Origin of the sequence: Actinokineospora sp. NBRC 105648, from assembly GCF_030269645.1 — a bacterium.
In the GTDB taxonomy this organism is placed as follows: domain Bacteria; phylum Actinomycetota; class Actinomycetes; order Mycobacteriales; family Pseudonocardiaceae; genus Actinokineospora.
In genome coordinates, this window is the sequence record NZ_BSTR01000009.1 from 1 (window position 1) to 56,334 (window position 56,334).

General features: G+C 71.6%; 53 protein-coding genes and 2 pseudogenes. 32 read left to right on the top strand and 23 right to left on the bottom strand.

What is annotated here, in order from left to right:
* Positions 1-419 precede the first annotated feature (419 nt).
* Positions 420-638: a hypothetical protein gene (locus QSK30_RS10920; RefSeq protein WP_285501937.1), complete on the bottom strand. Its 219-nt coding sequence runs from the start codon at positions 636-638 to the stop codon at positions 420-422.
* 85 nt (positions 639-723) lie between these two features.
* Here QSK30_RS10920 and QSK30_RS10925 point away from each other — a divergent pair, with 85 nt between their 5' ends.
* The 7 genes from QSK30_RS10925 to QSK30_RS10955 all read left to right on the top strand — a co-directional run bounded on the left by QSK30_RS10925 (position 724) and on the right by QSK30_RS10955 (position 5,634).
* Complete coding sequence (locus QSK30_RS10925; protein ID WP_285501940.1) at positions 724-1,227, top strand: polyadenylate-specific 3'-exoribonuclease AS; 504 nt, start codon at positions 724-726, stop codon at positions 1,225-1,227.
* Between the two features lie 165 nt (positions 1,228-1,392).
* Positions 1,393-2,418, top strand: coding sequence for a 6-phosphofructokinase (locus tag QSK30_RS10930; RefSeq protein WP_285501942.1), 1,026 nt, complete (start codon positions 1,393-1,395; stop codon positions 2,416-2,418).
* Between the two features lie 173 nt (positions 2,419-2,591).
* Positions 2,592-3,071: a TspO/MBR family protein gene (locus QSK30_RS10935; RefSeq protein ID WP_285501944.1), complete on the top strand. Its 480-nt coding sequence runs from the start codon at positions 2,592-2,594 to the stop codon at positions 3,069-3,071.
* A gap of 39 nt (positions 3,072-3,110) precedes the next feature.
* On the top strand, positions 3,111-4,469 hold the full coding sequence (locus QSK30_RS10940; RefSeq protein ID WP_285501946.1) for an amidase family protein: 1,359 nt from the start codon (positions 3,111-3,113) through the stop codon (positions 4,467-4,469).
* A 205-nt stretch (positions 4,470-4,674) separates the two neighbouring features.
* On the top strand, positions 4,675-5,073 hold the full coding sequence (locus QSK30_RS10945; protein ID WP_285501948.1) for a hypothetical protein: 399 nt from the start codon (positions 4,675-4,677) through the stop codon (positions 5,071-5,073).
* A 29-nt stretch (positions 5,074-5,102) separates the two neighbouring features.
* The gene (locus tag QSK30_RS10950) at positions 5,103-5,243 is read left to right on the top strand and encodes a hypothetical protein (RefSeq protein ID WP_285501950.1); all 141 of its coding nucleotides are present in this window, start codon (positions 5,103-5,105) and stop codon (positions 5,241-5,243) included.
* Positions 5,244-5,310: 67 nt separating this feature from the next.
* Positions 5,311-5,634: a hypothetical protein gene (locus tag QSK30_RS10955; RefSeq protein WP_285501952.1), complete on the top strand. Its 324-nt coding sequence runs from the start codon at positions 5,311-5,313 to the stop codon at positions 5,632-5,634.
* Positions 5,635-5,693: 59 nt separating this feature from the next.
* On the opposite strand, the gene QSK30_RS10960 is transcribed toward QSK30_RS10955, so the two are convergent.
* Complete coding sequence (locus QSK30_RS10960) at positions 5,694-6,734, bottom strand: DUF2891 domain-containing protein (RefSeq protein ID WP_285501953.1); 1,041 nt, start codon at positions 6,732-6,734, stop codon at positions 5,694-5,696.
* 126 nt (positions 6,735-6,860) lie between these two features.
* Between QSK30_RS10960 and QSK30_RS10965 the strand changes: the two genes are divergently transcribed.
* Both QSK30_RS10965 and QSK30_RS10970 read left to right on the top strand, forming a co-directional pair.
* On the top strand, positions 6,861-8,249 hold the full coding sequence (locus QSK30_RS10965) for a class II 3-deoxy-7-phosphoheptulonate synthase (protein ID WP_285501954.1): 1,389 nt from the start codon (positions 6,861-6,863) through the stop codon (positions 8,247-8,249).
* A 111-nt stretch (positions 8,250-8,360) separates the two neighbouring features.
* A pseudogene (locus QSK30_RS10970) lies at positions 8,361-9,148 on the top strand (enoyl-CoA hydratase/isomerase family protein); the annotation flags it as partial.
* Here the strand turns inward: QSK30_RS10970 and QSK30_RS36825 are convergent.
* Both QSK30_RS36825 and QSK30_RS10980 read right to left on the bottom strand, forming a co-directional pair.
* The gene (locus tag QSK30_RS36825; RefSeq protein ID WP_502871826.1) at positions 9,129-10,397 is read right to left on the bottom strand and encodes a PASTA domain-containing protein; all 1,269 of its coding nucleotides are present in this window, start codon (positions 10,395-10,397) and stop codon (positions 9,129-9,131) included. The pseudogene QSK30_RS10970 and the gene QSK30_RS36825 sit on opposite strands and share 20 nt — an antisense overlap.
* Before the next feature lie 549 nt (positions 10,398-10,946).
* Positions 10,947-11,915 (bottom strand): annotated as a pseudogene (locus tag QSK30_RS10980) (protein kinase domain-containing protein); the annotation flags it as partial.
* Positions 11,916-12,028: 113 nt separating this feature from the next.
* Here QSK30_RS10980 and QSK30_RS10985 point away from each other — a divergent pair.
* Entirely contained in the window at positions 12,029-12,394 is a 366-nt protein-coding gene (locus QSK30_RS10985; RefSeq protein ID WP_285501955.1) for an Rv2175c family DNA-binding protein, read from the top strand.
* On the opposite strand, the gene QSK30_RS10990 is transcribed toward QSK30_RS10985, so the two are convergent.
* The 4 genes from QSK30_RS10990 to QSK30_RS11005 all read right to left on the bottom strand — a co-directional run bounded on the left by QSK30_RS10990 (position 12,363) and on the right by QSK30_RS11005 (position 17,380).
* Complete coding sequence (locus tag QSK30_RS10990; protein WP_285501956.1) at positions 12,363-13,283, bottom strand: phytoene/squalene synthase family protein; 921 nt, start codon at positions 13,281-13,283, stop codon at positions 12,363-12,365. The genes QSK30_RS10985 and QSK30_RS10990 overlap by 32 nt on opposite strands.
* Positions 13,262-14,680 (bottom strand): hypothetical protein, encoded by a 1,419-nt coding sequence (locus tag QSK30_RS10995; protein WP_285501957.1) that lies wholly within the window; start codon positions 14,678-14,680, stop codon positions 13,262-13,264. Before QSK30_RS10995 ends, QSK30_RS10990 begins: the two co-directional genes overlap by 22 nt.
* 76 nt (positions 14,681-14,756) lie before the next feature.
* A complete protein-coding gene (gene crtI / locus QSK30_RS11000) occupies positions 14,757-16,292 on the bottom strand; it encodes a phytoene desaturase family protein (RefSeq protein ID WP_285502218.1) in 1,536 nt (511 codons plus the stop codon).
* A gap of 2 nt (positions 16,293-16,294) precedes the next feature.
* Complete coding sequence (locus tag QSK30_RS11005) at positions 16,295-17,380, bottom strand: polyprenyl synthetase family protein (protein WP_502871827.1); 1,086 nt, start codon at positions 17,378-17,380, stop codon at positions 16,295-16,297.
* A 166-nt stretch (positions 17,381-17,546) separates the two neighbouring features.
* Between QSK30_RS11005 and QSK30_RS11010 the strand changes: the two genes are divergently transcribed.
* Positions 17,547-18,431: a methylenetetrahydrofolate reductase gene (locus QSK30_RS11010; protein WP_285501958.1), complete on the top strand. Its 885-nt coding sequence runs from the start codon at positions 17,547-17,549 to the stop codon at positions 18,429-18,431.
* Positions 18,432-18,458: 27 nt separating this feature from the next.
* On the opposite strand, the gene QSK30_RS11015 is transcribed toward QSK30_RS11010, so the two are convergent.
* The gene (locus tag QSK30_RS11015) at positions 18,459-19,157 is read right to left on the bottom strand and encodes a DUF3153 domain-containing protein (RefSeq protein WP_285501959.1); all 699 of its coding nucleotides are present in this window, start codon (positions 19,155-19,157) and stop codon (positions 18,459-18,461) included.
* Between the two features lie 62 nt (positions 19,158-19,219).
* Between QSK30_RS11015 and QSK30_RS11020 the strand changes: the two genes are divergently transcribed.
* Positions 19,220-20,902, top strand: coding sequence for a DUF885 domain-containing protein (locus QSK30_RS11020; protein ID WP_285501960.1), 1,683 nt, complete (start codon positions 19,220-19,222; stop codon positions 20,900-20,902).
* A 291-nt stretch (positions 20,903-21,193) separates the two neighbouring features.
* Here QSK30_RS11020 and QSK30_RS11025 read toward each other — a convergent pair whose 3' ends face one another.
* From QSK30_RS11025 to QSK30_RS11035, 3 genes are all read right to left on the bottom strand, one after another.
* On the bottom strand, positions 21,194-21,808 hold the full coding sequence (locus QSK30_RS11025; RefSeq protein ID WP_285501961.1) for a hypothetical protein: 615 nt from the start codon (positions 21,806-21,808) through the stop codon (positions 21,194-21,196).
* A gap of 229 nt (positions 21,809-22,037) precedes the next feature.
* The gene (locus QSK30_RS11030) at positions 22,038-22,604 is read right to left on the bottom strand and encodes a GNAT family N-acetyltransferase (RefSeq protein ID WP_285501963.1); all 567 of its coding nucleotides are present in this window, start codon (positions 22,602-22,604) and stop codon (positions 22,038-22,040) included.
* Positions 22,601-23,122 (bottom strand): YbaK/EbsC family protein, encoded by a 522-nt coding sequence (locus QSK30_RS11035; protein WP_285501964.1) that lies wholly within the window; start codon positions 23,120-23,122, stop codon positions 22,601-22,603. Before QSK30_RS11035 ends, QSK30_RS11030 begins: the two co-directional genes overlap by 4 nt.
* A gap of 224 nt (positions 23,123-23,346) precedes the next feature.
* Here QSK30_RS11035 and QSK30_RS11040 point away from each other — a divergent pair, with 224 nt between their 5' ends.
* From QSK30_RS11040 to QSK30_RS11065, 6 genes are all read left to right on the top strand, one after another.
* On the top strand, positions 23,347-23,757 hold the full coding sequence (locus tag QSK30_RS11040) for an SAV_6107 family HEPN domain-containing protein (RefSeq protein ID WP_285501966.1): 411 nt from the start codon (positions 23,347-23,349) through the stop codon (positions 23,755-23,757).
* Entirely contained in the window at positions 23,754-24,518 is a 765-nt protein-coding gene (locus QSK30_RS11045) for a maleylpyruvate isomerase N-terminal domain-containing protein (RefSeq protein ID WP_285501967.1), read from the top strand. Before QSK30_RS11040 ends, QSK30_RS11045 begins: the two co-directional genes overlap by 4 nt.
* A 102-nt stretch (positions 24,519-24,620) precedes the next feature.
* Positions 24,621-25,328, top strand: coding sequence for a VOC family protein (locus QSK30_RS11050; protein ID WP_285501968.1), 708 nt, complete (start codon positions 24,621-24,623; stop codon positions 25,326-25,328).
* Between the two features lie 58 nt (positions 25,329-25,386).
* Complete coding sequence (locus tag QSK30_RS11055; RefSeq protein ID WP_285501969.1) at positions 25,387-25,905, top strand: SigE family RNA polymerase sigma factor; 519 nt, start codon at positions 25,387-25,389, stop codon at positions 25,903-25,905.
* A complete protein-coding gene (locus QSK30_RS11060) occupies positions 25,898-26,467 on the top strand; it encodes an META domain-containing protein (RefSeq protein WP_285501971.1) in 570 nt (189 codons plus the stop codon). Before QSK30_RS11055 ends, QSK30_RS11060 begins: the two co-directional genes overlap by 8 nt.
* A gap of 22 nt (positions 26,468-26,489) precedes the next feature.
* The gene (locus QSK30_RS11065; protein ID WP_285501972.1) at positions 26,490-27,239 is read left to right on the top strand and encodes a VOC family protein; all 750 of its coding nucleotides are present in this window, start codon (positions 26,490-26,492) and stop codon (positions 27,237-27,239) included.
* Here QSK30_RS11065 and QSK30_RS11070 read toward each other — a convergent pair.
* The 3 genes from QSK30_RS11070 to QSK30_RS11080 all read right to left on the bottom strand — a co-directional run bounded on the left by QSK30_RS11070 (position 27,205) and on the right by QSK30_RS11080 (position 33,004).
* Positions 27,205-27,378: a DUF397 domain-containing protein gene (locus QSK30_RS11070; RefSeq protein ID WP_285501974.1), complete on the bottom strand. Its 174-nt coding sequence runs from the start codon at positions 27,376-27,378 to the stop codon at positions 27,205-27,207. The two genes, QSK30_RS11065 and QSK30_RS11070, sit on opposite strands and share 35 nt — an antisense overlap.
* Entirely contained in the window at positions 27,341-28,234 is an 894-nt protein-coding gene (locus tag QSK30_RS11075) for a helix-turn-helix domain-containing protein (protein ID WP_285501976.1), read from the bottom strand. Before QSK30_RS11075 ends, QSK30_RS11070 begins: the two co-directional genes overlap by 38 nt.
* 84 nt (positions 28,235-28,318) lie before the next feature.
* Positions 28,319-33,004 carry an ATP-dependent helicase gene (locus QSK30_RS11080; RefSeq protein ID WP_285502222.1) on the bottom strand — a complete coding sequence of 1,562 codons (4,686 nt, stop codon included), beginning with the start codon at positions 33,002-33,004 and terminating at the stop codon, positions 28,319-28,321.
* A 225-nt stretch (positions 33,005-33,229) separates the two neighbouring features.
* On the opposite strand from QSK30_RS11080, the gene QSK30_RS11085 reads away from it, so the two are divergent.
* Complete coding sequence (locus QSK30_RS11085; RefSeq protein WP_285501978.1) at positions 33,230-35,212, top strand: Hsp70 family protein; 1,983 nt, start codon at positions 33,230-33,232, stop codon at positions 35,210-35,212.
* A gap of 3 nt (positions 35,213-35,215) precedes the next feature.
* The gene (locus QSK30_RS11090; RefSeq protein WP_285501980.1) at positions 35,216-37,105 is read left to right on the top strand and encodes an Hsp70 family protein; all 1,890 of its coding nucleotides are present in this window, start codon (positions 35,216-35,218) and stop codon (positions 37,103-37,105) included.
* An 18-nt stretch (positions 37,106-37,123) separates the two neighbouring features.
* Here QSK30_RS11090 and QSK30_RS11095 read toward each other — a convergent pair whose 3' ends face one another.
* Complete coding sequence (locus QSK30_RS11095; protein WP_285501982.1) at positions 37,124-37,261, bottom strand: hypothetical protein; 138 nt, start codon at positions 37,259-37,261, stop codon at positions 37,124-37,126.
* Between the two features lie 42 nt (positions 37,262-37,303).
* On the opposite strand from QSK30_RS11095, the gene QSK30_RS11100 reads away from it, so the two are divergent.
* The 7 genes from QSK30_RS11100 (at position 37,304) to QSK30_RS11130 (ending at position 44,656) form a co-directional block, all read left to right on the top strand.
* Positions 37,304-37,498, top strand: coding sequence for a DUF3046 domain-containing protein (locus tag QSK30_RS11100; RefSeq protein WP_285501983.1), 195 nt, complete (start codon positions 37,304-37,306; stop codon positions 37,496-37,498).
* Positions 37,499-37,655: 157 nt separating this feature from the next.
* Positions 37,656-38,696, top strand: a complete 1,041-nt coding sequence (recA, locus tag QSK30_RS11105) for a recombinase RecA (RefSeq protein ID WP_285501985.1) — start codon at positions 37,656-37,658, stop codon at positions 38,694-38,696.
* Positions 38,696-40,129: a RecX family transcriptional regulator gene (locus QSK30_RS36830; RefSeq protein WP_352231563.1), complete on the top strand. Its 1,434-nt coding sequence runs from the start codon at positions 38,696-38,698 to the stop codon at positions 40,127-40,129. Before recA ends, QSK30_RS36830 begins: the two co-directional genes overlap by 1 nt.
* Before the next feature lie 730 nt (positions 40,130-40,859).
* Positions 40,860-41,141 (top strand): Rv0250c family protein, encoded by a 282-nt coding sequence (locus QSK30_RS11115; protein ID WP_285501987.1) that lies wholly within the window; start codon positions 40,860-40,862, stop codon positions 41,139-41,141.
* Positions 41,142-41,171: 30 nt separating this feature from the next.
* Complete coding sequence (gene sdhC, locus QSK30_RS11120; RefSeq protein WP_285501989.1) at positions 41,172-41,954, top strand: succinate dehydrogenase subunit SdhC; 783 nt, start codon at positions 41,172-41,174, stop codon at positions 41,952-41,954.
* Between the two features lie 34 nt (positions 41,955-41,988).
* Positions 41,989-43,899: a fumarate reductase/succinate dehydrogenase flavoprotein subunit gene (locus QSK30_RS11125; RefSeq protein WP_285501991.1), complete on the top strand. Its 1,911-nt coding sequence runs from the start codon at positions 41,989-41,991 to the stop codon at positions 43,897-43,899.
* 1 nt (position 43,900) lies between these two features.
* Positions 43,901-44,656, top strand: coding sequence for a succinate dehydrogenase/fumarate reductase iron-sulfur subunit (locus QSK30_RS11130; protein ID WP_285501992.1), 756 nt, complete (start codon positions 43,901-43,903; stop codon positions 44,654-44,656).
* Here the strand turns inward: QSK30_RS11130 and QSK30_RS11135 are convergent.
* Entirely contained in the window at positions 44,568-45,539 is a 972-nt protein-coding gene (locus tag QSK30_RS11135; RefSeq protein ID WP_285501993.1) for a DMT family transporter, read from the bottom strand. The two genes, QSK30_RS11130 and QSK30_RS11135, sit on opposite strands and share 89 nt — an antisense overlap.
* Before the next feature lie 70 nt (positions 45,540-45,609).
* On the opposite strand from QSK30_RS11135, the gene QSK30_RS11140 reads away from it, so the two are divergent.
* Positions 45,610-46,128 carry an Lrp/AsnC family transcriptional regulator gene (locus QSK30_RS11140; RefSeq protein WP_285501994.1) on the top strand — a complete coding sequence of 173 codons (519 nt, stop codon included), beginning with the start codon at positions 45,610-45,612 and terminating at the stop codon, positions 46,126-46,128.
* Between the two features lie 53 nt (positions 46,129-46,181).
* Here the strand turns inward: QSK30_RS11140 and QSK30_RS11145 are convergent, their stop codons facing one another.
* The 4 genes from QSK30_RS11145 to QSK30_RS11160 form a co-directional block, all read right to left on the bottom strand.
* Positions 46,182-47,063 carry an amino acid ABC transporter permease gene (locus QSK30_RS11145; protein ID WP_285501996.1) on the bottom strand — a complete coding sequence of 294 codons (882 nt, stop codon included), beginning with the start codon at positions 47,061-47,063 and terminating at the stop codon, positions 46,182-46,184.
* Entirely contained in the window at positions 47,060-47,710 is a 651-nt protein-coding gene (locus QSK30_RS11150) for an amino acid ABC transporter permease (RefSeq protein WP_285501997.1), read from the bottom strand. The genes QSK30_RS11145 and QSK30_RS11150 overlap by 4 nt, the downstream gene beginning before the upstream one ends.
* Before the next feature lie 73 nt (positions 47,711-47,783).
* Positions 47,784-48,662 (bottom strand): glutamate ABC transporter substrate-binding protein, encoded by an 879-nt coding sequence (locus QSK30_RS11155; RefSeq protein WP_285501998.1) that lies wholly within the window; start codon positions 48,660-48,662, stop codon positions 47,784-47,786.
* A 49-nt stretch (positions 48,663-48,711) separates the two neighbouring features.
* Positions 48,712-49,440, bottom strand: coding sequence for an amino acid ABC transporter ATP-binding protein (locus QSK30_RS11160; RefSeq protein ID WP_285502226.1), 729 nt, complete (start codon positions 49,438-49,440; stop codon positions 48,712-48,714).
* Between the two features lie 185 nt (positions 49,441-49,625).
* Here QSK30_RS11160 and QSK30_RS11165 point away from each other — a divergent pair, with 185 nt between their 5' ends.
* The gene (locus QSK30_RS11165) at positions 49,626-50,303 is read left to right on the top strand and encodes a response regulator transcription factor (protein WP_285501999.1); all 678 of its coding nucleotides are present in this window, start codon (positions 49,626-49,628) and stop codon (positions 50,301-50,303) included.
* Between the two features lie 19 nt (positions 50,304-50,322).
* A complete protein-coding gene (locus QSK30_RS11170) occupies positions 50,323-51,723 on the top strand; it encodes a sensor histidine kinase (protein ID WP_285502000.1) in 1,401 nt (466 codons plus the stop codon).
* 80 nt (positions 51,724-51,803) lie between these two features.
* On the opposite strand, the gene QSK30_RS11175 is transcribed toward QSK30_RS11170, so the two are convergent.
* Entirely contained in the window at positions 51,804-52,757 is a 954-nt protein-coding gene (locus QSK30_RS11175) for a TAXI family TRAP transporter solute-binding subunit (RefSeq protein WP_285502001.1), read from the bottom strand.
* 96 nt (positions 52,758-52,853) lie between these two features.
* Here QSK30_RS11175 and miaB point away from each other — a divergent pair, with 96 nt between their 5' ends.
* Both miaB and QSK30_RS11185 read left to right on the top strand, forming a co-directional pair.
* A complete protein-coding gene (gene miaB / locus QSK30_RS11180; RefSeq protein ID WP_285502003.1) occupies positions 52,854-54,326 on the top strand; it encodes a tRNA (N6-isopentenyl adenosine(37)-C2)-methylthiotransferase MiaB in 1,473 nt (490 codons plus the stop codon).
* Complete coding sequence (locus QSK30_RS11185; protein WP_285502005.1) at positions 54,323-54,805, top strand: Rv2732c family membrane protein; 483 nt, start codon at positions 54,323-54,325, stop codon at positions 54,803-54,805. The genes miaB and QSK30_RS11185 overlap by 4 nt, the downstream gene beginning before the upstream one ends.
* A 214-nt stretch (positions 54,806-55,019) precedes the next feature.
* On the opposite strand, the gene QSK30_RS11190 is transcribed toward QSK30_RS11185, so the two are convergent.
* Positions 55,020-56,324: a DUF349 domain-containing protein gene (locus QSK30_RS11190; protein ID WP_285502228.1), complete on the bottom strand. Its 1,305-nt coding sequence runs from the start codon at positions 56,322-56,324 to the stop codon at positions 55,020-55,022.
* Positions 56,325-56,334 lie beyond the last annotated feature (10 nt).

Consider the following 56,334-nt stretch of genomic DNA (forward strand, 5'->3'; position numbering starts at 1 on the left):
CCCTTCACCCGCCCTTTTTTCACCACCGCGGTGCTCTAGGGGCCCCGCACGAAGCGAGTTCACTAGATCGAGCCCCCATCTTTTCCTCGGGCAACCCAAGCGATGAGCAGCCCGTGGCCCCAGGGCGGCACACCCCATGACCTGCCCAAGTAAAGCGGAGGCTCGATTGGCTGGACTACCTTCGCGCGGGGCCCCTAGAGCACCGCGGTGGGGAAAAAGCGTGGGGTGAAGGGCATCCCCACCACACGGCAAGTTTAGCGGTGCTCTCCCCCCACACGAAGGCAGTCCACCCAATCGAGCACAAACGTAACGGGTCTTGCGTACCAGCGGGCTCGGCATTTAGGGATTTAAGGATTAGGGATTTGCGATTGAGAGATTTAGAGCAAAGTGACTTACTAGACCTGGTCTATGCGGGGTCTTCACCTGCCCGGCGCCCACCTCGCCCGCGCCGGGCAGGATGTTGCCCACGCCGGGCGGCAGCTCGGCCCGCAGATGTCGCGCAGCGCGAGCCGGAGTCGGCCGCCGCCGAGCAGGCTGTGTCCACTGAAGTAGATGAGCACCAGGTCCTCGGCCGTTCGCGCGATCCGCTCGATGGAGGTGCCACTGGAGGTGCGGTCGTGCCGGGGCGGGCCGGACACCAGGAGCCCGTCCTCGTCCGCCCGTGCTGGACCATGCCTCCCACCCATTCCCGACGTCGGTCGGCGGTGCACCTAGGCTTGCTCGGTGAGGTTCTTCTACGACACCGAGTTCATCGAGGACGGGCAGACCATCGACCTGGTGTCGATCGGTGTCGTCGACGAGGACGGTCGCGAGTTCTACGCCTGCTCCACCGAGTTCGACCCGGCGAAGGCGGGCCCGTGGGTGCGGGCCAACGTGCTGGACAAGCTGCCGCCGCCGGCCGACAAGGCGTGGTGCGGGCGGGCCGAGCTGCGCAAGCGGCTGCTGGAGTTCCTCACCCCGCCGCACGCCCGGGACAAGATCGAGCTGTGGGCCTGGTTCGGCGCCTACGACCACGTGGTGCTCGGTCAGCTCTGGGGCGCCATGCCCGCGCTGCCCCGGGCGATCCCGCGGTTCACCCGTGAGCTGCGCCAGCGCTGGGAGGACGCGGGCAAGCCGGTGCTGCCCACCCCGCCCGACGACGCGCACGACGCGCTCGCCGACGCCCGGCACAACCTGGTGCGCTGGCGGGTGATCGACGCCGAGTGGCGGCGCCGCGCCGCGAAGTGAGGCCCGGCCTCGGGCCGCCGTGCGTGATCACCGGCCCGGCGGGCGGCCGCGCGCGCTGATCCACCCGCTGGGACCCCGCTTGCTATACCGATTCAGCAGCCGGCACGCTGGCGGTGTCAGCTAGTGATGGCAATCACTGCCGCAAGGCGTTGGAGGGTCGGTTTCATGCGCGTCGGCGTACTCACCGGGGGCGGGGACTGCCCCGGGCTCAACGCGGTCATCCGGGCGGTCGTGCGCAAGGGGGTCGAGACCCACGGGTGGGACGTCGTCGGCTTCCGCAACGGCTGGAAGGGCCCGCTGGAAGGCGACTCCAAGCCGATCGGGCTCGACGACGTCGAGGATATCCTCACCCGCGGCGGCACCATCCTCGGCTCCTCGCGGACCAACCCCTACCAGGTGGACAACGGCCCGGAGCGGATCCGCCAGGTGCTCGCCGAGCAGGGCGTGGACGCGCTGATCGCGATCGGCGGCGAGGACACCCTCGGGGTGGCCAAGCGGCTCACCGACGACGGCATCGGCGTGGTCGGCGTGCCCAAGACGATCGACAACGACCTGGGCGCCACCGACTACACCTTCGGCTTCGACACCGCCGTGCACATCGCCACCGAGGCGATCGACCGGCTGCGCACCACCGCCGAGTCGCACCACCGCGCGCTGGTCGTGGAGGTCATGGGCAGGCACGCGGGCTGGATCGCGCTGCACTCCGGGCTCGCGGGCGGCGCCAACGTGATCCTGGTGCCGGAGCGGGAGTTCAGCGTGCCCAAGGTGATCGAGTGGGTGCGCCGCCGGTTCGAGCGGCAGTACGCGCCGATCATCGTGGTGGCCGAGGGCGCGCTGCCCGAGGGGGGCGCCGAGGTGCTGGCCAGCGGGGAGAAGGACGCGTTCGGGCACGTCCGGCTCGGTGGCGTGGGCACCTGGCTGGCCGAGGAGATCGCGGCGCAGACCGGCGAGGAGTCGCGCGCGGTCGTGCTCGGGCACACCCAGCGCGGCGGCACGCCCACCGCCTACGACCGGGTGCTGGCCACCCGGTTCGGCCTGCACGCGGTGGACGCGGTGGCCGACGGCGACTTCGGCGTGATGGTCGCCCTGCGCGGCACCGACATCGTGCGGGTGAAGCTGGCCGAGGCCACCGCCGAGCTCAAGACCGTGCCGCTGCACCGCTACGCCGAGGCCGAGGTCTTCTTCGGCTAGGCGCTGCCCGGTGAGTCTGGTGCGTGGGATCCGCGTGGTTCCTGGCCGCGCGGGCGGAAAGCCGCTCGTACCCGGCGCCGTCAGCGCGTGCCGGACTCACCGGACCGCGGCCAAACGCTCAGCAGGCTGAGTTTCGAGTTGTGGCCCGCCCCGGGGTGCGGTGCACTGGTCGTATGACCGCCGCGACCGCCTCCCGGGGCAAGGAATGGCTCGCCCTCGTCGGTTTCGCCGTGCTCAGCTACGGCGTCGCCGCCCTCGGCTCACTGGCCACGCTGGACAACGTGCGCGGCTGGTACGCCGTGGCCGAGAAACCGCCGTACTCCCCGCCGAACTGGCTGTTCGGTCCGGTGTGGACGGTGCTGTACGGGCTGATCGCGGTCGCGGGCTGGCTGGTGTGGCGCCGCCGGGACCGCCCCGCGCTGGTGGCCTGGGGCGTGCAGCTGGCGCTCAACCTGGCCTGGACGCCCACGTTCTTCGCGTTGCAGTGGCTCTGGGTCGGCCTGGTGGTCATCGTGGCGCTCGACGTGGCCGTCGTCGTGACGATCCTGCGGTTCCGCCGGGTACGCCCGGTGGCCGCCTGGCTACTGGTGCCGTACCTGGCATGGATCCTGTTCGCCACCGCCCTCAACGCCGGTGTCGCCGCCCTGAATTGACCGCGCACCACATGGCGTACCGGCGGGTAGGGTGCGGCCATGGACGAACTGCTCTGGGCCGGGGCAGACGCGCAGGCACGGGCGCTGCGGGACGGCTGGGTCACCGCGCCGGAACTCGCCGCCGCCGTGCTGCGCCGCGCGGAGCAGCTCAACCCCGCGCTGAACGCCTTCCGCGTGCTCTACCCCGTGCTAGAAGCAGCCGAGGCCGCCCAGCGCAGACTCGACGCGGGGGAGCGCACGCCGCTGCTGGGCGTGCCGGTCGCGGTCAAGGACGACAGCGACGTCGCAGGCGATGTCACCGCCCAGGGCGGCAGGCCGCAGTTCCCACCGGCCACACGCGACAGTGCGGCCGTCGCCCGGCTGCGCGCGGCGGGCGCGGTGATCGTCGGCCACACCCTCACCCCGGAGCGGTGCCTCTGGCCGGTCACGGAGAGCCTCACCTTCGGCGCGACCCGCAACCCGTGGCACCTCGACCACACCCCGGGCGGCTCGTCCGGCGGGTCGGCGGCGGCGGTAGCGGCCGGGATCGTCGGCGCGGCGACCGGTTCCGACGGCGGCGGCTCGATCCGCGTCCCGGCGGCGGCCGCGGGCGTCTTCGGCCTCAAGACCACCCGAGGCCTGGTGCCGATGGCGCCCCGGGTCGAGGGTTGGCACGGGCTCTCGAGCATCGGCGCGCTGGGCAGGCGGGTCGCCGACGCGGCCGCGCTGCTCGACGTCCTCACCGAGGGCGGTGGGTACCGGCGCGCGATCGACACCGACCCCGGTCCACTGCGGATCGCCCTCGCCTGGCGGACACCACTGGGCACGCCGCGACTGCACCCGACAACGCGCCGCGCGGTGCTCGACACCGCCGACCGGCTACGCGCGCTGGGCCACACCGTCGTCGAGGCCGATCCGCCCCTGGGCGCCCGGCCGACCCCGCAGTTCATCATCCGCTACCTGCGCGGCGTCGCCGACGACGTCCGCGCACTACCGAACCCGGAGTGGCTGGAACCACGCACCCGCAAGATCGTCGCGGTCGGCCGCCTGGTCCCCGACCGCGCCCTGCGCTGGGCCCGCGCGGCCGAGGCAGGCCTGCACGCGCGGATGGCGCCCTTCCTCACCGAGTTCGACGCGATCCTCCAACCCACCTGGCTGCGCACCCCGCCCACCATCGGCACCTTCCACGGCAGCGGGATCATCACGACGTGGGCGGGGGTGTCGGCGCGCATCCCGTACTTCCCGACCTGGAACGTGCTCGGCTACCCGGTCGCCACCCTGCCAGTCGGCCGCGACGACCTCGGCCTACCGATCGGCGTCCAACTAATCGGCCCCACAAACTCCGAACGGCTGCTGCTCTCGGCCTCCGGTCAGTACGAACGCGCCCACCCCTGGACGGACAAGAAACCCACGATGTGAACGTGATCGACCAATTCGACTTCTTCGGCCCGTGGTGGCGCGACCCCAACGGCTTGGGGCACCGATGATCACTGTTGAGCTGACTCGGGTCGGTCTCGTCAGCCTCGCCCCTGGTGGGGGCGCCGGTCTGTTCACGCCTACCGGGGTTTTGCGTGCGGTGTCCCCGGCCGCGGCACCGCCTGTGTCCCCGGGGACCGCCGCAACGATGAACGTCGAGGTGCTCCGCCGGTTCGGTGGCATGGCGGCCAGGGCGCTGGTCGGCGGGGAGTTCGTCCCGGCGGCAGGAACCAGCACGGCGTTCGAGGTGGGTTTCGTCGCGGAGAGCGCCGTGGTCCCTGGTGCGTGCCCGAGCAGGCAGTGGTCGGCGCCGTTCGATGTCGGACTCATCGAGGAGTACGCCCACGGGGTCCTGGCCGGGGTCACGGATTCCACCGTCCCCCTTCCCCCCGGCGTGCTCCGGGTGGCCGAGGCGGGTATCGACGAGATCGGTTCGTCAGCCGCGTTGTTCCGGCAAGCGGCGCTGGTCTTGCGGAGCGTCGTCGCGGCCGAGTTGGCCGGCACCGATGTCGAGTCGGCGGTCCGCACGGCAATGGCTGCCTGGTGAGAACCGCTCACCCCGAGATGAGGGGGTCGTTGTCCAACACTGGCAGGCTGGTGGCGGAGTTCCTGAAGATCGAGGGCCGCTACGCCATCCCGGAACTGCTCGACCTGGCAGGCAGGCGATCGAGCGGTGTGGAGTCCGCGAACTTCAAACCGGGCGCCAACGTGTGGTGAGTTGATGACGTGGACGAACGGGAGACCAATGCGGACCGGACTGCTCGGGGGCCCTGTGCCGGGGGAGGTGAAACGCCTGTCCGTCCCGCGCTTGCGGGAGTTGTCCTCGGCCGCCCGCACCCTGGGCGCGCACGCCTGCGGCAGGCCGGAGTTCGTCTCCGCCAACGGGGACCGGGTTCAGCACGTCTTCCTGATGCCCATCGGTCTGCAGTCCGCGGGCGGTGTGGCCCTGCGGTGCTACGTCGCTGTCGTGCTCGACCAGGAGACTGTGGTGTTCACCCTCGACGTCACGGCCGCGGACTTCGCGGCGGAGGCCACCGTGGAGGACCCATGGGAACTCGCCGAGGCGGTGTTCTACGGGGCGCGACATGTTCCGGTCGACGGTTCGTGAGCGCCGGAGTCTCGGGGGGATCCACAAGCGGTGCCACGTGACCGACGGTCTGTGATCGCTCACCCCACCTCGTGTGGTGAGTGGTCGTCCAGGGCACCCACCTCCAGGTAGGCCGCGAACGTGCCCAGCCAGTGCTCGGCGGCGTACCCGTGCCCGAACACGTACTGCCACCCCGCCACGTGGTGGAGGTCTGCGGCGGCGTGGGCAACTGGCACGTAGCGGTGGTCCGCGGGCAGGGCCTCGGCGATCCCGCGCCACCCCCACGTCCGCGACAAGGCCAACCCCGCCAGGTGCGAGCCGTGCGGATCGGCTGGGTCGTCTACCGCGATAGGTTCGCGCAAGACATTCCAGCGGGGCGCTAAGAGGTCTGGGAAGAACCCGTCCAGCCAAGAAGCGAACTCGTCTGCCGGTAACACGCGGCGTAAGAGGTCGGCTTCGGCTAAGGCGGGGGAGAGGAAGTCCGCGGCGCTCGGTTCGAAGCCGCCGTAGTCGCGGTCGGATAGGTAGAAGCGGCGGGCGGCCGCTTCGCATGCTGTGATCAGATCGCTGTCACCCACCGCGCGGGCCGCGTCCAGGCCGAGTGACAGTGCGAACGCGGAGTTCGTGTGCGTCCCCACCCGTACCGGCCAGCGGGCCAGGCCGAGCCAGGTGAGCCAGCGGCCGCGGACAGCCTTCACCAAGGGGCGCAGCGCGTCCGCCCACGGAGCGCCCGGTGGCCAGGCGCGCAGTTCGGCGTCGAGCAGCAGCAGCCAGGCCCAGCCGTACGGGCGCTCCCAGAACGCGCCCTCGGGACCGGCGAAGAACTCGGCTTCGACCTGGGCGCCCTCCGGGGTGATCAACTGGTCCAGCGCGGCGCGGGCCGCACCGGCGCCCTCGACGGCCGGGTGCAGGCGCAGCAGTCGGGCGGCGAGCCAGGTCTGGTGGACGCACGAGTGCCAGTCGAACGAGCCCGCGAACACCGGGTGCCGCGCGCGCTGCGGCACCAGCTCGTCCGGGGAGTCGATCAGGTGGATCCAGTGCACCGGGTAGTCGCGCTGGATGTTGGCCACCGCCGTCCGCAGCAGCCGCGCACCGGTGTCGGGCCCCAGTCCGGAAGTCATTGGCGCATCTTGCCGTCTGCAATTGCGCGACGACAGTGCCTGTCCCATTTTCGCCGGTACGAGTTCACCTCGTGGGACGAGCGTCCCGCCTGCCAGGCAGGTTGCCGCACCACCTACCCTGGTGTCGTGAACTGGACAGTCGATGTGCCGGTGGACACGCTCCCCGAATTGCCGCCGTTGCCGCCCGAACTGCGCGCCCGACTCGACGACGCCCTGTCCCGCCCGGCCGCGCAGCAGCCCGAGTGGCCCGACGGCGAGCAGGTCCGCCAGGTCCGCACGCTGCTCGAGAGCGTGCCGCCGGTCACCGTGCCCGCCGAGATCGACCGCCTGAGCAGGCGGCTCGGCGAGGTCGCCCGCGGCGAGGCGTTCCTGCTGCAGGGCGGCGACTGCGCCGAGACCTTCGTGGACAACACCGAGCCGCACATCCGCGGCAACATCCGCACCCTGCTGCAGATGGCCGTCGTGCTCACCTACGGCGCCAGCCTGCCGGTGGTCAAGGTCGGCCGGATCGCGGGCCAGTACGCCAAGCCGCGCTCGAACAAGCTCGACGCCCTCGGCCTGCCGGTCTACCGCGGCGACATCGTCAACTCGCTGGTCGCCACGCCCGAGGCCCGGGTGCCGGACCCGTCCCGGATGATCCGCGCCTACGCCAACGCGGGCGCGGCGATGAACCTGCTGCGCGCGCTCACCGGCGCGGGCATGGCCGACCTGACCAAGGTGCACGACTGGAACCGCGACTTCGTGCGCACCTCGCCCGCGGGCGAGCGCTACGAGGCGCTGGCCACCGAGATCGACCGCGGCCTGCGCTTCATGCAGGCCTGCGGCGTCGAGGACAGCTCGCTGCACAGCGTGGAGGTCTTCGCCAGCCACGAGGCGCTGCTGCTCGACTACGAGCGCGCCCTGCTCCGGCTGGACGCCACCGGCCCCGAGCCCAAGCTCTACGACCTGTCCGCGCACTTCCTCTGGATCGGTGAGCGCACCCGCCAGCTCGACGGCGCGCACATCGCCTTCGCCGAGCTGCTGTCCAACCCGATCGGGCTCAAGATCGGCCCGACCACCACGCCCGAGATGGCCGTGGAGTACGTGCAGCGGCTCGACCCGCGCAACGAGGCGGGCAGGCTGACGCTGATCAGCCGGATGGGCAACGGCAAGGTCCGCGACGTGCTGCCCGCCATCGTGGAGAAGGTCGAGGCCTCCGGGCACCGGGTCATCTGGCAGTGCGACCCGATGCACGGCAACACCCACGAGTCCTCCACCGGCTACAAGACCCGGCACTTCGACCGGATCGTCGACGAGGTGCAGGGCTTCTTCGAGGTGCACCGCAGGCTCGGCACCCACCCGGGCGGCATCCACGTGGAGCTCACCGGCGAGGACGTCACCGAGTGCCTCGGCGGCGCCCAGGAGATCTCCGACGCCGACCTGTCCGGTCGCTACGAGACCGCCTGCGACCCCCGGCTGAACACCCAGCAGTCCCTGGAGCTGGCGTTCCTGGTCGCGGAGATGCTCCGCTCCTGAACCCGTTCCACGAGAACGGCCGGAACGGCCGGTGGCCCCGAACTCGGGACCACCGGCCGTCGCCGTTTCGGGGGCGGCCCAGCCGGTCCAGCGGTCAGGACCGGGCGAGGCGCGGCCTACCAGCCCGGTGACGACGTGTGCCGGATGGACTGGGCGATCACCGCGCGCACCACGGTCCCTGACATCCGGGAGACGGTCGCGAGCTGGAGACCGGGCTGGTGGTCGACCGGTCCGCCAGCCTGGACTTCGGCACCGCGGGCCGCGAGAAGCGCGACCTCGCCGTGGCGGCGACCGCGTACCTGACTTGCGGCCTCGCCGACCACCTCGTCACCAGCGACCGCCTTCCCGAGCTGCTCGCCTACCTGAAGTCGGGCAGCCTCGACCTCGTCGGGTACGCGGTCACCCCGCCGCCCTCCCGGTTGGCCGAGCAGGCCGGGTGGATCGATGTCTGTTTCGCCGTCGACACCGTCGAGGAGATCCTCGACCGGCTGGCCGCCCACGGTCAGGTCGCGGTCGCCAAGGAGATCGAGGCCAAGTCGCCGACCGCGCTCAAGGTCACCCTGGCCGCCCTGCGCCGGGCGCGCGAGCTGTCGGACGTCGAGTCGGTGCTGGTCCAGGAGTACCGGGTGTCCGCCGCCTGCCTGCGCGACCACGACCTGGTGGAGGGCATCCGCGCCCAGGTGATCGACAAGGACCGCGACCGTCGCCGGATCGGCGCTTTGGTCGCCACCAGTGACCAGACGGCCGCGTCCCGGGGAGCTGGCGCACGCCCGCGGCTTGGTCCGCAAGGTGGCCGAGACACCGTGCCCCCGAGGGCGTTCGTGGTGATCTCGCCGAGGCGATCGGGCAGCTCCAGGCGGCCACCCCACGCGACGACGGTCAGAACGCGAAGACGGTGACCTTGTCGCCCTTCTGCGCTCGGGAACCGGCGCCCGGGCTCTGGTTGAACACCCGGCCGTTGGGGTTGCTGAACGGCTGCAGGTCGATCTGCAGGCCCACCTGACCCAGGATGGTCTGCGCCTCCTGCACCGACCGGCCGCTGACGTCGGGCACGACGACGGCGTTGGAGACGATCACCGAAACGCGCTTGGCCGCGGTGGCCTCGATCTTGGTGTTCGCGGGTGGGTCGGTGCGCACGACGCGCCCGCCGTCGATGTCGGGGGCGAACTCGGGCTGGCCGTCGAACGGCTCGAAACCGGCCTGCTGCAACGTCTGGAACGCCTCGTCGCGGGTCTTGCCGCGTACGTCGGGCACCGGCTTGGGCGCGGGGCCCTTGCTCAGCACGACGACCACCCGCTGCCCGATGTCGAGCTTGGTGCCCGCGGGCGGGTCCAGCCCGACGACCCGGCCCTTGGGGATCTTGTCGTCGAAAACGTTCTTGCCGTCGTCGGGCTGCGGTTGCAGTTCCTCGGCGCGCACGGCCTGCTCGGCCTCCTCGCGCGTGACACCCGCCTGGACGTCGGGCACCACGGGCCTGCCCGCGGACACGACCAGCTTGACCGTGTCGCCGCGCAGCGCCTCGGTGCCCGGCGCCGGGTCGGTGCTGATCACCAGCCCGGCCTCGATCTTGTTGTCGCGCAGGGTGGTCACCTGCGGGCTCAGGTCGGCGCCGCGCACGGCCTGCTCGGCCGCCGCCGACTCCTGGCCGCCGACGCTCGGGACCTCGGTGTAGCGGCCGCTGGAGAACCACCAGATCCCGGTGCCGAGCAGACCGAGCAGCAGCACGCCGACCACGCTGAGCAGGATGATCCGCCGCGTCCTGCTGGGCGGCCCCACCGGTTGCGGGCCGGTGCCGGGGTGCTGCTGGTAGGACTGCTGCTGCTGTGCGGGGAAACCGCCGGTGGCGTACGGGGCCGGGTGCGGGCCGGTGTGCATCGGGTTGGCGGCGGCGGAGTCGATGACCTTCTCCAGGTCGGAGCGCAGCATCGCCCGGGTGCCCTGGGGGCCCGCCGCGCTGAAGCCCGCGGGCACCGGCCGGACCACGGCGTGCGTGTGCTGCGGCCCGGACTGCGGGAACTGCGGGTAGCCGCCCTGCGGCCCCGGTCCGGACTGCGACATCGGTCCGGATGGGGGCCCGACCGGCGCACCACTTGACGGCGGTGCGGCGTGCCTGCCGACCGGGACCCCACCGGACTGCGGGTTCGCCATCGGCGTCGGCCCCGACTGCGGGCCCACCGCGTAACCGCCACCGACGGGGATGCCACCGGACGTCGGCCCAGCCACGGGCGTCGGCCCGGACGGCGGCCCAGCGGCGGGGATGCCGCCGGACGTGGGTCCGGCCGCGTGCGCGCCACTCGTGGGGATGCCGCCGGACGTCGGCCCGATCGGGTTCGGCCCGGTCGCGTGTGCGCCGCTCGTGGGAATGGCGCCGGACTGCGGGCCCGCCACGGCCGCCAGGTTCACCGGGATGACGCCCGAGATGGGCGCGGCCTGGGTGGCATCGGCGGGCGGTGTCACCGGGATCGCGCCGGAAGGTTCACCCGTGCGGGGGAGGCCATCGGACGGTGTCCCGTCCGGGTGGCCCACGACCGACCCGTCGGCAGCGATGGCGCCCGCCCGCACCGTCTCGTCCTCGGTGACCGGTCCGGACGCGCGCACGGTCAGGTCCGCCTCGTCGTTCCCGGCCTTCCCGGCCTCGGCCACGACGACCGCGGGCACCCGGATGGTCGTCTCCGAGTCCGCCGTGTCGGCCAAGACAGGCACAACGGGCACGACAGGCACGGGCACAGGCACAGCGGGCATGGGCGTGGCGAGCGCGCCGGACACCGGCACGGTCTCGTCCATCGGCGCGGGCGGCGGGACCGGCACGCGCATCCGCGGCAGCGACAGCGCCGCGCGCACCCGTTGCAGCTCCATCAGGAACGCGGCGCCGTCGGCGGGCCGGGCCGCGGGGTCGCGGCGGGTGGCCCGCACGACCAGGTCGTCGAGCATCGGCGGGATGCCCGGGACGGCAGCGCTCGGCGGCGGTACATCGTCGTTGACGTGCCGATAAGCGACCGAGAGCGCGCTGTCGCCGTAGTAGGGCGGAGTACCGGTGAGCGTCTCGTAGAGCACGATGCCCGCCGAGTAAACGTCCCCCCGCGCGGTGGCCGCGCCGGTGGTGACCTGCTCGGGGGACAGGTAGGACACCGTGCCCAGGATGACGCTGCTCTTCGTGGTGCCCACGCTGGCCACCGCGCGGACCAGGCCGAAGTCGGCGACCTTGACGATGCCGCCCTGCCCGATCAGCACGTTCTCCGGCTTGATGTCGCGGTGGATCAGGCCCGCGCGGTGCGCCGCGGCCAGCGCGGAGAGCACCGGCTCCATGATCGCCACCGCCAGCGGGGTGGGCAGGGTGCCGCGCTCGGCCAGCAGGTCGCGCAGCGTGCCGCCGTTGACCAGCTCCATCACCAGGTAGACGTGCTCGCCGTCGAGGCCCTGGTCGTGCACGGCGACGACGTTCGGGTGGTGGATCTTGGCCGCCGAGCGGGCCTCGCGCTCGAAGCGCTCCACGAAGGTCTTGTCGTCGGCGAACCGGGAGTCCATCACCTTGATCGCGACCGGGCGGTCCAGGCGGGTGTCGAGGCCGCGGTAGACAGCGGACATCCCGCCGCGCGCCAGTGGCGCGTCGACCCGGTAGCGCTGCTCCAGCAGTGCTCCGATCAGGCTCCGACCCTTGTCCTCCACGAGGGTGGATCGTACGGAGCGTCACGCCCGCGCGTGGGCGGCCCCGTGATTCTGTGACCTACGGCCCCACGCGGTGCCTGCCCCAGACCGTCCGATGTGGCATCGTTTGCCCCGTGAGCTCCATTCCCGTTGCCGCCGACGTGCTCGACCCCGAGGTCCCGGTGCTGCCGCTGCCCGATGTGGCCGAGCACCTCGACCAGCCCATCACCCGTGTGCACCAGGCGTTGCGCGACCACCACCTGCTGGCCATCCGGCGCAAGGGCGTGCTGCTGGTGCCCGCCGAGTTCCTCGACGACAACGGCATCGTCAAGGGCCTGACCGGCACGATCACCGTCCTCAACGACTCCGGGTTCAGCCCGGACGAGATGATGACCTGGCTGTTCACCGCCGACGACACGCTGCCCGGCCGCCCGATCGACGCCCTGCGCGGCGACCGCGGCCGCGAGGTCAAGCGCCGCGCGCAGGCCCTCGCGTTCTGAGCCTGGCCAGCACGCACCGCGCCGCCCCCGGCAGGGCGATCGCCAGCCGCCGCCCGGTCGGCACGACCGCCCGCCTGGTCAGCACGTCGTGGTCCGCCGCGGCGATCTCGTCGAGGATCGCCGCGTACAGCCGCGCCGCGGTGGCCACGCACGGCCGTGCCACCGGGTCGAGCAGCGCCGTCCCCGGCTCGGCCGCCCGGTAGACCGACCGCGCGTGGGCGGCGAAGTGCGCCACCGCGCGTCGTACCGGTTTGTCCGGGCCGTGTTCGCGGGCCCAGGTGAGGCGGTCCCGGTCGACGCCGAACGCGGCGAGGTGATCCGCGGGCAGGTAGATCCTGCCGCGATCGAGATCCTCGCCGACGTCGCGCAGGAAGTTGGTCAGCTGGAAGGCCTCCCCGAGCGCTGCGGCGTAAGGGGCGGCTTCTTCCGCGGGGGCGACTGTGCCGAGCACAGGTAGCAACATCAGGCCGATGACACTGGCCGAGCCGTATGTGTAGTGCGACAGCTCCTCCGCGTTCGCGTAAGAGGTGACCGTTAGATCCATCCGCATCGAGCGCAGGAAATCGGCGAAGAGCGCCGGTTCTATCGCGTAGCGGTGCACGGTGTCGCTCAACGCCAGCAAAATCGGGTCTGTCGTCGCCGCGCCATCCAGCGCCGTCTTGAGTGCGGACTCCAGGTCGGCCAGTTCAGCTGTGGGGTTCTCCCCGGGCTCATCGACGATCTCGTCCGCCACGCGCGCGAACCCATAGAGGGCGTGCACAGCGGGCCGACGCTCTGGTGGCAAGAGGCGCGTCGCGAGGTAGTAGGTACGCCCGTACCGCGCGTTGATCCGGCGGCTCGTCGCGTAGGCCGTGCTCAGCGGGCCAGTCAGCGCTTGCACCCGGCCCACTGGCCGGACGGGCAGTCGCCGTTGGCGGTCCGGTAGCTGTCCACCAGCTGCTTGAGTAGGCCCTCGGCGGCGACCGCGTCACCGGCGGCGGTGACCAGCTCGACCCGGCAGACCGACTTGGTCGTGCCCAGGCAGGCACGCAGCTGCTGGTCGGCGTGGTCGGCCCAGAACTTGCCCGCGACCACGCCGTACTTCCAGACCTTCTTGCCGTAGACGATCGAGTACACGAAGTGCGTGCCCTCGGTCTTGTGGTCCTTCGCGTCCGCGGGCACCGCCTTGGACCGGGCGGTGATCGGCGCGAGGTCCGGCGGGTCGGCCAAGACCACGGTGGACCACTCCACGCTGTACGGGTGGTTGCCCGGCACGGAGTTCGCCCGGGAGTAGAACTGCACCCACTCCGGCGAGGACACCGTGCACTTGGCGCTCCCCGGCTGCCCGGGGGCCACCGGGGCGGTCACCGTGTCGCAGGCCCCCAAGGGCGCGTTGTCGCCCACCCAGTTGCCGCGCACCGAGACCTTGACCGCCACCTTGCTGCCGTTGGTGAACTGCACGACGATCGAACAACTCGCCGCGCCGCAGCCCTCGAAGGTGTGCGTGCCCTCCTGCACGGTGGTCAGCACGTCGACCGGGGCCGCCAGCTCGGCCGCCTGCGCCGCGACGTCCTGGTAGAACTTCGCCGACTCGGCGGTGGCGTCGGTGACCGTCGTGTCGAGCTTCTTCACCGTCGTCGGGTCCGCCTTGCCGACCCGGTCCAGCCGCGCCTTGACCACCCCGTGCGGGGCGGCCTCGGTGACGTAGACCGAGCCGTCCTCGGTGTCGACCTTGATGGCCTTGGCGCCCGCGACGTCGCTGCGCTCACCGCCGTCGGCGAGGGTCTTGCCGCCCTTGCCGCTCAGGTGCGCCGACAGGTTCTGGCCGAGCACCTCGGGGGTGAACACGTCGGCGAACTCCACGCCGATCAGCCCGCCGGGCACCTTCACCCACCGGTCGGCCACCGCGGTGCCCTTGTTCGCGCCGCTCGCGACCCCGGAGAGGGTGGCCCAGAAGTCCGCCGCCGCCTTGAGGTAGATGCCGCGCTCGACGACCAGCAGGGTCGCCGCCTTGCCCTCGATGGTGATCGACCCGGCGATCTCCCCGGTGCTGGCCGCGGCCAGGTCGTAGGTGACCGGGTCGTTGCCCGCCGAGGTGAGCGTTCCCTTGTACCGCACCAGTCCGGCCTCGCCCAGGTCGACCAGGGACTGCGCGACCGCCTCGGTGGCCGTGGGCGGCGAGATGTCGGCGGCGGTGGCCGTGCCGATCACCGCGTTGCTGCAGCCGGTCGTGGTCGCCAGCACGGCGACACCCGCCAGCGTGATCGTCCGAACCCGTCTCGTCCCCCGCAGTGCAGCCCCGCGCATTCGCCGCTCCCCCGTCCGCCGCCTGGCCCGCTGCTCGATTATCCCGGCAGCGCCAGTCGAATACCCTAAGGTAACTTCACAGTCCGCTTACGGATTTCCCATGTCTGCCCGCTTTTCCCGCGCTGGGTAGCCTGCCGGCCACGCGCTGTGCCGCAAGCCGTCCGGAGATCACCACGGGCGGGATGCCGACACCGGGGGTCGTGCCGCAGCCCGCCAGGACCACGTTGTCCACGCCGGGCACCAGGTTGCGCGGGCGGAACGGCCCGGTCTGGGCGAAGGTGTGCGCCACCGAGAACGGCGTCCCCTCGGCGAGTCCGGCCGCGGCCCAGTCGGCCGGGGTGACCAGCCGCTGCACCTCGATCGCGTCGTCGAACCCGGTCAGGCCGCGGTCGTGCAGCACCCGGACGACCTCGTCGCGGTAGGCCGGGCCCACCCGCCGCCAGTCGATCGGGCCGGTGCGCAGGTTCGGGCAGGGCGCCAGCACGGAGATCTGCTGCCTGCCCTCCGGCGCGAGCCCCGGGTCGGTGGCGGTGGGCCGGGTGATCAGCAGCGACGGGTCGCTCATCGGGGTGCCGCGCCGGGTGATCTCGTCGAAGGTGCGCTTCCAGGCCGCGCCGAAGGAGATCGTATGGTGGCCGAGGTCGGACCAGTCGCCGCGGACGCCGGTGTGCAGGACCACCGCCGAGGGCGAGTAGCGCAGTGCCAGCGGTCTACGCGGGGTGATGCCGAGGAGCCGGTACGCCGCGGGCAGATCTGCGGTGAGGACCACGGCGTCGCACGCGACCCGCTCACCCGCGGTAGTGCGCACAGCGCCAACGCGACTACCGACGCGCTCAAGCCAGGCAGCACTTGTCGAGTAGCGGAACCGCACGCCCGCGCGACCTGCGGCGTCGGCCATCGCCTGGGCCACCGCGCCGACGCCCCCGTGCGGGAAGTAGACCCCGGCAACGGTGTACATGTAGGCGATCACCGCGTACGCGGCGAGCGCGCGGCTTGGCGGCACGCCCGCGTAGAGGGACTGGAACGAGAAAAGGCGCTGTAGGCGTTGGTCGGACAAGAATCGGCCCACCGCAGGCCCCAACTTGCCGAATCCGCCTAACGCAGCCAGCTTGACCAGGTCTGGACCAACCAGGTCGAACGGGGAGTCGAAGTTCGCGCCGATGAACCTGTCGCGCTGCACGCGATAGAGGTCGTTCAACCACGCTCTTAGCCGCCGGTACCCCGCGGCCTCCTTCGGCCCGGCTACCCGGCGCACCTCGTCTTCCATCGCGGCGGCGTCGGTGTGCACCGCGATTGCACTCCCGTCGGCGAACCGCGCGCGGTAAGCGGGGTGCAGTTGCGTTAGCGCTACCTCGGCCTCAAGCGATGTGCCAACGGCTGCCAATGCCTCGTCGATCAGCTCCGGCATGGTGAGCACCGAGGCGCCGGTGTCGATGGTGTAGTCGCCCATCCGCTCGCGGCCCGCTCGGCCGCCCGGCCCGGGCGCGGACTCCAGCACGGTCACCTCGCGGCCCGCGCCCGCCAGGTGCAACGCGGCCGAGAGCCCGGACAGGCCCGCGCCGACGATCACCACGTGGTCTGTGCGGCCGGGGATCGTGCGCGCCTCGACCACGGTCAACTGGTCCTTCTGGTCGCCGTCACGGCCAGCCCGTCGAGCACCGCGCCCGCGGGTTCGGCCAGCTCCACCGTGCGCAACGCGGTCAGCGCGGTGCCGGTCAGCTGCTCGATCTTGGCCTCTACCTCGGCCACCGCGCCCACGTCGACCAGGATCTCGCGAGCCCGTTCGACGGTCGCCGAGTCGAGCGAGTCGTTGCCCAGGGCCGTGCGCAGCAGCCGGGCCTCGGTCGCCCGGCCCGCCGCGTCGGCGCGGCGCAGCCCGACCGACATCAGCAGCGTGCGCTTGCCCTCGCGCAGGTCGTCGCCCGCGGGCTTGCCGGTGACGTCGGTGTCGCCGTACATGCCCAGCAGGTCGTCGCGCAGCTGGAACGCCACGCCGATGTCGGCGCCGAACGCGCGCAGCGCGGTGACCAGGGGCTCCGGCGCGCCCGCGAGGGCGGCGCCCATGTGCAGCGGGCGCTCGACGGTGTAGGCGGCGGTCTTCATCCGGGCCACGCTCAGCGCCGCCTCGGCCGACTCGTCGCCCTTGGCCTGGGTGAGCACGTCGAGGTACTGGCCCGCGAGCATCTCCGCGCGCATCGCCTGCCACGGCGGCAGCGCGGCGACGTAGCAGTCGGCGGTCAGGCCGGAGCCGGTGTACATGTCGTCCGCCCAGGCCAGCGCCAGGTCGCCGAGCAGGACCGCGGCGGCGGCGCCGAAGCGCTCCGGGCTGCCCTGCCAGCCGCGCTCGCGGTGCCGGGCGGCGAACTCCACGTGCACGGTCGGCTTGCCCCGGCGCACGGCTGAGGCGTCCATCAGGTCGTCGTGCACCAGCGCGCACGCCTGGATCAGCTCGAGCGCGCTCACCGCGCGCAGCACCGCGTCGGCCTGCTCGCCGTCGCCCGCGCCACCCGCGCCCCGCCACCCCCACCAGGCGAAGGTCGGGCGCAACCGCTTGCCACCGCTGAGCACGAACGCCGACAGCGACTCGACGGCCGAGCCGAAGGAGGGCGCCATCTCGGCCATCCCGGCGTGCCGCTCGGCCAGGTAGCCCGCCAGCGCGCGCTCCACGTGGGCGGCCAGCGCGCCGTCGATCGGGCCGATGGAGTTGTCGATCACGGGGGTTCCGCGCGCGGGCTGCACCCCGCTATCGTCCGCTCCGCGGGGCCGCGGCGCGGCGCGGGGGTGGGCCAATGTGACCCTTGTCCTGCGGTGGCCCAGTGCGTGAGAGCCCGATTCCACCCACCGGGCGTTTCGCTACCCTGGTTCCATGACGACCGCCGTGCAGCGCATCCGGGTGGACCGACCGGTGTTCTCGGTGGAGTTCATGCCACCCCGGGACGAGGCCGACGAGCAGCGGCTCTGGCACGCCATCCGGGAGCTCGAGGGCTTGGACCCCGCGTTCGTGTCCGTCACCTACGGCGCGGGCGGCTCCAGCCGCGACCGCACCATCCGCACCACCGGCCGGGTGGCCCGCGAGACCACCCTGGTCCCGATGGCCCACCTGACCGCCGTCGAGCACTCCATCGCCGAGCTGCGCAACGTCATCGGCTGGTACGCCGCGCTCGGCATCCGCAACATCCTGGCGCTGCGCGGCGACCCGCCCGGCGACCCCAACGGCGACTGGGTCGCCCACCCGCAGGGCCTCAACTACGCCGACGAGCTGGTCCGCCTGGTCCGCGAGCTCGGCGACTTCTGCGTCGGGGTGGCGGCCTTCCCCTACGGCCACCCGCGCTCGGCCGACCTCGACGTCGACACCGACAACCTGGTCCGCAAGTTCACCGCGGGCGCCGATTTCGCCATCGCCCAGCTGTTCTTCGAGCCCGAGGACTTCCTCCGCCTGCGCGACCGGGTGGCCGCCCGCGGCTGCGACGCCGCGCTGCTGCCGGGCCTGATGCCGATGACCACGCCCAAGATCATGGCCAAGACGGTCGAGCTGTCCGGCGCCCAGGTCCCGCCGCGCATCGCCGCCCGGCTGGTGCCGCTGGCCGACCAGCCCAAGGCGTTCCGCGCCGCGGGCATCGACCTGGTCACCGAGATGAGCGAGCGGCTGCTCGCCGAGGGCGTCACCGGGCTGCACTTCTACACGTTCAACCGCTCCAAGGCGACCAAGGAGGTCGTCGGCAGGCTGGGCCTGGTACCCGCCCGCGCCTGAGCGCCTGTCGGATCGGGGACAGCGGGGTCAGAGGCTGCGGGTCGGTGGGCCCGCGGCCTTGAGGCTGCGCTTGTGCGTGAACAGCGCCAGGGCCAGCACCAGCAGCGCCACCCCGATGGCCGAGGCGCCGACGATGACCACCCACTTGGTCCAGGAGACGCCGGACTTGTCGGTGTACTGGACGGTCGCGTCGAACTCGGTCACCGCGCCCGGCTTGGGCTTCCAGCTGACGGTGCCGTTGGTGTTGATCCCGTTCGTGCGGGTGACCGAGCCCGGGAACGAGACCTTGATCTGCACCTCGGCCCGGTCCGGCGGCAGCTCGCTCAGGTCGACCGAGCCCGCCATGGTGACCAGGTCGCCCGCGCGGCGGAAGCTGAGCCGGTACTGCTTGCCGACCGTGATCGAGTCGCCGAGCAGGGTCACCTCGGCGAAGGACAGGCCCTGGAAGGACACGGTCTGCCCGACGTAGCCGTCGGCGGTGTAGACCTGCGTCTTGACCTTGCCCGCCAGTTCCTTGGGGATGGTCAGCACCGGGCCGGTGTCGCCCTGCTTGGTGCCCACGGCGGCGATCACGAGCTGGCCGGAGACCAGGTCGTCCTCGGAGACCGCCAGGGTGGCCTGCACGCGCACGCAGCCCGCGAGCGCCAGCAGGAGGAGCAGGGCGAGCGGGACGAACGCGGCCCACCTGCGGGAACGGCGGTGGCGGGGTCGGATGGCCTGGTGCACCGGGCCATCCTGCCGGCCCGCGCCACCGCACTCGCCCCCGACTGTTGGGTAACGTGCCAGCCATGGCGTCCCCCGAGCACGATGGCGTGCACCAGATCTGCGACAGCTACGTCGACGACTTCGCCGCGGCGAACCCGATCATGGCCACCCTGATCGGGCTCCCCGGGCACGACCGCAGGCTGCCCGACCTGTCCCCCGAGGGCAACGCCGCGCGCGGCGAGATCGCCCGGTCGGCACTGGCCGCGATCGGCCGCGCCGAGCCCGCGGACACCGGCGCGGCCAACGCCAAGGCCGTCTTCACCGAGCGGGTCGGCCTCCAGGTCGAACTGCACGACGCGGGCGAGTACGACGCGGACCTCAACGTGATCACCAGCCCGCCGCAGGACGTGCGGCAGGCGTTCGACCTGATGCCCACCGAGACCACCGAGGACTGGGCGACGCTCGCCGCCCGCCTGGCGGCCGTGCCGGAGGCGATGGCGGGTTACCAGGTGTCCCTGCGCGAGGCGGCCGCGCGCGGCGACATCGCCGCCCTGCGCCAGGTCGTCAAGGTCGCCGAGCAGTGCCGCACCTGGGCGGGCGGCGGCGGCCGGGCGTCCTACTTCACGGACCTGGTCCAGGGCGCCAAGGTCGACGACGCCCTGCGCTCGGACCTCGACGCCGCCGCCCGCGCGGCGAGCGGCGCCTACGGCGCACTGGCCGACTTCCTCACCGACGAACTCGCGGGCAAGGCCCCCACCGAGGACGCGGTGGGCGAAGAGCGCTACCGGTTGTGGTCCCGCGAGTTCACCGGTGCCAGCCTGGACCTGTTCGAGGCCTACGAGTGGGGCTGGGCCGAGTTCGCCCGCCTCGAGGCGGAGATGAAGGAGGTCGCGGGCCGCATTTCCCCCGGGTCCACCATCGCCGAGGCCGCGGCGCTGCTGGACAACGACCCGCGCTACCGGGTCCAGGGCCAGCGAGCACTCGAAGAGTGGATGCAGCGCCTTTCCGACCAGGCCCTGTCGGATCTGCGTGGCGTGCACTTCGAGATCCCCGACCCGATGATGCGACTCGAGTGCAAGATCGCCCCGCCCGGCGGCGGTGTTGGTGCTTACTACACGGGTCCGACCGATGACTGGACCCGACCGGGGCGCATGTGGTGGTCGGTTCCGGCTGACCGGGAGGACTTCTCGACTTGGCGGGAAGTCACGACGGTCTATCACGAGGGTGTTCCCGGGCACCACCTCCAGATCGCCACCGCGGTGTACCAGGCGGCGAGCCTGAACAAGTTCCAGCGACTCCTGGCTTGGGTCCCCGCTTATGGCGAGGGCTGGGCGCTCTACGCGGAACGCCTCATGCGGGAGTTCGGCTACTTGTCGGACGATGGTGACCTGCTGGGAATGCTGGACGCGCACATTTTCCGGGCGGCCCGGGTGATCGTGGACATCGGCATGCACCTGAAGCTGGAAATCCCTCGCGGAACCGGGTTCCACGAGGGGGAGCGGTGGACCCCGGAACTGGGCCTGGAGTTCCTGCTGACCCGGACGATCACCGACCCGGCACACGTGCACGACGAGATCGACCGGTACCTGGGATGGCCCGGGCAGGCGCCGACTTACAAGCTGGGGGAGCGGCTCTGGCTGCAGGCCCGGGACGAGGTGAAGGCCCGGCGTGGGGATGCCTTCGACCTGAAGGCCTTCCACCAGGACGCCCTGGAGATGGGCGCGATGGGGCTGGACACCCTGCGGGAGCGCCTGGCGGCTTTCTGAGCCTTTTCGTTGCCGTTTGTGTCGCGATGTGGCGGCGCGTCTGCTCGATCGGGTGGAGTGGTGTGCCTGGTGCCCCTAAAGAAATGAGGCGCGGTGGGTAAAGCGGGTGGGGAAGGGATCCACCCACTCGCCGGTCCGCTTAGCGCCCATTTCTTCTCCAGACACACCACTCCACCCGATCGAGCATTACCAGAGTGCTTGGCGGCTGGGTGTTTACCGTTTGAGGAAGTCCGATTAAGCGGGCTCGGCCCCGTGGTGCGGGTTAGTAATTATCGGCGTTCGCTAGACCGTTTATGGGAGCCGTACGTCTGCAATTCCGCGCAGCAAGTCGTCTGGGTCCGGAATGCTGTAAGTGGCATGCGGTTCGCCAAGCCACGTCCGCTCGATCTGTACCCCGGTATGCTCTTCCAGCAATGTGATACAGGTCGAGCGGATGTGCCTGTCGTCCAGGAATTCGCTGCCGGTCAGCCAGGCCGGGTACACCTCACCGCTGCGCGGTTGGTCGTCCGCGGGTTCGAGGTAGACCGGATCGAACAAGGCGCTCACCGTGCCGTCGTTCGCCGCCAGCACCTGGAAGGCGGACGGGCTCCAGTAGACGCTGAAGAAGTGGCCACCGTTCGCCGACTGGCGCCGGGCGATCTCGGCGATGCTGGACGCCCAGCCGTTGGGCTCGATGACGAGGACGGCACCCGGGAGTTGGCGAACGCAGATGATCCCGCCGTCGTCGAAGTGCTGGTTGCGCCAAGTCTTGGCGCTCGCGTAGTCCATGGGGCCAAGCGGCTTCGACACGTCGCCGCCGTAGGTGGCCACCACCTCGTCGAGCGTCCTGCCGTTGATGACGGCTACCGACCAGTCGATGTCCAGGGCGTCATCGAGCCAGCGGTACCGCTCACTCAGGCTTGGCACGATTGATCCTCAAGACCAACCGCGCCCGCGGCGGCTACCGCGACCAGCGCGAGCCTGCCGACTGTCTTGGTGGCCATTGGTCGTTCCCCTGGATCCAAGCGACCCGGCGAGCGCTGTGGGTGCAAGGAGTGTCGCAGGCAGGACTGACAGTGCCAGGCGAAGCTGGGGCATCTGTGTAGCCCGTAAGAGGAGCGGCGGGGCCAGGACTAGCGGATCGGAGCCGTTGGGATCAGAGCGGCAAGGTTCTGCCCAGTACGCCGAAGGGTCTTGGGTCGCCTGCGAACTGGTAGTGCCTGAGCACGTCCTGGAACTCCAGCCGCCGGTAGAGGCTCCATGCTTTGGACGGGCCTTCCGGTGTCGAGAGCAGGACTTTCCCGTTCGTCGCGCCCGCCACCAGCCTGCGGACCAGTTCGTTGCCGATGCCCTGGCCCTGGGTGTCCGGGAGGACGTGCAGTTCGGTGAGTTCGAAGTAGTCCGTCATCCACGTCTCGGCCACCTCGTGGCCGCGGTGTTCGGTGACGCCTCGCTTCACCTGTTCGTGCCACCACTGGCCTGGTGCGCCCTGGTAGCCGTAGGCGACGCCGAGCATCCTGTTGTCGGCGTCGAGGGCGACCACTGATCGCCAGCCCGCGCGGAGCATGTGGGCGAGCCACATGGGGGCGCGCTGTTCCGCCGTGCCCTTGGGGTAGCGCATGGCGGTGACGTAGAGCGACAGTGCCTCGCGGAGCCGGGCCCGCAGCTCGTCGCCGGTCAGGTCGGCGAAGCGGGCGACGCTGGGGGAGGGGGCGGCGGTCACGAGGACGGATCATCCTCCAGTGCCGCGACCCGCGCAGCCGTGCCCCCGGTGAGTCGGAGGAGATCGGCGTAGGTCGTGGGGAAGACCGACTTCGGGTGGCCCGCCGCCGCCCACACCACCTCGTAGTCGGCCAGGTGGGTGTCGACCAGGGTGGTGAGCGGGGTGGGGTGGCCGATCGGGGCGACCCCGCCGATGGCGTGGCCGGTGTGCGCGCGGACGAAGGCCGGGTCGGCGCGGCGGACGTCGTCGGCCCCGGTCAGCTCCGCCAGTCGCCCGGTGTCGGCGCGGTGGGCGCCGGAGGTGAGGGCGAGCAGGGGGCGGTCCTCGGTGCCGTGCCGGGCGATGAAGACCAGGCTGTTCGCGATCGCGCCCACCTCGATGCCCAGGGCCGCGGCGGCTTGGGCGGCGGTGCGGGCGTCGTTGTCGAGGACGCGGATGCCGTCGGCTGAGGCCGGTAGGCCCGCGGCGCGCAGGGCGGTCGCTGTGTCGCTCACCGCACGGTGGTCGAGGGTGCTCACCAGCCCATCACATCACTTCCCGGGCTGGTGGTGGCAACCGGTCCTCGACGTCACACCCGTTCCCGCTTGAAGCCGCGCTCACCCCGGGTTACGCTTGCGGTGTTCGAACACCAGTTCGAACTATGCCCGGTGGTGGGGCGGGGGAAGCGCCTCACCACCGGGCGCCGCCGGCTTCCCCTCGGCGTGTCGTCCGCAGTGACGTCTTCACCCGCGAGGAGGCCCCGATGACCAGCACCCTGGACTTCCCCGTCACCCAGGCACCACCCCCGTCGGCGGTGTCCCTGCTCCGGCACGCCGAGCAGGGACTGGCCGCGATCGCCCCGGGCGCCAGTCCGGCGCAGCGGTTCGCCGAGTCCTACCTGTGCGCCCTGCGCGCCGCGGCCGCGTTGCTCGCCCTGCGCGGGCGGCCGCACCGCGGTCGGGCGAAGCCGACCAGTGTGTGGACCCTGTTGTCCTCGGTCGCGCCGGAGATGCGCGAGTGGGCGGCGTTCTTCGCCTCCTGCTCGGCCACCCGGGCCGCGGTGCAGGCGGGCATCACCAGCCGGGTCGGGCCGCGGGCGGCCGACGACCTGCACCGGCAGGCCGCGCAGTTCACCGGCCTGGTCCACCGCGCCGTGCACGGCACCGGACGGTGACCGCGCTGATCGACGACGACCGGCTGCTCGACGTCCTGGAGGCCGAGGGCACGCTGCTCGCGGCGTCGGCCGAGGGCGCCGACCACGACCGGCCGGTGCTCAGCTGCCCGGGGCTGACGCTGGGCGAGACGGTGCGCCACGTGGGCAGCGTCTACCGGATGGCGGTCACCTGGATCCGCACCGGCGACCGGCCGACGCGCTGGCAGCGCCAGCCGGACGACGGCCAGTCCGTGGAGGACTACCTGCGCGACGGTCTGCGGGTCCTGCTGGGCGAGCTCGAGGCGCACCGCGCGGACGAGCCGTGCCCCAGCTGGCACCCGGACGCCCGGCACTACGGGTTCTGGCGGCGGCGGATGGCGCACGAGAGCACGGTGCACCGCGTGGACGTGCAGTCCGCCGCCGGTGGCGAGGTCGCCGAGGTGGCCGAGGAGGTGGCCGTCGACGGTGTGGACGAGGCGTTGACCCTGTGGTTCACCCACCGGCTCGCCGTGCTCGGCGTCTCCGGCACCCGCCGGGCCTCCGTGGCCGTGCGCACCGCTGGGCACACCTGGCTGACGGAGGTCACCACGGACTCCACCGCGGCCGCCCCGGTCCCGCCGCTGGCCGCCTCGACCGCCGACGCGACGGTCACCGCCCGCCCGCAAGAGCTCTACCTGTGGCTGTGGGGCAGGCGCGCGGTGTTCGGCAAGGACATCCAGACCGAGGGGGACGTGGACGCGGTCGCGCAGCTGTGGGCGCTGCTGCGGCTGGCCACCCGGTGACCCGGGCCCCGCCGCGGTCCCCTGCGCCGCGGCGGGCCCCGGCCCAGGGGTGTGAACAGCGAAGACCCCGGCCCCACCGGGAACAGGACTACGGTGTCGCATATGTCCACCCGCCTGGCGAGCCTCGTGATCGATGCACGCGACCCGGCGACCTGCGCGCAGTTCTGGTACATCATGCTGGGCGGCACGGCCACCCCGCAGCGCTCGGGCAGTCACCGGCTGGTCGCCCCTGACCTGGGCGGATGCGGGATAGACCTGGTCTTCGCCCCGGCGCACCGCGGCAAGGCGGTGAAGAACCGGATCCACCTCGACCTGGCCACCGAGAGCCCGCACGAGTACCAGGTGCTCACCTCGCTGGCCGCCGACGTCGGCGCCCGCGAGGTCAACGTCGGCCAGGGGCCCGGGGTGCCGTGGACGGTCTTCCGCGACCCGGAGGGCAACGAGTTCTGCATCCTCGAGCCCGGCGACCTCTACCACCACACCGGCCCGCTGGCCGCGATCGTCGTCGACTGCGCCGAACCGGCCGCGCTGGCCGCGTTCTGGACCACCGCCACCGGGTGGCCGCTGCTGCACGCCGAGGAGAACTCGGCGGCGCTGCGCGCGGGGCAGGAGAGCGGCCCGTGGCTGGAGTTCCTGCGCGTCCCCGAGGCCAAGCGCGGCCCGAACCGGATCAGGTTCGACCTGGCCGCCACGGAGGGTGAGCAGGACACCGCTCGATTACTCGATCTGGGTGCGGTTCGCACCGAAGAGGCCCTCGCGGATCCCGAGGGCAACGAGTTCCGCCTCCTGCCCGCGCACGTGCACTCCTGAGCCGTGCAGCGGATCGGGTCGCTCGGTCCGTCTACCCGGTAGCGGCGAAAGGGCGGGCATGACGTTCGACGAGTACGTCCGGGACCACGGGCAGGCGCTCTTGCGGTTCGCCTACCTGTTGACCGGTGACCGTCACCTGGCCGAGGACTTGGCGCAGACCGCGTTGCTGAAGGCCCACGACCGCTGGCGGCGGGTAACCGCGGCGGATAGGCCCGACGCCTACATCCGCCGGATCTTGGTCAACGCCCACCTCGACTGGCGGCGCAAGCGCTCGAGCACGGAGACCCCGGTAGCACCCGGCGACGCGTGGTTCACCGCGGCGCGCACTGCGGATCATGCTGAAGAGGTCGCCGCACGGGCTCTTACGTGGAGCGTGCTGGCAACGCTGCCACCCCGACAGCGCGCGGTGTTGGTATTGCGTTTTTACGAAGACTGCGACGACAGGGCTATCGCGGAGTTGTTGGGCTGCACTGAGGGAACGGTGCGCTCGCAAGCGTCCCGCGCGCTGGCGTCGCTGCGGGCGTCGTGGTCGGTGCGGGAGGAAGGAACGACCGTGGTGGGTGATCGCGATGAGTGACGCCGAGCGGCGGCTGCGCGAGGTCTTCGCCGAGGGCGCCGGGCACGCGCCCAGCGCGGACGGCCTGGCGGCGGCGGTCCACGGCCGGATCCACCGCAGGCGCAGGCGCCGCACGGTGGCGGCCGCGGCGGCCGTGGTCGTGTTGGCGATCGGCGGCGGCATCGCGGTGACGCGGACGGTCGAGCCGATGGAGACCTCGGCGGCGGGCGCGGCGGCGCCGCGGTCGGCGGGGACCCTGGTCGGGACGTGGCGTCCGATCGAGGTCGCCGCGATGGGTCTGGTGGACGACAACGCGATGCGGCGGAACCCGCCGAACATCGAGTTCACCGCGGACGGCCAGTGGACGGCGTCGGACGGCTGCAACACGTCGGCGGGCCGGTACGAGCAGTCCCCGACCTTCAGCGCCCGCACGACGCGCCCGACCACCTTGATCGGCTGCGACAACGTCCCCAACGAGGATGTCCTGGTCCGCGCGACCGGCTATGACCTGATTGGCGACCGACTGGTCTTCCACGGCGAGGGGGGCGAGGTGCTGGGCACGTACCAGCGGGTGAACGTCTGACCTGTGCACTAGCGTCCGCCCCATGCCCACGCGCTTGGTGAATGTCGTCGTCGCTGCCGCGGACCCGCCCGCGCTCGCCCGCTTCTGGTCGGACCTGCTCGGCTGGAAGATCACCTTGGAGGAGGGCGGGGAGGTGGACGTTTCGGCCCCCGCCGAGGACGGCTGGACGATGGACCTGGTGTTCGTCCCGGTCGCGGAGCCGAAGACGGTGAAGAACCGCGTGCACCTGGACCTGTCGACGACGTCGGCGACGGACCAGGACGCGGTGGTCCGCCGAGCGGTGTCGCTGGGCGCGACGCACGTGGACCTGGGCCAGGAGTCGATCCCGTGGGTGGTGCTGGCGGACCCGGAGGGGAATGAGTTCTGCGTCCTGGAGCCGCGCCCGGAGTACGCGGACACGGGGTCGGTGGCGGCGATCGTGGTGGACTCCCACGACCCCGGTGCCCTGGCCACCTTCTGGGCGGCGGCGACGGGCTGGCGGATCGTGCGGGACGACCCGGGCTTCGCCTCCCTGCACGCCGTGGACGGGCACGGTCCCTGGCTGGAGTTCTTACGCCTGGACGACGAGAAGACGGTGCAGAACCGCGTGCACCTGGATGTCGCGGGCGAAGAGGGCGACGACCAGCAGGCGGCGGTGGAGGACTTGATTGCCCGTGGGGCAACGCGGTTGGACGTGGGTCAGGGGGACGTGCCGTGGGTGGTGCTGACGGACCCGGAGGGGAACGAGTTCTGCGTGCTCACCTCGCGCGGAGCACGCGAACCAGGTGCGTGAGGGCGGAGCGGGGGAGGGCGAGCGGTCGGCCACCGGGATCCTTGGAATCCCTCAGTGCGGCGGCTTCAGCGGGGAAGGCAACCTGAACGCAGTTGACATCCTCACTGAAGGAACTCTTCCGCCAGGCCAAGCCCATCATGCTCCCTCGTGCCACCGCTGAGAGTGACCGCCTGGTCGGCGATCAACTTTCGCGATTCTCCCACGTTGAGGGCAATCCCAGCCAGCGATCTTGCGGTCGTGCGGTAGGCGTCGGTGGTCTGCTTGCGCTCCAGGAACAGCGCCGATGTCTCGTTCTCGATGAACACCACCGGGTGTAGTTCGGTGAACTCCATGAGGTGGAAGGGGCGCCGCGCGGCGTGGAATCCCGCTGAGTCGGAGATGACCCGAATCGCGATGCCGCTCCGCACGGAAAGCCGGAGGAGCTCGTGTAGTTGATCACGCATGATGTCCCGCCCCGGGCCGTGGCGGCGGATCACGTATTCGTCGATGAAGAAGTTGAACTGCGGGTGGGCCTTCCTGTTCAGCAGGTCCTTCCGGCGTTGGCGCACCAGCACCCGCTCGCTGAGCTCGTCCTCGGGGATGGCCCTGGCGGACCGCAGGAGATCGCGGGTGTACTCGGCGGTCTGCAGCAAGCCCGGGATGAAGCTGGTCTCGAAACAAGTGATCGAGATCGCCGAGTCCTCGTAGTCGCTGAGCGTCAGGATCTCGACGGGCAGGCGGTCATCGCAGTCCTGCCACCACCCTGGCTTGCCCGCCTCGCCGGTCAACTTGAGCAGGTTGTCCCGGGCCGGGCCCTTGATCCCGCACACCGCGAGGATCGCTGCCACGTCCACCTCGAACACGCCCCGTGTCCCACGGAACATGCGTGTCAGCTTCGATTCCGTGAAACCGAGCTTCTCGGCCAACACCTTGCCGCTGTAGCCCGCTGCCTCTGTTGCCCTGCGCAGTGCCAAGCCCAGCTCGCGGCTCCGCACGGTCGATCGCCTGCCCTCCATGGCGCAACCATAGGGGCTGATCGGCCCCGGACGAGTTGCTCCTGGTCGAAATCATCCGATCGGTGGTCGCTTGTCCCAGGGGCATCAGGCTCGCAGGCGTAACCCCTTTGGCGTAGCGCGGAAGCCGGCGTCGCGCAGGACGGTGGCCAGTGTCGAGGTCAGGGCTATCTCGCCGTCCGCCTTCTCCACCGACAGTGACCCGAGCCAGCCTTCCCGGACCGCTCTGGACAACGCCTCCGCGGCTGCCTTCAGGGCCACGTCATCATCAGTGAACGACAGCAGTGTCCGGCCGCCTCGTTCCACGTACAACACCGGGACTCCGTCCGACAGCACCGCCAACGCTCCCGCTTTCCTTCCAGGACGGTGCTTTCCCTCGCCGACCGGGTCCGGCCAGTCCAGGGCGGCGCCGTAGGGCTGGGCCGGGTCGGCAGCGGCCAAGACCACCGCCGTCGGCGTGCGGTCGGCACCCGGTCGGGGTGGTGGGACTGGTTCCGGTAGCGACAGTGACGACAGGAAATCGTTGTCGGGTGGGGGAAGTGGTGTGGTCCCACTGTCTGGTTTGGACAATGCTCGCAGTCGGTCTACCGCGCCGCGGGCGGCGAACTGGGAAGCGCCCAGGCCCTCCACGACATACCCGCGGATGATCTGGCCGGACTCCTCCATCGCGCGCAGCACCTTGTAGATCCCGCTGAAACCACCCGTCACCCGCTCGGTGTCGAGGGCGCCCCTGGTCAGGACTCCGTGCCGTTCCAGGAAAGCCTCGGCCCGGGCGTGGGCCCGCCTCGTCGGATCGGCCTCGCGGGGGACCGTCAGGGACCACCGCCCACCGACGGTGGGCGGGCCGGTGCGGCTCGGCATGGTGGGTCTCGCCGTGCGCAGTCGGGCGTAGCGGCCGCGGGGTGCGCTCGCGCGAGGTTTGTGGGCAGCGCCCTTTCCCGCGACCAGCGACCGCAGGGGTGCGATGGTGTCGTTGGTGACCATGCCGCCCCACACCAGGTCCCACAGCGCGGTGACCACGTCCGGGTCGTTCGGTGCCTCGGCGCCGCCGTCGAGCAGCACCGCGCTCGCCCGGTCGACCACCTGGCGGAAGAACAGCGCGCCACCGTCCAAAGCAGACAGCACGGCCCCGTGCAGGGGCGTGTCCGGTACCGCTTCCTCGACCTCCGGCAACAGCAGGTCGGCCACATCCGTTGGTGCCAGGGCGATCCAGCCATCACCACCGGCCAGGGAACCGCTGCCGCACCAGGTGACCTCGCCCGCCGCCGTCAGCTCGTCCAGCAGCGCGGGCGAGTACCCGGGCAGCCTGGCGGGCAGGACCAGCGACTCCAGTGCGCTCGCCGGGAGCGGCGCGCCCGCGAGCTGCTCCACCACGGTCAGCACGTCGTCGGCCGTCGGCGCCGACCGCAACCGCCTGCCGATGCCGTGCCAGCTCGGCAGGAACCGGCCCAGGGCAGCGGGCTCCACCGGCTCGACCTCGGCCCGCAGGCGGGCCAGCGAGGTCCGCCGGAGCCTGCGCAGCACCTCGGCGTCGCAGTACTCGGTGTGCGTCCCACCGGGACGCAGCTCGCCGCGCACCAGCCTGCCGGTGCCCGCGAGCCGCTCCAGCACCCCGGTCACCACCGACACGCCCAGACCGAACCTGGCCGCCGCCTCCGCCGCCGGGAACGGCCCGTGGGTGCGCGCGTACCGGGCCAGCAGGTCGCCCACCGGGTCGGCCACCGGCTCGGTGAACGCCTCCGGCACACCCACCGGCAGCGCCGTGCCCAGCGCGTCGCGCACCCGGCCCGCGTCCTCGATCGCGAGGTAGCGCTCGTCGCCCGCGATCCGCACCAGCAGGGCGCGCCGCGCGCTCGCCAACTCCGCCAACCACTCCGGGCGCACACCGCGCTCGGCCGCCTCGGCCACCGACAGGTCGCCCAGGAAGCGCAACAGGTCGGCGGCGTCCTCGGCGTGCCGGGCGTGCCGCTGCGGGTCGAGCCGCTGCAGCGACCGCTCCACCTCGGCCAGCACCTCGGGGTCGAGCAGCTCGCGGATCGCCTCCGACCCCAGCAGCTCGGCCAGCAGCGCGCTGTCCAGCGACAGCGCCGCCGCCCGCCGCTCGGCCAGCGGGACGTCCACGCCGTAGAGGAACATCCCCACGTACCCGAACAGCAGGCTCCGCGCGAACGGCGACGCCGACTGCGTCTGCACCTCCACCATCCGCACCTTGCGCGCCCGTACATCCGACATCAGCTCGCGCAGGCCCGCCACGTCGTAGACGTCCTGCAGGCACTCGCGCATCGCCTCCAGCACGACCGGGAACCGCTCGTACTTCGCCGCCACCGACAACAGCTGCGCCGACCGCTGCCGCTGCTGCCACAGCGGGGTCCGGCGCCGGGGATCGCGCCGGGGCAGCAGCAGCGACCGGGACGCGCACTCGCGGAACCGGGAGGCGAACAGCGCCGACCCGCCCACCTCGGCGACCACGATCTGCTCGACCTCGTCGGGGTCCAGCAGCACGTCCTCCACCCCCGCGACGACCTCTTGGCCCGCGTCGTCGACCGCGTCCGGCAGCCGCACCACGATGCCGTCGTCGGAGTGCGCGATCTGCGCCTCGACCCCGCGCCGCTCACGCAGCCGCGCGCCGATCGCCAACGCCCACGGCGCGTTCACCTGCGCGCCGAACGGGGAGTGCACCACCAGCCGCCAGTCGCCCAGCTCGTCGCGGAAGCGCTCCACCAGGATCGTGCGGTCGTCGGGGATGTGCCGCGTCGACTCGCGCTGCTCGCCCAGGTAGGCCAAGAGGTTGTCGGTGGCCCACTCGTCCAGCCCCGCGCGCGTGGCCCGCTCGCGCGCCGCCACTGGGTCCAAAGAGGACAGTTCGCGGACGAACTTGCCCAGCGCCCGACCGAGTTCCAACGGCCGACCCGGCGCGTCGCCCTTCCAGAACGGCATCCGCGCGGGCTCGCCCGGCGCGGGCGTGACGATCACCCGGTCGTGGGTGATGTCCTGCACCCGCCACGACGAGGTGCCCAGCAGGAACGTGTCGCCCACCCGGGACTCGTAGACCATCTCCTCGTCCAGCTCGCCCACCCGGGACCCGGCGCCGCGCTCGTCCGGCGGGGTCATCACGGTGAACAGCCCGCGGTCGGGGATCGTGCCGCCGGAGGTGACCGCCAACCGCTGCGCCCCCGGGCGCCCGCGCAGCTCGCCGCTGACCCGGTCCCAGGTGATCCGCGGCCGCAGCTCGCCGAACTCCTCGCTCGGGTAGCGCCCGGCCAGCATGTCGAGCACCGAGTACAGCGCCGAGTCCGGCAGCGAGGCGTACGGCGCGGCCCGCCGCACCAGTGTCGCCAGCTCCTCGACCCCCCACGGCTCCAGCGCCACCATCGCCACGATGTGCTGGGCCAGCACGTCGAGCGGGTTGCGCGGGTAGCGCACCGCCTCGATCGCGCCCTGCGCCATCCGCTCGGCCACCACCGCGCAGGACACCAGGTCGCCGCGGAACTTCGGGAACATCACCCCGCGCGAGACCGCGCCCACCTGGTGCCCGGCGCGGCCCACCCGCTGCAGGCCCGCGGCCACCGTCGGCGGCGCCTCGATCTGCACCACCAGGTCGACCGCGCCCATGTCGATGCCCAGCTCCAGCGACGAGGTGGCCACCACGCAGGGCAGCCGCCCGGACTTCAGGTCCTCCTCGACCAGGGTGCGCTGCTCGCGCGACATCGACCCGTGGTGCGCCCGGGCGACCACCGGCTCCGCGCCGGTCGTCAGCCCGGACTGGCCGATCGCCTGGGCCGGGAACCGGTCGAGCTGCTGGACCTCCTCCGCGGCCAGTTCGTTGAGCCGGGCGGTCATCCGCTCGGCCAGCCGCCGCGAGTTCGAGAAGACGATGGTGGACCGGTGCGCGCGCACCAGCTCCAGCACCCGCCGCTCGACCTTCGGCCAGATCGACGCCTGCGCCGGTGCCTCCGGCGCGTCCGGGTCGACCGGCGTCGCGGGCCCCTCGGACAGGCTCGCCATGTCCTCGACCGGGACCTCGACCCGGACCTCGATCGTCTTGCCGATCTTGGGCTGCACCAGGGTGACCGGCCGCCCGCCGCCGAGGAACCCGCTCACCTCCTCGACCGGCCGCACCGTCGCGGAGAGCCCGATGCGCTGCGCGGGCCGCTCCAGCAGGGCGTCCAACCGCTCCAGCGACAGGGCCAGGTGCGACCCGCGCTTGGCGCCCGCGACCGCGTGCACCTCGTCGACGATCACCGTCTCCACCCCGCGCAGCGACTCCCGGGCGGCCGAGGTGAGCAGCAGGAACAGCGACTCCGGCGTCGTGACCAGCACGTCCGGCGGGGTCCGGGCGAACGAGCGGCGCTCGTCGGCCGGGGTGTCGCCGGTGCGCATGCCCACGGTGATGTCCGGTTCGCGTAGATCCAACCGGTGGGCCGCTTGCCGGATTCCGGCGAGGGGAGCCCGCAGGTTGCGCTGCACGTCCACCGCGAGCGCCTTGAGCGGGGACACGTAGAGCACTCGGCAGCGGCGCTTCGGGTCTTCCGGCACACCCTCGTGCGCCAGCCTGTCGAGCGCCCAGAGGAAAGCGGCCAGCGTCTTGCCGGAACCCGTTGGTGCCACCACAAGGGCGTGCTCTCCCGCGGCGGCCGCCCGCCACGCGCCGACCTGGGCGTCGGTGGGCGCGGCGAAGGCGCCGCCGAACCAGTGCCTGGTCGGAGCCGTGAAGAGGTCGAGCACTTCGGTGGTCACCGGTCCATGGTTACCCCTGGGCACCGACAGCGCCATGCCCCCGGCGGCGCCTGTGGACAACTTCGGTGAGTGTCCACTCGGAACCTCGCTGTGTTCGCCGTGGGCGGACAGGGCGGACCTGGGTACGGTATGGGTCCGGTGGCGGCGGCCGGGTGGCCGGGAGATCTTGGGAGACCCGGCCCACGGGGCGTATCGCGCATGGGAGCATCTGCGACATCACCCCGGGGGGATGTGTGGTGGGGTTTTGATGAGGGGAGAGCAGTGAACGTCCTGTCGGTCGATCTCGGCACGTCGAACACCGTCGCGGTGCTGTCCGCGCACGGCCGCCCGCCCCGGGTGGTCGACGTCGACGGGGCGTCGATGATGCCCTCGGCCGTGTTCGCGGGCGAGGACGGCACCCTGGTCGTCGGCCGCGACGCCGAGCGCCGCGCGCGCCTGGACCCCTCCCGCTTCGAGCCCAACCCCAAGCGCCGCGTCGACGAGGGCACGCTGCTCTTGGGCGACACCGTCGTCCCCGTGACCGACGCCCTCGCGGGCGTCTTGCGCCGAGTCGTCGACGAGACCTCCCGCCAACTCGGCGGTAAGAAGCCCGAAGAGGTCCGCCTCACCCACCCCGCGCAGTGGGGTCCCGTGCGCCGCAACGTGCTGCTGTCCGCCGCGCGCCAGGCGGGCTCCGGCTCCAACCTGGTGCTGGTCCCCGAGCCGGTCGCCGCGGCCGCGCACTTCGCGTCCTTCCCCGGTCAGACCCTCGCCCCCGGCCAGGCGCTCGCCGTCTACGACCTCGGTGCGGGCACCTTCGACGTCGCCATCGTCGGCGCGACCCAGAACGGGTTCGTGGTCTTAGCCGAGGCGGGCCTGCCGGATCTCGGTGGGCTCGACGTCGACCAAGCCCTGCTCGAGCACGTGGGCCGCCAGGTCTCCAACCGCGACCCGGCGGGCTGGCAGCGCCTCTTGCGGCCGCAGTCGACCGGCGACCGCCGTGCACAGCGCGCACTGCGCGAGGACGTCAAGGCGTCCAAGGAAGCGCTGTCGCGTCACCCCCAGACCGAGGTCCCCCTGCCGGAACCGTTCGACGACGTCTTGGTCACGCGCGTCGAGCTGGAGGCTCTTATCCGGCCGGGCATGCTTCGCAGTGTGGAGCTCTTGGCCGCCACCATCCGCTCCACGGGGATGACCCCCGACCGTCTGGTCGGCATCTACCTGGTCGGCGGGTCCAGCCGCATCCCGCTGGTCGCGACGTTGATCGCGGAGAACCTGCGGGTCGTGCCGACCAGCCTCGACCAGCCCGAGACCGCGGTGGCCCTCGGCGCGCACCACGTGCCGCAAGAGGGCATCACCATGCGCACGGGCGACCTGAGCAGCACCATCGACGGCGTCAACCGCGCCCGCGCGATGGTCCCCCCGCGTACCGCCGGTTTCACCGCGCAGGGCCCGCAGTCCGGCGCGACTCCCGTGCAGCAGTTCCCGCAGACCGGTGCGACCCCGGCCCAGAAGTTCCCCCAGACCGGTGGAACCCCCGCGCAGCAGTTCCCCCAGAGCGGCCCCCAGCGGGTCGCGCAGAACCCGCCGTCGCGGCCGATCCCGGTGCAGAGCCCGCCGTCGGTCCCGACGCCCGTGCAGCGCCCGCTCGTGCCCCAGCAGGCCATCCCCCCGCAGCCGCCTCGGGAACAGCGGAACTCGAACAAGATGTGGTACATGGCCACGGCCATCGTCGCCGTCGTGGTGGTGGGCATCGTCAGCATCATCATCGCGACCTCGGGCAGTTCCGGCGGCGGCCTGACCGCCGACTGCAGCGACATGACCGTCGACGGCAGCGGGTTCACCCCGTGCATGCGCGAGGTCGCGGGCCACGTCGCCGACCTGGACTGCTCGGCGGGCATGAACTTCACCGGCAACGCCGTCCGCACCCCGGGCGCCACCGCGGCCACCTGCAAGCTCGACGACGGCTACTCGATCCTCTACTACCACTTCAGCAACAGCGACCTCGCCCAGCAGAACATCGACGCCGCGTTCGCCTCCATCCCGCAGACCGGCGAGACCAAGTCGGGTGAGTGGAGCGGCAGCGGTAAGTCCGGCAAGTACCAGGCGGCCGACCTGGGCTACGGCAGCGGCCTGCTGATGTTCACCGTCGCCGACACCCCGATCATGGGCACCGTGGTGCGGATCTCGACCAGCGGCAAGTCCGACTCCGACGTGGTCACCTACTTCAACGAGAACATCAAGCCCGGAAGCGGTGGCGCCTGACCCATGCGCGTTCTGTCGGTCGACCTGGGCACGTCCAACACCGTCGCGGTGCTGTCCGCGCACGGCCTGCCACCCCGGGTGGTGGAGGTCGACGGGGCGGCCACCATGCCGTCGGCGGTGTTCGCCGCCGAGGACGGCACCCTGGTGGTCGGCCGCGACGCCGAGCGGCGGGCGCGGCTGGACCCGTCCCGGTTCGAGCCCAACCCCAAGCGCCGGGTCGACGAGGGCACGCTGCTGCTCGGTGACGTCGTGGTGCCGGTCGCCGAGGCGCTGGCCGCCGTGCTGCGCCGGGTGGCCGAGGAGACCAAGCGGCAGCTCAACGGCGCTCTCCCCGACGAGGTGCGCCTCACCCACCCCGCGCAGTGGGGTCCGGTGCGGCGCAACGTGCTGCTGTCCGCGGCGCGGCTCGCGGGGATGGGGTCGTCGCTCGTGCTGGTCCCCGAGCCGGTCGCCGCCGCCGCGCACTTCGCCGGGTTGGGGCACGCGTTGCCCGCCGGTCATGCGCTCGCCGTGTACGACCTCGGCGCGGGCACCTTCGACGTCGCCGTTGTCGCGGCCACGCAGAACGGGTTCTCGGTCTTGGCCGAGAACGGCCTACCGGACCTGGGTGGGCTGGACGTCGACCAAGCCCTCTTGGAGCACGTCGGTCGGTCTGTGTCGCACCGCGACCCGCGCGGGTGGCAGCACCTCTTGCGGCCGGAGACCACCGCGGACCGTCGTGCGCGGCGCGCGCTGCAAGAGGACGTGAAGGCCGCCAAGGAAGCGCTGTCGCGGCACCCGCAGACCGAGGTGCCGATGCCGGTGCCCTTCGACGACGTCTTGGTCACGCGCGTGGAGCTGGAAGCTCTTATCCGGCCCAGCCTCTTGCGCAGTGTCGAGGTTCTTACCGCCACCATCCGCGCTACGGGTCTTACGCCTGATCGGTTGGCAGGCATCTACCTTGTCGGTGGGTCGAGCCGGATCCCGCTCGTCGCGACCCTGATCGCGGAGCAGTTGCGGATCGTGCCGACGAGCCTGGACCAGCCCGAGACCGCCGTGGCACTGGGCGCCCACTTGGTGACCCGCGAGGGCATCAGCATGCGCACGGGCAGCGTCGCGCACACCCCGCCGAGCGGTTCGTTCCCGACTTCGAGCCAGCTCCCGCAGTCAGGTCAGCTCCCGCAAACCGGCCAGCTCGCGCAGTCTGGCCAGCTCTCACAGCCTGGCCAGCTCGCGCAGCCGGGTACCGGTCAGCTCCCGCAGTCCGGCCCGCCGAGCGGTTCGTTCCCGCAGGCGGGTCCGTCCAGCGGAGCCTTCCCGCAGCAGGGCTACCCCCTGCAGGCGCACTTCCCGACGCCTCCCCGCGCGGACACGCCCAAGTCGCGCAAAAAGCTCACCCTGGTGATCGCGGCGGGGGTGGCGCTCGTCTTGGCCGTCGTCGCGGGGATCTTCCTGCTCAAGCCGAGCGACGACCTCCCCACCGCCGCGTCCTGCCAGACCGAGGGGACCAAGGACGGTCAGGGCTTCACCGCGTGCCTGCGCCAGTTGGCCGGTGGCGTCGCCGACAGTGGGAAGTGCGCGGCAGGCGAATCACCCGCCGACGTCACCTGCGGGCTCGCCGACTCCTACCGCGTCAACTACGCCCAGGTGGGTTCGCAGGACGAGGCCAAGGCGCTGTTCGAGTCCGAGATCGGCGCGATGACCGAGGGCGACCACGTGCTGGCCGACTGGAAGGGCAACGGCCTCGAGGGCTCGTTCCGCGCGGGGGTCAGCGGCGGCAGCGGGGTCTTGGTCTTCACCGTCAAGGACCGGCCGCTGGTCGGCTGGCTCTCCCGCACGCAGGCGCGCGACGACTTCACCCCGGACGCCATGGCCGACTTCTTCGCCGCGAGCGTCCAGCCCGGGACCTCCTGAGCCCGGAGCCCCCAGCCCTCAGCGCCTGCGGTTCCGGTTGCGCAGGGCGACCAGCCCGGTCACCAGGGCCGCCACCAGCACGGCGATCCCGACGATGTCGAGCCACACCTGTTCGGTGGCGGTCGGTCCCTCGATCTGCAGCGCGAGCATCAGCATGCCCCGATTATGCGGATCCGGCGGCGCCTACACTCGGCCCCGATGCGAATCACCGCCTTCCGAGCCATGCTCGCCGACGAGCTCGGTGCCCAGCGCGCCGACACCATCGCCCGCGACCACGTCTTCGGCGCCCTCGGGAACCGCACGGTCGACCAGGCGCTGGACGCGGGCATCGCGCCCAAGGAGATCTGGCAGGCGGTCTGCGACGCCTTCGACGTGCCACCGGAACGCCGCTGACCGGCGTGTCGGTCGGACAGGTCGAACACGTGTTCACTACACTCCCATCCACAACGGCTCCGTTCGTCCACAGACCGGCGGTGCCCACCGACAATCGTCGGTCCCTGCCCGTAGCGTTCCGGCCGTGAGCACCAAACAGACTCGAGGTGGATCGAAGATGGCACCAGCACCCGACCGGGACAAGGCGCTCGAACTCGCCCTGGCCCAGATCGACAAGAACTTCGGCAAGGGCTCGGTGATGCGGCTGGGCGAGGAGGGCCGCGCGCCGATCGCCGTCATCCCGACCGGCGCCATCGCCCTGGACGTGGCGCTGGGCATCGGCGGCCTGCCCCGCGGCCGGGTGGTGGAGATCTACGGCCCGGAGTCCTCCGGTAAGACCACGGTCGCCCTGCACGCGGTGGCCAACGCCCAGCGCCAGGGCGGCATCGCGGCGTTCATCGACGCCGAGCACGCGCTCGACCCGGAGTACGCCAAGAACCTCGGGGTCGACACCGACGCGCTGCTGGTCTCCCAGCCGGACACCGGCGAGCAGGCGCTGGAGATCGCCGACATGCTGATCCGATCCGGCGCGCTGGACATCATCGTGATCGACTCGGTGGCCGCCCTGGTGCCGCGCGCCGAGATCGAGGGCGAGATGGGCGACAACCACGTCGGCCTGCAGGCCCGCTTGATGAGCCAGGCGCTGCGCAAGATCACCGGTGCGATGAGCAACTCGGGCACCACCGCGATCTTCATCAACCAGCTGCGCGAGAAGATCGGCGTGATGTTCGGGTCCCCGGAGACCACGACCGGTGGCAAGGCGCTGAAGTTCTACGCCTCGGTCCGCCTCGACGTCCGCCGCATCGAGACCCTCAAGGACGGCGGCGAGCCGGTCGGCAACCGCACCCGGGTCAAGGTCGTGAAGAACAAGGTCGCGCCGCCGTTCAAGCAGGCCGAGTTCGACATCCTCTACGGCAAGGGCATCAGCCGCGAGGGCTCGCTCATCGACATGGGCGTCGACCAGGCCATCCTGCGCAAGTCGGGCGCCTGGTACACCTACGAGGGCGACCAGCTGGGGCAGGGCAAGGAGAACGCCCGCAAGTTCCTGCTGGAGAACCCCGACGTGGCCGACGAGATCGAGAAGCGGATCAAGGAGAAGCTCGGCATCGGCGCCAAGCTCGACGCCGACGAGACCGCCCCGGCCCCCGTCGAGTTCTGATGCCCGGCCCCGGCCGCGAGCACCCGTCCCGGGAGGCGAGCCCGACCACGGACTCGCCCTCCGGGTCCCCGGCCGCGGCCTGGTGGGACGACCCGGAGCCGGAGCAGGAGCCGCCCGCCGAACCGGCCCCCGCCGGGTGGTGGGCCACCCCGGCCACCCGCCCGGCCACCGACCCGGTCCCCATCGCGTGGTCGGAGCCGGACGACGGCGCGACCCGCGCCGAGGCCGACACGGTGGCCGCCGGCGGGCACACCGAGCCGACCACCGCGGATTCCGCCGACTGGTGGGCCGACTCGCGCCCCTCAGCACGCGCGCCGAAGGCGGTCGCGGCAGGGAAGTCCCGGCCCAGACGCGGCGCTTCCACCGCGGCGGACACAAAGTCCACAAAAGACACGGCGGTCACCGAGGGTGCAGCGGCCACGGAGGCCGCAGAAGACACAGCGGCCACGGAGTCCATAGGGGACACTGCTCGGTCCGCCCGGAAACCGTTGTCCCGCAAGCAGTCTGGCGTGGGCGAGAAGCCTGCGGAGTCGGATTCCGCTCTGTCGTCGACCAGGGTCGGTGGGCGCCCGCTGTCGGGCGAGGAGCAACTGGAAGCGTTGCGGCGCCAGGTGTCCCGGCTGGCTCCGCGTCCGGCTGGGCAGCCGCGCGACGAGCCGAGGGCCGCGCCCAAGCGGCGGAGCAGCCGCCCGGCCGCGGATGAGCGCGCGGAGGCGAACTCGACCGCCGACGCCGTGGAGGAAGCCCGACCGACGAGGCATGGACGCACCGACCGAGCGCCTTCCGAGCGGCAGGCCGGTGCGCGCGCGGAAGTGAACTTACCTGTCGACCCCGTGGCGGAAACCCAACCAAAGCGGCGGAGACGCCCCGACCGAGCGCCCTTCGAGCGACCGTCCGCGGATCGCGCGAGCAGGCGCGAGAAGCGGGAGAGCGCTGAGGAGGATCCGGCGGCCAAGGCGCGGGACATCTGCTACCGGCAGCTCGCCGTGCGCGACCGCACGCGCGTCGAGCTGGAGCAGGTGTTGCGGCGCAAGGAGATCCCCGACGACATCGCCCAGGCCGTCATCGACAAGTTCGACGCCGCCGGGCTGATCAACGACGCCGCGTTCGCCGAGAGCTGGGTCCGCTCCCGGCACGAGCACCGCGGTCTGGGTCGCCGGGCGCTGGCCAACGAGCTGCGCCGCAAGGGGGTCGACGACGCCATCGTCGCCGAAGCCGTCGAGGCGGTCGACAACGACGCCGAGGCCGAGCGCGCGGGCGCCCTGGTGCGCAAGAAGCTCGGCTCCGTGCGCAACCTCGAGGACCAGGTGAAGATCCGCCGCTTGGTCGCCATGCTCGCCCGCCGCGGCTACGCCGAGGGCATGGCCTACCGCGTCGTCCGCGCCGAGCTGGACTCCGACGCCGCCGACGCGCTGGACACCCTCCCCGACTGAACGACACCCCACCTCGGCGCTTGGGCACGGACTCTTGCTCCGCCCCTGAATGCCTTCCACCGACGTCTCAGCGCGAGCGTGGGTGCCCGTTGGGATGCCCCCAGGACCGGCACCGCACCGCTCAGACAACGCCTCCCGCGCCCGGACGGACCGCCGGATGTCTCGCCGGTGGCGGCCGCGCCTGAGCGCTCAGCCGACGCCTCAGCGCCCCGCGCAGGCTTCCCGCTCCGGATTCCCCGAACGGGCCTCCAGCTCACTGGGACGGCAGTCCAGGAGCGGCCGATCCACAGCCCCGAGCGGGCTCACCCGGAGACCTGAAGCACCCGCTCGGCGGGGACTTCGGGCGGTGCACACTTCAGTCACGCGCTGTGTTCACCGGGGCGGTGTGGTGTGATCGGCGACGCACTTTTTCCGGCTACCCCGGTCAGCGCCGACGGGCCTTGAGGGCCGGCCACAGTGGTCAGTCTCACAGCACCACCTTCGTGGCCCCTTCCCTTGGCGCGCAACGGTTCCACCTGCGCGAACGGATCTTCAACCGCGCGACCTGTGCGCGAGATCACACCCGTTGACCATGGTCGGTAGTGGGTCGGTGACCCACCGGCACGTCGCTTGTGGTACTTGTCACATCTGCCGTTGCAAGGCACAGTCGGCGACGAGCGAGGCCTGATCCACCGACGGCGACAACCGGATCAGGGCGTTCGCGAACGGGACCCGCGTACGGAGGTGCGACATGTCGAGTACGGAGATCAGTGAGCTGCAGCGGACCATCGGCCAGCTGCGGCATTGCGTCGGTGCGCTACGAGCCCGCTACGGCGACATCCCCGCCGTGCGCAGGCTCGCCAACGACATCGAGCGGATCGACATCGACGCCGCCGACTTCAGCGCCACGCCCACGGCGCCGGTGCCCAGGCAGGCCGCCGACGCCGAGGTCGTCGTCATCCCGGACACCCCGTACGACCCGGCGCTCTGGCACGGCGCCGACGACGAGGGAGTCGGCGGCTACCAGCGCTAGACCCCACCACAGCTCAACGACGAGGACACGATGACGTCAGGTGTTGGCGCCCCCGACCGGGCGAGTATCCCCGCGCGCACCCTGCGGACCGACCGGTGGTGGCTCCCGCCCCTGCTCACCAACCTGGGCCTGCTGACCTTCATCGCCTACGCGACCGTGCGCTCGTTCATGGGCAAGTGGTACGTCGTGGAGCAGTTCGGCTACCTGACGCCGTTCTACTCGCCCTGCCTGAGCGAGTCCTGCCTGCCGGGATCCAGCCACTTCGGCACCCCGCTGCCCGAACTCCCGGGCTGGATCCCGCTGGGCTTCATCGCCCTGCCGTTCCTGCTCGGCTTCCGGCTGACCTGCTACTACTACCGCAAGGCCTACTACCGCTCGGTGTGGCAGTCCCCGCCCGCCTGCGCGGTCGCCGAGCCGCACGGCAGCTACTCCGGCGAGACCCGGCTCCCGCTGATCGTGCAGAACGCGCACCGCTACTTCTTCTACGTGGCGCTGCTCGTCTCGGTGATCAATACTTACGACGCCGTCGTGGCCCTCACCCACGGCCTCGGCTTGGGCAACCTGGTCCTCATCCTCAACGTGGTGCTGCTCTGGGCCTACACGCTGTCCTGCCACTCGTGCAGGCACATCGCCGGTGGGCGGCTGAAGCACTTCTCCAAGCACCCCGTGCGCTACCGCGCCTGGACCCTCATCTCCAAGCTCAACGTGCGGCACATGCAACTGGCCTGGACGACGCTGGGCACGCTGGTGCTCACCGACCTGTACGTGATGCTCGTCGCCAGCGGCGCCATCTCTGATCTGCGGTTCTTCTGATCCGAACCGCCTGCGTGGAAGTCGAGAGGAACATATGACCGAGGTGGAGCGCCACTCCTACGACGTGGTGGTCATCGGGGCGGGCGGCGCGGGCCTACGGGCGGTGATCGAGGCCCGTGAGCGCGGCCTGCGGGTCGCGGTGGTCTGCAAGTCGCTGTTCGGCAAGGCGCACACCGTGATGGCCGAGGGCGGCTGCGCGGCGTCGATGGGGAACGCCAACTCCAACGACAACTGGCAGGTGCACTTCCGCGACACCATGCGCGGCGGCAAGTTCCTGAACAACTGGCGGATGGCCGAGCTGCACGCCAAGGAGGCCCCGGACCGGGTCTGGGAGCTGGAGACCTACGGCGCGCTGTTCGACCGCACCGCCGACGGCCGGATCAGCCAGCGCAACTTCGGCGGCCACACCTACCCGCGGCTCGCGCACGTCGGCGACCGCACCGGCCTCGAGCTGATCCGCACCATGCAGCAGAAGATCGTCTCGTTGCAGCAGGAGGACTTCAAGGAGTCCGGCGACTACGAGGCGCGGATCAAGGTCTTCGCCGAGTGCACCGTCACCGAGCTGCTCAAGGACGGCGGCCGGATCGCGGGCGCCTTCGGCTACTACCGCGAGTCTGGTCGGTTCGTGCTCTTCGAGGCCCCGGCCGTGGTGCTGGCCACCGGCGGCATCGGCAAGTCGTTCAAGGTGACCTCCAACTCCTGGGAGTACACCGGCGACGGCCACGCGCTGGCGCTGCGCGCGGGCGCGACGCTGATCAACATGGAGTTCGTCCAGTTCCACCCGACCGGCATGGTCTGGCCGCCCAGCGTGAAGGGCATCCTGGTCACCGAGGGCGTGCGCGGCGACGGCGGCGTGCTGAAGAACTCCGACGGCAAGCGCTTCATGTTCAACTACATCCCGGACGTGTTCAAGGGCCAGTACGCCGACGGTGAGCAGGAAGCCGACCGCTGGTACACCGACCAGGAGACCAACCGCCGCACCCCCGACCTGCTGCCCCGCGACGAGGTCGCCCGGGCGATCAACTCCGAGGTCAAGGCCGGCCGCGGCTCACCGCACGGCGGGGTGTTCCTCGACATCGCCAGCAGGCTGCCCGCCGAGGAGATCCGGCGCCGGCTGCCCTCGATGTACCACCAGTTCAAGGAACTGGCCGATGTCGACATCACCGCCGAGCCGATGGAGGTCGGCCCGACCTGCCACTACGTGATGGGCGGCATCGAGGTCGACCCGGACACCGCCGCGGCCACCGTGCCCGGCCTGTTCGCCGCGGGCGAGTGCTCCGGCGGCATGCACGGCTCCAACCGGCTCGGCGGCAACTCGCTGTCGGACCTGCTGGTCTTCGGCAGGCGCGCGGGCCTGGGCGCGGCGTCCTACGTGGAGGGCCTGGCCGACCGGCCCGCGGTCGCGCAGTCCGATGTGGACTCAGCGGCCAAGATGGCGCTCGCGCCGTTCGACCCGCCCGCCGAGGGGGTCGAGGAGAACCCGTACACGCTGCAGAACGAGCTGCAGCAGTCGATGAACGACCTGGTCGGCATCATCCGCAAGGCCGAGGAGGTCGAGGCGGCGCTGGCCACCCTGCAGGAGATCAAGGGCCGGATCGCCGGGGTCGCCGTCGAGGGCCACCGCCAGTTCAACCCCGGCTGGCACCTGGCCATCGACCTGCGCAACATGCTCCTGGTCAGCGAGTGCGTGGCCAAGGCCGCGCTGATCCGCACCGAGAGCCGCGGCGGCCACACCCGCGACGACTTCCCGATGATGGACAACCAGTGGCGCAACACCCTGCTGGTCTGCTCGACCGAGGGCGACGCCGTCGTGCCGGACGTGGCGATCGCGCGCAAGGAGCAGGAGCCGCTGCGACAGGACCTGCTGGAGCTCTTCGAGCTCACCGAGCTGGAGAAGTACTACACCGACGGTGAGCTGGGCTCGCATCCGGCACGAAAGGACTGAGGTGGCCTACAAGGCGAAGTTCAAGGTCTGGCGCGGCGACGCGGACTCCGGCGAACTGCAGGACTACCTCGTTGAGGTGAACGAGGGCGAGGTGGTCCTCGACATCATCCACCGGCTGCAGGCCACCCAGACCCCGGACCTGGCGGTGCGCTGGAACTGCAAGGCGGGCAAGTGCGGCTCGTGCTCGGCGGAGGTCAACGGCAGGCCCAAGCTGCTCTGCATGACCCGGATGTCGACCTTCACCGAGGACGAGGTCATCACGGTGACCCCGATGCGCACCTTCCCGGTGATCCGCGACCTGGTGACCGACGTGTCGTTCAACTACACCAAGGCCAGGGAGATCCCGTCGTTCACCCCGCCCGCCGACCTCGCCCCCGGCGAGTACCGGATGCAGCAGGTCGACGTCGAGCGCTCGCAGGAGTTCCGCAAGTGCATCGAGTGCTTCCTGTGCCAGAACACCTGCCACGTGGTGCGTGACCACGAGGACAACAAGGAGTCCTTCGCGGGCCCCCGCTACCTGATGCGGGTCGCGGAGCTGGAGATGCACCCGCTCGACGTCGCCGACCGGGTGGTCGAGGCGCAGGACCAGCACGGCCTGGGCTTCTGCAACATCACCAAGTGCTGCTCGGAGGTCTGCCCGGAGCACATCAAGATCACCGACAACGCGCTCATCCCGATGAAGGAGCGCGTCGCCGACCGGAAGTACGACCCGGTGGTGTGGCTCGGCTCGAAGATCTTCCGCCGCTCGAAGACGTGACCCACTCGCGGTCGTCGTGCCGGGCGACCGCGAACTGCACGACCACGATGCCCGCGAGCACGGCCGCCGCCCCGGCGAGCCCGCTCGCGGGCATCGACTCGTCGAGCACCACCCACGCCGCGCCCGCGCCGACCACGATCTCCAGGCAGGCCACCGCGCTCGCCGCGGTGGGCGGGATCAGCCGCTGCGCGCTCACCGCCAGCAGGACGGCGGCGGCCGTACCCACCAGCCCGACCCAGAGCACCAACGGCCACACCCGCGCGTCTCCCAGTTGCCGCAGCGGGAACGGGTCGATCACGGATAGGGCTACCGCACCCACCGCAGCTCCCCACCCGGCTAGCACTATCGGTTCATGCGAGCGCAAACCGCGTTCAGCCAAGAGGAAGCGACCCGCAAGAGTCACTGCGGCGAGAAGTCCGAAGAGGACTCCTACCGGGTCGATACCGCCTGCGGTGCGCGTACTGGCTACCACCGCCAAACCCGCCAAAGTCACCGCTATGCCCACCCACAGCAGGCGAGGCAGCCTGGTGCGGCGCGCGAACCGGACCCACAGCGCGACCAGGACGGGGGCCAGGTACTCCAGCAGCAGCGCGATCCCCACCGGGACCCGGGTGAGCGCCGCGGTGTAGGCGACCTGGTTCGCCGCGATCGTGACCACCCCGTAGAGCCCGACCAGCCACCAGTGCTCCCGCTGGACGAGCATGCCCCGGCGCCGCGCCAACGCGATGGCGAGCAGCGCCACGGCCCCGACGGCGGTCCGGGCCTGAATGACGTTGACCGGCGTGAGTTCGGTGTGCGCCAGCAGTTTCAGCGCGGGTGCGGAGCTGCCCACCGCCACCGCGCCGAGAGCGGCGAGGGTGAGCCCGCGGGCTTGAGGTCCCATGCGCTCAACGCTAGGGGCGGGGGTCCGCGACGCGATTGAAACTTCCGTCGCGCTCGCGCAAGGATGTTGCGTGCCCGCCGCCGATGACCTCGACGACCTCGACCACCAGTTGCTCGCCCTGCTGCAGGACGACTGCGACCGCACGCTGCGCGACCTGGGTGACCTGGTCGGCCTCTCGCCCAGCGCCGTGCAGCGCCGGCTCGAGCGGCTCAAGTCCGCGGGCGTCCTCACCCGCCGGGTCGCGGTGGTCGACGTACCGGTGCTGCGGGCGATCTGCCTGGTGAGCCTGGACCAGGAGTCGACCGCGGCGCACCGCAGGTTCCGCGAGTCCGTGCTGGCCGCGCCGGAGGTGCAGCAGTGCTACAACGTCTCCGGCGACCACGACTACGTGGTGGTCCTGACCACGACCGGGATGGAGCACCACGTCGCGGTCGCCGACCGGGTGCTCAAGGACGCCCCGAACATCCGCCGCTACAGCACCATGTTCGTGCTCGACCCGCTGCGCACCGGTTCCGCCGTGCCGACCCGCCGCGAGCCCCGGCCGACTTCCCGAACAGAGCACAGAACAGAGCACTGCACGGAGTCCTGAACGGACAATGGCCCGACCCGGGTACGGGTCGGGCCATCGCGGGTAGGGCCGGCTCAGCCCCCGCCGCCGGTGCCCGCCCCGGCCACGTCGGTCGCCGACAGCGTTGCCGTGGCGGCCTTCTTGCCCTGGCTGAGGCGCCGCTCGGTGAAGATCGCGAAGCGGCTCAGCGCGTAGTTGATCAGGATGAAGATGACCGCGATCAGCAGGTAGACCTGGATCGGGTTGGACAGCACCTGCACGATCTGGCCCGCCACCCGGACCAGTTCCTCGTAGCTGATGACGAAGCCCAGTGAGGTGTCCTTGAGCACCACCACCAGCTGGCTGATCAGCGCGGGCAGCATCGCCCGGAACGCCTGCGGCAACAGCACCAGCGAGAGCACCTGGCCGCGGCGCAGGCCGAGGGACTCGGCGGCCTCGCCCTGGCCCTTGGGCAGCGAGTTGATGCCCGCGCGGATGATCTCGGCGATGACCACCGAGTTGTAGGCGGTCAGGCCGATCACCAGGAACCACAGCGGTTCCAGGTCCAGTCCGAACTGCGGCAGCACCCGGGAGGCGAAGAAGATCGCGATGACCACCGGGACCCCGCGCAGCAGTTCGACCACGCCGACCACGGCCCAGCGGTACCAGCGGGCCGCGGTGACCCGGGTGACCGCCAGCAGCGTGCCGACCACCAGGGAGAACACCACCGCCAAGCCCGCGGCGACCAGCGTGTTGCCCAGCGCCTCGCCGATCCGCTGCCACACCAGCGGGAACTGCTCGTTCGACGGGTCGAACAGCGGCGCCCACTTCTCGATGTCGAACTGGTGCTGCTTGTCCAGCCGCAGCGCGAGCAGCGCCAGGACCCCGAGCAGCAGCAGACCGGCGATGACCGAGCCGATCAGGATCCGGCGCTTGGTGCGCGGGCCGGGCGCGTCGTAGAGGACCGACGTGCTCATCGGGCGATCGCCACCTTCCGCTCCAGCCAACCCAGCGCCAGCCCGCCGGGGATCGTGATCACCAGGTAGCCCAGCACCACGCCGATCAGCACCGGCAGCACGGCCTCCCCGCGCGAGCTGGTCAGCGTGTCACCGACCGCGAACAGGTCGCCACCGACGCCGAACGCGCCGACGATCGCGGAGTTCTTGATCATCGCGATGATCACGCTGCCCAGCGGCGGCACGACGGTGCGCAAGGCTTGCGGCAACACGACAGTGGACAGCGACTGGGTGAACGTGAGCCCCACCGCGCGGGCCGCCTCGGCCTGGCCGGCCGGTACCGAGTTGATGCCACTGCGGACCGCCTCGCAGACGAACGCCGAGGTGTAGAGCACCAGACCGGTGACCCCGAACCAGAAGTAGGCGCCGTTCACGCCGATCTCCGGCAACCCGAACGCGCAGAAGAACAGCACCACCGTCAGTGGGCAGTTGCGGAACACGTTCACCCAGGAGGTACCCACCCAGCGCAGCGGGGGGACCGGGGACACGCGGAAGCCCGCGATGAGCGTGCCCAGCACGAGCGAGCCGATCGCGGCGAACGCGCAGATCTTGAGCGTCTGCAGGAATCCGTCGCGGTAGAGCGAGAAGTTGTCGAAGATGACGTTCACGGGAGGTTCTCCGAGCCCGGTAAGGCGCGGGGCGCCCGCCGTCGGCGGGCGCCCCGGAGCGCGGGTACGTCGATCAGCTGCAGGCGCTGAGCTCAGGCAGCTTGGGGGCCTCGGGCGCGACCTTGCCCGCGGTGTCCTTCCACGCCTTGGCGTAGTCGCCGTTGGAGTCGGCGGCCTTGAGCGTGTCGTCGATGAACTGGCAGAACTTGGTGTCGCCCTTCTTGATGCCGATGCCGTAGGGCTCGGTGGTGAAGGGCTTGCCCACCAGCTTGAACTCGCCCTTGGAGGCGTCGATCAGGCCGAGCAGGATGACGTTGTCGGTGGTGACGGCCTGCACCTGGCCGGTGCGCAGCGCGTCGGCGCACTTGGAGTACACGTCGAAGAGCACGATGTTCGACGGGTCGACGTACTCCTTGATCTTCTCGGCCGGGGTGGAGCCGGTGACCGAGCAGACCTTGGCGTTGGCCGCCTTGAGCGCCTCCGGACCGTCGACGGTGGAGTCCTTCTTGACCATCAGGTCCTGACCGGCCTGGTAGTACGGACCGGCGAAGGAGACGCGCTCCTTGCGCTTGTCGTTGATGGTGTAGGTCGCCACCACCAGGTCGACCTTGCCCTGCTCGATGTACTCCTCGCGGAACTTTGACTGCGACTCGACCCACTCGATCTTGTCGGCGGACAGGCCGAGCTTGGCCGCGACCAGCTTGGCGACCTCGACGTCGAAGCCCGCGGGCTTGCCGTCGAGGCCCTTGAGGCCGAACAGCGGCTGGTCGAACTTGGTGCCGATCTTGATCTTGCCCGCGGTCTTGAGCTTGGCCATCGTGGTGCCCGCCTCGAACTGCGCCCCGGCGTCGACCGAGGGGTTCGCCGAGCCGGAGTCGGAGCTCCCGCAGGCTGCCATCGAGAGGGCGAGGACGGCGGTCACGGCGCCGGCGGTGAGGGCCCGGAGTCGCATGTGTGCTCCATTCGTGTCGTCGGCCGGGGGCCGAGCTGGGCGATCGGTGTCAGTGCGTCAGGATCTTGCCAAGGAAGTCCTTCGCGCGCCCGGACTTCGGCGCGGTGAAGAACTCATCGGGTGTCGAGTCCTCGACGACCTCGCCGTCGGACATGAAGATCACCCGGTTCGCCGCCTTGCGGGCGAACCCCATCTCGTGCGTCACGACCAGCATGGTCATGCCCTCGCCCGCCAGCGTGGTCATCACGTCGAGCACCTCCTGGACCATCTCCGGGTCCAGCGCCGAGGTCGGCTCGTCGAAGAGCATCACCTTGGGGCGCATGGCCAGCGCGCGGGCGATCGCGGCCCGCTGCTGCTGACCACCGGAGAGCTGCGCGGGGTACTTGTCGGCCTGGTTGGTGATCCCCACCCGCTCCAGCAGCTCCATCGCGGTCTTGCGCGCCTCGGCCACCGGCAGCTTGCGCACCTTGACCGGCGCGAGCGTGACGTTCTCCAGGATCGTCTTGTGCGCGAACAGGTTGAACGACTGGAACACCATGCCGACCTCGGCCCGCAGGTTGGCCAGCTCCTTGCCCTCGGCGGGCAGCGGGCGGCCGTCGACCTCGATCAGCCCGGTGTCGATCGGCTCCAGCCGGTTGATGGTGCGGCACAGCGTCGACTTGCCCGACCCGGACGGCCCCAGCACCACCACGACCTGGCCCTTGGGCACCTGCAGCGTGATGTCCTTGAGCACGTGCAGCGGGCCGAAGAACTTGTCCACCGACTCCATCCTGATCATCGGAGGAGCGGTGTTCGAGGCGGTCATCGGGTCCTCCACGAGCGCTTTGGTGACGGTCGGGCCGGGTTCGGTGGGCACGCGATTCGGGAAACCTACTCCGGGGCCCGGCGAAGTCCATGGGCCTTGAGCAACACTTAGGGTCTCAACTCTGTCACACGACCGCCTGGTGGACCGGAGGGACACGCGTGCGAGTGCTGCTCGTGGAGGACGACGACCGGGTCGCCGACGCGCTGGTCCCGGCGCTGGTGCGCCGGGGCCTGGTCGTGCGCCGCCGGGCCGGTGGCGCCGGGGTGCTCGACCTGGTGCCCGAGGTGGACGTGGTGCTGCTGGACCTGGGACTGCCCGACGTGGACGGGATCGTCCTGTGTCGACAGATCCGCGCGGCGAGCGACGTGGCGATCATCGTGGTCTCCGCGCGCGGCGAGGTCGACGACCGGATCCTCGGCCTGCGCGCGGGTGCCGACGACTACCTCGTCAAGCCCTACGACGTCGACGAGCTCGTCGCGCGCGTGCACGCGGTGCGGCGCAGGCGCACCGACCGCGGCGGCGGACCCAGCGGCGTGGTCGAGCTCAGCGGCGTGCGGGTGGACTTCGACCGGCACGAGGTCACTGTGGACAGTGCGCCGGTCTCGTTGTCCCGCAAGGAGTTCCAGGTGTTCGCGTTGATCGTCGACGCCCGGGGCTCGGTGTGCGGGCGGGAGCAGATCCTGGCCGAGGTGTGGGGTCGGGCGGGCGCGGCGGAGAACCGCTCGCTGGACGTGCACGTGGCCACCCTGCGCACCAAGCTGGGCAGGCCCGCGCTGATCGAGACCGTGCGCGGGGTCGGGTACCGCTTGTCGGCGCAACCGGGCAGACTCGCTTAGGCGGACTGGGGGAGGTCGGATGCGCACGCGGTTGCTCGGCATGGTCTGGTTCCTGGTCGCCCTGCTGGTGTTCGGGCTCGGTGTGCCGCTGGCGCTGTCGGTGGCGGGCGCCGAGCAGCAGCGGATCTTCCTCGACCGGCTCACCGACACCAACCGCTTCGCCTCGATGGCCCAGCGCCCGCTCACCGACGGCACCCCGGAGCTGCTGCGCGAGGAGCTCCAGCGCTACTCCGAGCTCTACGGGGTCGGCGTGCTGGTCGTCGACCAGGACAGCCGCCCGCAGGTCAGCTCCGCGGGCGCCAACTCGCCGCTGCCGGTCGACCTGCGCGACGCGGGCGTGCTGGACCACCTGCAGGCCGCGCTGGCCGGCCGCCGGTCGCAGTCGGACGCGTTGCTGCTGCCGTGGGACGACGGCCCGCTGGTGGTCGCCGGCCCGGTGCTGGTCGACCGCGACGTGCGCGGCGCGGTGGTCACCGTCTCGCCCACCGACCGCAGCCGTGCGCGGGTGCTGTGGTGGTGGGTGCTCATCGGCGCCGGTGGCGTGCTCGCCTTCGCCCTGGCGCTGATGCTCGCGGTACCGGTGATCCAGTGGATCCTGCGCCCGGTGCGCAGGCTGGACGAGGCCACCGGCTCGCTGGTCGCCGCCGTGGTCAGCGGCCGGGCGGCCGAACAGGTCGGCGACGAGCGCGGCCCGCCCGAGCTGCGCAAGCTCGGCCGCTCCTTCGACCAGATGGCGGCCAGCGTCGGGGACACCCTCGCCGCGCAGCGCGCCTTCGTCGCCGACGCCTCGCACCAGCTGCGCAACCCGCTGACCGCGCTCAAGCTGCGCCTGGTCAACCTGGAGGGCCACGTCGACCCCGAGGCCGACACCCACCGGGTCGCCGCCGCGGCCGAGGCCGACCGGCTCAACCAGATCCTCGACGAGCTGCTGGCCATGGCCCGCGCCGAGAACGCCGGTGGCGACCTGGTGCCCACCGAGGTGGACGAGGTGGTCGCCGAGCGGGTCGCCGACTGGCGGGTGGTCGCCGACTCCCGCGACATCGCCCTGGACACCGAGGGCGGCGCGGGCCGGGTGCGGGCGGTGGTGCCCGCGCGCGGGCTCGACGGAATCCTCGACGCCTTGCTGGACAACGCCTTGAAGTTCACCGGATCGGGGAACGCGGTGTGCGTCTCGGTGGCGGTGGTGCCGGGCCTGGTGCGGGTGGCGGTCCGCGACCACGGACCCGGCCTGCGCGCCGACGAACTGGAACGGGCCACCGACCGGTTCTGGCGCAGCAACTCCCACCAGAACGTGCCCGGCTCCGGGCTGGGCCTCTCGATCGTCAGCCGGATCGTGGCCCGCGCGGGGGGCGACCTCCGACTGGACCTACCCGAGGACGGTGGACTGCGCGTCACGGTGGACCTACCGGCGGAGTCTTAGGACTCCTAGCGGATTGAGCAGGTGTTCAGGCGGCGCGGGCAACACGGTCAACCGCCCCCAAGATCGGCCTGTAAGACCCCTCAGACCTTCTCCTGCTGGTAGTAGCGCACCGCGCCGGGATGCAGCTTCACCGGGTCGGTCTCGATCGCGGAGTGGACGTCGATCGCCAGCGCCGCCGGGATCGACTCCGCCAACCCCGGCTGCGCCTCGAACAGCCCGCGCACCAGCGCCTCGGCCACGTCGTCGGGCATCGCGTCGCTGACCACCAGGAAGTTCGGCACCGCCAGCGTGTTCACCGGCTTGCCCGCCAGGTTGTAGGTCGAGGCCGGGATCGAGGCGGCGTTGTACACCGGGTACTGCAACCGCAGCCGCGGGATGTCGTCGGCCAGGTCGAGCAACCGGATCTGCACCACGTCGGACAGCTTGGCCACCGCCTTGGTCGGGAGGCCGCCGGACCAGAAGAACGCGTCGACCTGGTTGTCCTTGAACGCCTGCACCGAGCCCTCCAGGTCGAGCGAGCGCTGGGTGACCGCCCCCGGCGCCGACAGCCCGCTCAGCTCCAGCAGCCGGTGGGCGATGAACTCCACGCCGGACTCCTTGGCCCCGACCGCCACGCGGCGACCGCGCAGGTCTGCCAGCGCGTGGATCGGGCTGTCGGCGCGCACCACGATGTGCAGGTAGTCGTCATAGATGCGGGCCAGCGCGCGCGGCTCGCGCGCGGGGGAGCCGTGGTAGGGCTCGGTGGCCACGTCCGCCGCGGTGAAGGCGATGTCGACCGCGCCCGTGCGCAGCTTCGTGACGTTGTCCGGCGAGCCGCCGGTGGCGAGCACCTCGGGGCGGTCCACGCCCAACTGCGACTGCCAGGCGTTGGCCAGCCCTTGGGCGAGGTTGTCGTAGACGCCACCGGGGTTGCCCGCGGCGATCTTGAGGTGGACCCCGGTGAACTCGCTGTCGCACCCGGCGACCAGTCCCAGGGCGGTGAGCAGGGCGAGCGCGACCGCTACCGGTCGGAGCCGGGGGCGGGTGCGCGACATTGCACGATCGTGCCAGACCAGCGGCCCCGGTTCACCCCGCAACGGCCGTCCGGGTCGTCGCGGCCCCGCGGGCGCGGCGTAGGCTCGGGCACCGAGATGAGCGCGCGAACCTACCAAGTCCGCACCTACGGGTGCCAGATGAACGTCCACGACTCCGAGCGGCTGGCAGGCATGCTGGAGGACGCGGGCTACGTCGCCGTGCCCGCGGGCGGGTCGGCCGACGTGGTCGTCTTCAACACCTGCGCGGTGCGCGAGAACGCCGACAACAAGCTCTACGGCAACCTCAGCCACCTCGCGCACGCCAAGTCCACCAACCCCGACCTGCAGATCGCCGTGGGCGGCTGCCTGGCGCAGAAGGACCGCGGCGAGATCGTCCGCCGGGCCCCCTGGGTGGACGTCGTGTTCGGCACGCACAACATCGGCTCGCTGCCGGTGCTGCTCGACCGCGCCCGGCACAACCGCCGCGCCGAGGTGGAGATCCTCGAGGCGCTGGAGGTCTTCCCCTCCACGCTGCCCGCCCGGCGCGACTCCGCGCACTCGGGCTGGGTGTCGATCTCGGTGGGCTGCAACAACACCTGCACCTTCTGCATCGTGCCGTCGCTGCGCGGCAAGGAGCGCGACCGACGCCCCGGCGACGTGCTCGCCGAGGTCTCCGCGCTGGTGGCCGAGGGTGTGCTGGAGGTGACGCTGCTCGGGCAGAACGTCAACTCCTACGGCGTGGAGTTCGGCGACCGCTACGCCTTCGGCAAGCTGCTGCGCGCCTGCGGCGCGATCGAGGGGCTGGAGCGGGTGCGGTTCACCTCCCCGCACCCCAAGGACTTCACCGACGACGTGATCGCGGCGATGGCCGAGACGCCCAACGTCTGCCACCAGCTGCACATGCCGCTGCAGTCCGGCTCCGACCGGCTGCTGCGCGAGATGCGCCGCTCGTACCGCTCGGAGCGGTACCTGTCGATCATCGACAAGGTCCGCGCCGCGATGCCGGACGCGGCCATCACCACCGACATCATCGTGGGCTTCCCCGGTGAGACCGACGCGGACTTCGAGGAGACGCTGCGGGTCGTGCGCGAGTCGCGGTTCGCGGGCGCGTACACCTTCCAGTACTCCAAGCGGCCCGGCACCCCGGCGGCGACGATGCCCGACCAGGTGCCCAGGGAGGTCGTCCGCGAGCGCTACGACCGGCTGGTCGAGCTGCAGGACGGCATCGCCTGGGAGCTGAACAAGGAGCAGGTCGGCCGCACCGTCGAGGTGGTCGTGGCCACCGGCGAGGGCCGCAAGGACGCCGACACGCACCGGCTCAGCGGCCGGGCCAGGGACAACCGCCTGGTGCACTTCGCCCCCGGCGACCGGGAGATCCGGCCCGGCGACGTGGTCGAGGCGGTCGTCACCTACGCCGCCCCGCACCACCTGGTCGCCGACGGCCCGGTGATCGCGCACCGGCGCACCCGGGCCGGGGACAACGCCGCCGCGGGCCTGCGCCCGAAGACCACCGGGGTCGGCCTCGGCCTGCCCGGCTTCGGCGCGCCACCGCCCGTGGCCGCCGTCCAGGGAGGGTGTGCGGTCTCATGACCTCGGCCGAGGACCAGCAGTTGGCGAGCCTGCGCGACGAGATCGACGAGGTGGGCCGCGAGTCCGCCCGCACGGTGGAACTCGGCGGGCGCGCGGTGGTGCTGTCCATCGCGGTGTTCGTCCTGATCGTGGGCTACGTGCTGCCGTGGATGGGCGGCGCGGCGGGGTGGCAGGTGCTGCTGGGCACCGGCGACGCCGCGGGCAAGGCGGGGGCGGTGCCCAGGCTGTTCGCGGGCACCTCGCTGCTGTTCGGCATCGTCGCCTCGGTGCTGGCCATCACCCTGCGCCGCTGGACCCTGACCTGGGTAGCCGCCCTCGGCGGCTGGTTCGCCACCGTCGACGGCATGCTGGCGATCTGGACCAGGCAGTCCGCCGCGGGCCTGTCCTCGCCCGGTCCCGGCATCGGCCTGGTGATCTCCGAGATCGCCATGGCCGTCCTGGCCATCCTCTGGTTCCGCACGGCCTGGTCGCGCTCGTAGCGGACTTTGGTTGGCTCTGTTTTCGGTCCGCTCTGCCTTCGGTTAGCGCTGCCTCGGAGTTGTCTCCCATTCGCCGCGATTCGATGGCGTGGAACTCCCCGCGTGAACCGGCCTGTGCGCGCTATCGCGCTCTCTCGTAGCCACCGATTTCTCTTAGCCGCGAATAACTGAAGGGCCCCGCCGACCGGCGGGGCCCTTCAGTCGATATCGGTGTCTAGCGGCTCGCGACGGCCTGCTCGGCGGCGGTCAGCCACTCGCGCCACTGGGCGGCCTGGGCCTCGGCCTGCTCGGCCCGGCGCTTGTCGCCCGCGGCCCTGGCCTTGGCGGCCTGGCTCTCGAACTGCTGCACCCGCTCGCGGAACTGGGCCGCACGGGCCTCGGCCTCCGGGTCGGTGCGCCGCCACTGCGCCTCGACCGCGGTGCGCACGCGCTCCTCGACCGCGCGGAGCCTGCCCTCGAGGTCGCGGATGCGCTCGCGCGGGACCTTGCCGACCTCTTCCCAGCGCTCCTGGATCTTGTGCAGCGCCGCCCGGGCGGCGTCCAGGCCGCTGTCGGCCGGGTTGATCTTCTCGGCCTCGGCGAGCAGCTCTTCCTTCTTGCGCGCGTTGTCGGAGAACTCCGCGTCGCGTTCGTCGAAGACCGACGAGCGGTGGGCGAAGAACGCGTCCTGCGCGGCGCGGAACCGCTGCCACAGGGTGTCGTCGGCGTCCTTGGGCGCGCGCCCGGCCGCCTTCCACTCCAGCATGAGCTCCTTGTACCGGCCCGCGGTCGGGCCCCAGTCGTCGGAGTTCGAGAGGCGCTCGGCTTCCTCCACCAGCTCCTGCTTGCGGCTCTTGGCCGTCGCGCGCTGGCGGTCGAGGTCGGCGAAGTGCGACCCGCGCCTGCGGTTGAACGTGTCGCGCGCCTTGGAGAAGCGGCGCCACAGCTGCTCGTCGGTCTTGCGGTCGACGCCCTTGATCGTCTTCCACTCGTCCAAGACGGCCCGCAGCCGGTCGCCCGCGACCTTCCACTGGGTGGACTCCTCGGCCAGTCGCTCGGCCTCCTCGACCAGCTCCTGCTTGCGCGCGACCGACCCGGCGCGGGCCTCCTCGCGGGCGTGCTTGGCCTTGTCCACCGCGACCGCGGCGTTGGCCAGCACGTGGTCGATCCGCGCGGCCAACCCGGCCAGGTCGCCGACCACGTGCGCCTCGTCGAGGCCGTCCTTGATGTGCTTGGCGTTGGTCGCCGCCGCCTTGGGGTCGCCCGAGCCGGACGCCAGCCGGGTCGCCAGCAGCTCGACCTCGGTGCGGATGTCGTCGAACCGCCGGGCGAAGTGCGCGAGGCCCTCGGCGGGCTCACCGGCCTGCCACGAACCGACCGCGCGCTCGCCGTCGGCGGTGCGCACGTACACGGTCCCGTCGGCGTCCACCCGGCCCCACTTGGCCGGGTCGGTGGACGCGGCGGCCACCTGCGGCGCCGTGCTGTCGGCGGCGGGCGGGGCGGCGGGCGGCGGTGCGACGACCTGGCTGGGCGCCGGGATCGCGTCGGCG

What these genes read in the sequence shown, in the direction of transcription:
- miaB (WP_285502003.1), top strand. Translation starts at nt 52,854, where the DNA reads ATGAGCGCGCGAACCTACCAAGTCCGCACCTACGGGTGCCAGATGAAC.
- QSK30_RS10940 (WP_285501946.1), top strand. Translation starts at nt 3,111, where the DNA reads ATGGACGAACTGCTCTGGGCCGGGGCAGACGCGCAGGCACGGGCGCTG.
- QSK30_RS11070 (WP_285501974.1), bottom strand. Translation starts at nt 27,378, where the DNA reads ATGATGGGCTTGGCCTGGCGGAAGAGTTCCTTCAGTGAGGATGTCAAC.
- QSK30_RS11135 (WP_285501993.1), bottom strand. Translation starts at nt 45,539, where the DNA reads ATGGGACCTCAAGCCCGCGGGCTCACCCTCGCCGCTCTCGGCGCGGTG.
- QSK30_RS11065 (WP_285501972.1), top strand. Translation starts at nt 26,490, where the DNA reads ATGCCCACGCGCTTGGTGAATGTCGTCGTCGCTGCCGCGGACCCGCCC.
- QSK30_RS36825 (WP_502871826.1), bottom strand. Translation starts at nt 10,397, where the DNA reads ATGGCGAACCCGCAGTCCGGTGGGGTCCCGGTCGGCAGGCACGCCGCA.
- QSK30_RS11095 (WP_285501982.1), bottom strand. Translation starts at nt 37,261, where the DNA reads ATGCTGATGCTCGCGCTGCAGATCGAGGGACCGACCGCCACCGAACAG.
- QSK30_RS11080 (WP_285502222.1), bottom strand. Translation starts at nt 33,004, where the DNA reads ATGGCGCTGTCGGTGCCCAGGGGTAACCATGGACCGGTGACCACCGAA.
- QSK30_RS11090 (WP_285501980.1), top strand. Translation starts at nt 35,216, where the DNA reads ATGCGCGTTCTGTCGGTCGACCTGGGCACGTCCAACACCGTCGCGGTG.
- QSK30_RS11125 (WP_285501991.1), top strand. Translation starts at nt 41,989, where the DNA reads ATGACCGAGGTGGAGCGCCACTCCTACGACGTGGTGGTCATCGGGGCG.
- QSK30_RS11160 (WP_285502226.1), bottom strand. Translation starts at nt 49,440, where the DNA reads ATGATCAGGATGGAGTCGGTGGACAAGTTCTTCGGCCCGCTGCACGTG.
- recA (WP_285501985.1), top strand. Translation starts at nt 37,656, where the DNA reads ATGGCACCAGCACCCGACCGGGACAAGGCGCTCGAACTCGCCCTGGCC.
- QSK30_RS11020 (WP_285501960.1), top strand. Translation starts at nt 19,220, where the DNA reads ATGGCGTCCCCCGAGCACGATGGCGTGCACCAGATCTGCGACAGCTAC.
- QSK30_RS11145 (WP_285501996.1), bottom strand. Translation starts at nt 47,063, where the DNA reads ATGAGCACGTCGGTCCTCTACGACGCGCCCGGCCCGCGCACCAAGCGC.
- QSK30_RS11155 (WP_285501998.1), bottom strand. Translation starts at nt 48,662, where the DNA reads ATGCGACTCCGGGCCCTCACCGCCGGCGCCGTGACCGCCGTCCTCGCC.
- QSK30_RS11115 (WP_285501987.1), top strand. Translation starts at nt 40,860, where the DNA reads ATGTCGAGTACGGAGATCAGTGAGCTGCAGCGGACCATCGGCCAGCTG.
- QSK30_RS10945 (WP_285501948.1), top strand. Translation starts at nt 4,675, where the DNA reads ATGAACGTCGAGGTGCTCCGCCGGTTCGGTGGCATGGCGGCCAGGGCG.
- sdhC (WP_285501989.1), top strand. Translation starts at nt 41,172, where the DNA reads ATGACGTCAGGTGTTGGCGCCCCCGACCGGGCGAGTATCCCCGCGCGC.
- QSK30_RS10930 (WP_285501942.1), top strand. Translation starts at nt 1,393, where the DNA reads ATGCGCGTCGGCGTACTCACCGGGGGCGGGGACTGCCCCGGGCTCAAC.
- QSK30_RS10935 (WP_285501944.1), top strand. Translation starts at nt 2,592, where the DNA reads ATGACCGCCGCGACCGCCTCCCGGGGCAAGGAATGGCTCGCCCTCGTC.
- QSK30_RS11075 (WP_285501976.1), bottom strand. Translation starts at nt 28,234, where the DNA reads ATGGAGGGCAGGCGATCGACCGTGCGGAGCCGCGAGCTGGGCTTGGCA.
- QSK30_RS11010 (WP_285501958.1), top strand. Translation starts at nt 17,547, where the DNA reads ATGACGACCGCCGTGCAGCGCATCCGGGTGGACCGACCGGTGTTCTCG.
- QSK30_RS11170 (WP_285502000.1), top strand. Translation starts at nt 50,323, where the DNA reads ATGCGCACGCGGTTGCTCGGCATGGTCTGGTTCCTGGTCGCCCTGCTG.
- QSK30_RS11175 (WP_285502001.1), bottom strand. Translation starts at nt 52,757, where the DNA reads ATGTCGCGCACCCGCCCCCGGCTCCGACCGGTAGCGGTCGCGCTCGCC.
- QSK30_RS11060 (WP_285501971.1), top strand. Translation starts at nt 25,898, where the DNA reads ATGAGTGACGCCGAGCGGCGGCTGCGCGAGGTCTTCGCCGAGGGCGCC.
- QSK30_RS11055 (WP_285501969.1), top strand. Translation starts at nt 25,387, where the DNA reads ATGACGTTCGACGAGTACGTCCGGGACCACGGGCAGGCGCTCTTGCGG.
- QSK30_RS36830 (WP_352231563.1), top strand. Translation starts at nt 38,696, where the DNA reads ATGCCCGGCCCCGGCCGCGAGCACCCGTCCCGGGAGGCGAGCCCGACC.
- QSK30_RS11100 (WP_285501983.1), top strand. Translation starts at nt 37,304, where the DNA reads ATGCGAATCACCGCCTTCCGAGCCATGCTCGCCGACGAGCTCGGTGCC.
- QSK30_RS10960 (WP_285501953.1), bottom strand. Translation starts at nt 6,734, where the DNA reads ATGACTTCCGGACTGGGGCCCGACACCGGTGCGCGGCTGCTGCGGACG.
- QSK30_RS11040 (WP_285501966.1), top strand. Translation starts at nt 23,347, where the DNA reads ATGACCAGCACCCTGGACTTCCCCGTCACCCAGGCACCACCCCCGTCG.
- QSK30_RS11185 (WP_285502005.1), top strand. Translation starts at nt 54,323, where the DNA reads ATGACCTCGGCCGAGGACCAGCAGTTGGCGAGCCTGCGCGACGAGATC.
- QSK30_RS10995 (WP_285501957.1), bottom strand. Translation starts at nt 14,680, where the DNA reads ATGCGCGGGGCTGCACTGCGGGGGACGAGACGGGTTCGGACGATCACG.
- QSK30_RS11050 (WP_285501968.1), top strand. Translation starts at nt 24,621, where the DNA reads ATGTCCACCCGCCTGGCGAGCCTCGTGATCGATGCACGCGACCCGGCG.